The 51,598-nt window shown below is 67.8% G+C and carries 81 protein-coding genes (2 of these 81 cut by a window edge); 2 read left to right on the forward strand and 79 right to left on the reverse strand.

What is annotated here, in order from left to right; all coding sequences use genetic code 11:
• From QQG74_RS09560 to QQG74_RS09830, 55 genes are all read right to left on the reverse strand, one after another.
• On the reverse strand, positions 1-708 hold the 5' portion of the coding sequence (locus QQG74_RS09560) for a hypothetical protein (RefSeq protein WP_341719924.1). Its footprint begins 348 nt before the window's first position; 708 of the gene's 1,056 nt are visible here — the first part of the coding sequence; it begins with the start codon at positions 706-708; its stop codon lies off the left edge, out of view.
• Positions 689-970 carry a hypothetical protein gene (locus tag QQG74_RS09565; RefSeq protein ID WP_341719925.1) on the reverse strand — a complete coding sequence of 94 codons (282 nt, stop codon included), beginning with the start codon at positions 968-970 and terminating at the stop codon, positions 689-691. Before QQG74_RS09565 ends, QQG74_RS09560 begins: the two co-directional genes overlap by 20 nt.
• 23 nt (positions 971-993) lie before the next feature.
• Positions 994-4,083, reverse strand: coding sequence for a N,N-dimethylformamidase beta subunit family domain-containing protein (locus tag QQG74_RS09570; protein WP_341719926.1), 3,090 nt, complete (start codon positions 4,081-4,083; stop codon positions 994-996).
• Between the two features lie 16 nt (positions 4,084-4,099).
• The gene (locus QQG74_RS09575; protein ID WP_341719927.1) at positions 4,100-4,798 is read right to left on the reverse strand and encodes a PIG-L family deacetylase; all 699 of its coding nucleotides are present in this window, start codon (positions 4,796-4,798) and stop codon (positions 4,100-4,102) included.
• A 148-nt stretch (positions 4,799-4,946) separates the two neighbouring features.
• Entirely contained in the window at positions 4,947-5,936 is a 990-nt protein-coding gene (locus QQG74_RS09580) for a hypothetical protein (RefSeq protein WP_341719928.1), read from the reverse strand.
• A 10-nt stretch (positions 5,937-5,946) separates the two neighbouring features.
• Positions 5,947-7,140 (reverse strand): hypothetical protein, encoded by a 1,194-nt coding sequence (locus QQG74_RS09585; protein WP_341719929.1) that lies wholly within the window; start codon positions 7,138-7,140, stop codon positions 5,947-5,949.
• Between the two features lies 1 nt (position 7,141).
• Positions 7,142-8,011, reverse strand: a complete 870-nt coding sequence (locus QQG74_RS09590; RefSeq protein WP_341719930.1) for a hypothetical protein — start codon at positions 8,009-8,011, stop codon at positions 7,142-7,144.
• 30 nt (positions 8,012-8,041) lie between these two features.
• Positions 8,042-11,941: a hypothetical protein gene (locus QQG74_RS09595; RefSeq protein WP_341719931.1), complete on the reverse strand. Its 3,900-nt coding sequence runs from the start codon at positions 11,939-11,941 to the stop codon at positions 8,042-8,044.
• A 6-nt stretch (positions 11,942-11,947) separates the two neighbouring features.
• Positions 11,948-12,349, reverse strand: coding sequence for a hypothetical protein (locus tag QQG74_RS09600; protein WP_341719932.1), 402 nt, complete (start codon positions 12,347-12,349; stop codon positions 11,948-11,950).
• Positions 12,350-12,381: 32 nt separating this feature from the next.
• On the reverse strand, positions 12,382-12,942 hold the full coding sequence (locus QQG74_RS09605) for a hypothetical protein (protein WP_341719933.1): 561 nt from the start codon (positions 12,940-12,942) through the stop codon (positions 12,382-12,384).
• A 104-nt stretch (positions 12,943-13,046) separates the two neighbouring features.
• The gene (locus tag QQG74_RS09610; protein ID WP_341719934.1) at positions 13,047-13,556 is read right to left on the reverse strand and encodes a hypothetical protein; all 510 of its coding nucleotides are present in this window, start codon (positions 13,554-13,556) and stop codon (positions 13,047-13,049) included.
• On the reverse strand, positions 13,556-13,882 hold the full coding sequence (locus tag QQG74_RS09615; protein ID WP_341719935.1) for a hypothetical protein: 327 nt from the start codon (positions 13,880-13,882) through the stop codon (positions 13,556-13,558). Before QQG74_RS09615 ends, QQG74_RS09610 begins: the two co-directional genes overlap by 1 nt.
• Before the next feature lie 2 nt (positions 13,883-13,884).
• Complete coding sequence (locus tag QQG74_RS09620) at positions 13,885-14,346, reverse strand: hypothetical protein (protein WP_341719936.1); 462 nt, start codon at positions 14,344-14,346, stop codon at positions 13,885-13,887.
• Between the two features lie 23 nt (positions 14,347-14,369).
• The gene (locus QQG74_RS09625; protein WP_341719937.1) at positions 14,370-14,744 is read right to left on the reverse strand and encodes an HK97-gp10 family putative phage morphogenesis protein; all 375 of its coding nucleotides are present in this window, start codon (positions 14,742-14,744) and stop codon (positions 14,370-14,372) included.
• On the reverse strand, positions 14,744-15,181 hold the full coding sequence (locus tag QQG74_RS09630) for a DUF6093 family protein (protein WP_341719938.1): 438 nt from the start codon (positions 15,179-15,181) through the stop codon (positions 14,744-14,746). The genes QQG74_RS09625 and QQG74_RS09630 overlap by 1 nt, the downstream gene beginning before the upstream one ends.
• A 3-nt stretch (positions 15,182-15,184) precedes the next feature.
• The gene (locus QQG74_RS09635; RefSeq protein WP_341719939.1) at positions 15,185-15,544 is read right to left on the reverse strand and encodes a hypothetical protein; all 360 of its coding nucleotides are present in this window, start codon (positions 15,542-15,544) and stop codon (positions 15,185-15,187) included.
• A 52-nt stretch (positions 15,545-15,596) separates the two neighbouring features.
• The gene (locus QQG74_RS09640) at positions 15,597-15,794 is read right to left on the reverse strand and encodes a hypothetical protein (RefSeq protein WP_341719940.1); all 198 of its coding nucleotides are present in this window, start codon (positions 15,792-15,794) and stop codon (positions 15,597-15,599) included.
• The gene (locus QQG74_RS09645; protein WP_341719941.1) at positions 15,794-16,102 is read right to left on the reverse strand and encodes a hypothetical protein; all 309 of its coding nucleotides are present in this window, start codon (positions 16,100-16,102) and stop codon (positions 15,794-15,796) included. The genes QQG74_RS09640 and QQG74_RS09645 overlap by 1 nt, the downstream gene beginning before the upstream one ends.
• Before the next feature lie 2 nt (positions 16,103-16,104).
• Entirely contained in the window at positions 16,105-17,259 is a 1,155-nt protein-coding gene (locus tag QQG74_RS09650; RefSeq protein WP_341719942.1) for a Mu-like prophage major head subunit gpT family protein, read from the reverse strand.
• 17 nt (positions 17,260-17,276) lie between these two features.
• Complete coding sequence (locus tag QQG74_RS09655) at positions 17,277-17,633, reverse strand: capsid cement protein (RefSeq protein ID WP_341719943.1); 357 nt, start codon at positions 17,631-17,633, stop codon at positions 17,277-17,279.
• Between the two features lie 11 nt (positions 17,634-17,644).
• Positions 17,645-19,222 carry a hypothetical protein gene (locus QQG74_RS09660; RefSeq protein WP_341719944.1) on the reverse strand — a complete coding sequence of 526 codons (1,578 nt, stop codon included), beginning with the start codon at positions 19,220-19,222 and terminating at the stop codon, positions 17,645-17,647.
• Entirely contained in the window at positions 19,222-19,557 is a 336-nt protein-coding gene (locus QQG74_RS09665; protein WP_341719945.1) for a hypothetical protein, read from the reverse strand. Before QQG74_RS09665 ends, QQG74_RS09660 begins: the two co-directional genes overlap by 1 nt.
• Complete coding sequence (locus QQG74_RS09670) at positions 19,554-20,561, reverse strand: hypothetical protein (RefSeq protein ID WP_341719946.1); 1,008 nt, start codon at positions 20,559-20,561, stop codon at positions 19,554-19,556. Before QQG74_RS09670 ends, QQG74_RS09665 begins: the two co-directional genes overlap by 4 nt.
• Positions 20,562-20,658: 97 nt before the next feature.
• Positions 20,659-22,557 carry a hypothetical protein gene (locus tag QQG74_RS09675; protein ID WP_341719947.1) on the reverse strand — a complete coding sequence of 633 codons (1,899 nt, stop codon included), beginning with the start codon at positions 22,555-22,557 and terminating at the stop codon, positions 20,659-20,661.
• 78 nt (positions 22,558-22,635) lie between these two features.
• Positions 22,636-22,920, reverse strand: coding sequence for a hypothetical protein (locus tag QQG74_RS09680; RefSeq protein ID WP_341719948.1), 285 nt, complete (start codon positions 22,918-22,920; stop codon positions 22,636-22,638).
• An 11-nt stretch (positions 22,921-22,931) separates the two neighbouring features.
• Complete coding sequence (gene terL, locus QQG74_RS09685) at positions 22,932-24,443, reverse strand: phage terminase large subunit (protein ID WP_341719949.1); 1,512 nt, start codon at positions 24,441-24,443, stop codon at positions 22,932-22,934.
• Positions 24,444-24,462: 19 nt separating this feature from the next.
• On the reverse strand, positions 24,463-24,648 hold the full coding sequence (locus tag QQG74_RS09690) for a hypothetical protein (protein WP_341719950.1): 186 nt from the start codon (positions 24,646-24,648) through the stop codon (positions 24,463-24,465).
• Entirely contained in the window at positions 24,645-25,283 is a 639-nt protein-coding gene (locus tag QQG74_RS09695) for a hypothetical protein (protein WP_341719951.1), read from the reverse strand. The genes QQG74_RS09690 and QQG74_RS09695 overlap by 4 nt, the downstream gene beginning before the upstream one ends.
• Positions 25,284-25,385: 102 nt before the next feature.
• Positions 25,386-25,610, reverse strand: a complete 225-nt coding sequence (locus QQG74_RS09700; RefSeq protein ID WP_341719952.1) for a hypothetical protein — start codon at positions 25,608-25,610, stop codon at positions 25,386-25,388.
• A complete protein-coding gene (locus QQG74_RS09705; RefSeq protein WP_341719953.1) occupies positions 25,607-25,909 on the reverse strand; it encodes a hypothetical protein in 303 nt (100 codons plus the stop codon). The genes QQG74_RS09700 and QQG74_RS09705 overlap by 4 nt, the downstream gene beginning before the upstream one ends.
• On the reverse strand, positions 25,906-26,079 hold the full coding sequence (locus QQG74_RS09710; RefSeq protein WP_341719954.1) for a hypothetical protein: 174 nt from the start codon (positions 26,077-26,079) through the stop codon (positions 25,906-25,908). The genes QQG74_RS09705 and QQG74_RS09710 overlap by 4 nt, the downstream gene beginning before the upstream one ends.
• 2 nt (positions 26,080-26,081) lie before the next feature.
• Positions 26,082-26,336 (reverse strand): hypothetical protein, encoded by a 255-nt coding sequence (locus QQG74_RS09715; RefSeq protein WP_341719955.1) that lies wholly within the window; start codon positions 26,334-26,336, stop codon positions 26,082-26,084.
• A 128-nt stretch (positions 26,337-26,464) separates the two neighbouring features.
• Positions 26,465-27,295 carry a hypothetical protein gene (locus QQG74_RS09720; protein WP_341719956.1) on the reverse strand — a complete coding sequence of 277 codons (831 nt, stop codon included), beginning with the start codon at positions 27,293-27,295 and terminating at the stop codon, positions 26,465-26,467.
• A gap of 143 nt (positions 27,296-27,438) precedes the next feature.
• On the reverse strand, positions 27,439-27,717 hold the full coding sequence (locus QQG74_RS09725) for a hypothetical protein (protein WP_341719957.1): 279 nt from the start codon (positions 27,715-27,717) through the stop codon (positions 27,439-27,441).
• Complete coding sequence (locus QQG74_RS09730; protein ID WP_341719958.1) at positions 27,714-28,031, reverse strand: hypothetical protein; 318 nt, start codon at positions 28,029-28,031, stop codon at positions 27,714-27,716. The genes QQG74_RS09725 and QQG74_RS09730 overlap by 4 nt, the downstream gene beginning before the upstream one ends.
• Positions 28,028-28,333: a hypothetical protein gene (locus tag QQG74_RS09735; protein WP_341719959.1), complete on the reverse strand. Its 306-nt coding sequence runs from the start codon at positions 28,331-28,333 to the stop codon at positions 28,028-28,030. Before QQG74_RS09735 ends, QQG74_RS09730 begins: the two co-directional genes overlap by 4 nt.
• The gene (locus QQG74_RS09740; RefSeq protein ID WP_341719960.1) at positions 28,330-28,671 is read right to left on the reverse strand and encodes a DUF6221 family protein; all 342 of its coding nucleotides are present in this window, start codon (positions 28,669-28,671) and stop codon (positions 28,330-28,332) included. Before QQG74_RS09740 ends, QQG74_RS09735 begins: the two co-directional genes overlap by 4 nt.
• The gene (locus QQG74_RS09745) at positions 28,668-28,940 is read right to left on the reverse strand and encodes a hypothetical protein (protein ID WP_341719961.1); all 273 of its coding nucleotides are present in this window, start codon (positions 28,938-28,940) and stop codon (positions 28,668-28,670) included. Before QQG74_RS09745 ends, QQG74_RS09740 begins: the two co-directional genes overlap by 4 nt.
• Positions 28,937-29,131, reverse strand: coding sequence for a hypothetical protein (locus QQG74_RS09750; RefSeq protein WP_341719962.1), 195 nt, complete (start codon positions 29,129-29,131; stop codon positions 28,937-28,939). The genes QQG74_RS09745 and QQG74_RS09750 overlap by 4 nt, the downstream gene beginning before the upstream one ends.
• Positions 29,132-29,412: 281 nt before the next feature.
• Complete coding sequence (locus QQG74_RS09755; RefSeq protein WP_341719963.1) at positions 29,413-29,547, reverse strand: hypothetical protein; 135 nt, start codon at positions 29,545-29,547, stop codon at positions 29,413-29,415.
• Positions 29,544-29,711 carry a hypothetical protein gene (locus QQG74_RS09760; RefSeq protein ID WP_341719964.1) on the reverse strand — a complete coding sequence of 56 codons (168 nt, stop codon included), beginning with the start codon at positions 29,709-29,711 and terminating at the stop codon, positions 29,544-29,546. Before QQG74_RS09760 ends, QQG74_RS09755 begins: the two co-directional genes overlap by 4 nt.
• On the reverse strand, positions 29,708-30,142 hold the full coding sequence (locus QQG74_RS09765) for a hypothetical protein (protein ID WP_341719965.1): 435 nt from the start codon (positions 30,140-30,142) through the stop codon (positions 29,708-29,710). The genes QQG74_RS09760 and QQG74_RS09765 overlap by 4 nt, the downstream gene beginning before the upstream one ends.
• Positions 30,143-30,557: 415 nt before the next feature.
• Positions 30,558-30,875, reverse strand: a complete 318-nt coding sequence (locus tag QQG74_RS09770) for a hypothetical protein (protein ID WP_341719966.1) — start codon at positions 30,873-30,875, stop codon at positions 30,558-30,560.
• 11 nt (positions 30,876-30,886) lie between these two features.
• Positions 30,887-31,522 carry a hypothetical protein gene (locus QQG74_RS09775; RefSeq protein ID WP_341719967.1) on the reverse strand — a complete coding sequence of 212 codons (636 nt, stop codon included), beginning with the start codon at positions 31,520-31,522 and terminating at the stop codon, positions 30,887-30,889.
• 20 nt (positions 31,523-31,542) lie between these two features.
• Positions 31,543-32,448 (reverse strand): hypothetical protein, encoded by a 906-nt coding sequence (locus tag QQG74_RS09780; RefSeq protein ID WP_341719968.1) that lies wholly within the window; start codon positions 32,446-32,448, stop codon positions 31,543-31,545.
• Complete coding sequence (locus QQG74_RS09785; protein ID WP_341719969.1) at positions 32,445-32,879, reverse strand: hypothetical protein; 435 nt, start codon at positions 32,877-32,879, stop codon at positions 32,445-32,447. The genes QQG74_RS09780 and QQG74_RS09785 overlap by 4 nt, the downstream gene beginning before the upstream one ends.
• Positions 32,876-33,148, reverse strand: coding sequence for a hypothetical protein (locus tag QQG74_RS09790; protein WP_341719970.1), 273 nt, complete (start codon positions 33,146-33,148; stop codon positions 32,876-32,878). The genes QQG74_RS09785 and QQG74_RS09790 overlap by 4 nt, the downstream gene beginning before the upstream one ends.
• Before the next feature lie 211 nt (positions 33,149-33,359).
• Complete coding sequence (locus tag QQG74_RS09795) at positions 33,360-33,692, reverse strand: hypothetical protein (protein WP_341719971.1); 333 nt, start codon at positions 33,690-33,692, stop codon at positions 33,360-33,362.
• Positions 33,689-34,033 carry a helix-turn-helix transcriptional regulator gene (locus QQG74_RS09800; RefSeq protein ID WP_341719972.1) on the reverse strand — a complete coding sequence of 115 codons (345 nt, stop codon included), beginning with the start codon at positions 34,031-34,033 and terminating at the stop codon, positions 33,689-33,691. Before QQG74_RS09800 ends, QQG74_RS09795 begins: the two co-directional genes overlap by 4 nt.
• Complete coding sequence (locus QQG74_RS09805) at positions 34,030-34,191, reverse strand: hypothetical protein (protein ID WP_341719973.1); 162 nt, start codon at positions 34,189-34,191, stop codon at positions 34,030-34,032. The genes QQG74_RS09800 and QQG74_RS09805 overlap by 4 nt, the downstream gene beginning before the upstream one ends.
• Positions 34,192-34,258: 67 nt before the next feature.
• Positions 34,259-34,522 carry a hypothetical protein gene (locus QQG74_RS09810; protein ID WP_341719974.1) on the reverse strand — a complete coding sequence of 88 codons (264 nt, stop codon included), beginning with the start codon at positions 34,520-34,522 and terminating at the stop codon, positions 34,259-34,261.
• Positions 34,519-34,701 (reverse strand): hypothetical protein, encoded by a 183-nt coding sequence (locus QQG74_RS09815; protein WP_341719975.1) that lies wholly within the window; start codon positions 34,699-34,701, stop codon positions 34,519-34,521. Before QQG74_RS09815 ends, QQG74_RS09810 begins: the two co-directional genes overlap by 4 nt.
• Positions 34,698-34,994, reverse strand: a complete 297-nt coding sequence (locus tag QQG74_RS09820) for a hypothetical protein (RefSeq protein ID WP_341719976.1) — start codon at positions 34,992-34,994, stop codon at positions 34,698-34,700. Before QQG74_RS09820 ends, QQG74_RS09815 begins: the two co-directional genes overlap by 4 nt.
• A 15-nt stretch (positions 34,995-35,009) precedes the next feature.
• Entirely contained in the window at positions 35,010-36,353 is a 1,344-nt protein-coding gene (locus QQG74_RS09825; protein WP_341719977.1) for a replicative DNA helicase, read from the reverse strand.
• Positions 36,353-37,675, reverse strand: coding sequence for a helix-turn-helix domain-containing protein (locus tag QQG74_RS09830; protein ID WP_341719978.1), 1,323 nt, complete (start codon positions 37,673-37,675; stop codon positions 36,353-36,355). Before QQG74_RS09830 ends, QQG74_RS09825 begins: the two co-directional genes overlap by 1 nt.
• Before the next feature lie 162 nt (positions 37,676-37,837).
• Here QQG74_RS09830 and QQG74_RS09835 point away from each other — a divergent pair, with 162 nt between their 5' ends.
• Positions 37,838-38,062, forward strand: a complete 225-nt coding sequence (locus QQG74_RS09835) for a type II toxin-antitoxin system prevent-host-death family antitoxin (RefSeq protein WP_341719979.1) — start codon at positions 37,838-37,840, stop codon at positions 38,060-38,062.
• Positions 38,063-38,228: 166 nt separating this feature from the next.
• Here the strand turns inward: QQG74_RS09835 and QQG74_RS09840 are convergent, their stop codons facing one another.
• The 24 genes from QQG74_RS09840 to QQG74_RS09955 form a co-directional block, all read right to left on the reverse strand.
• Positions 38,229-38,438 carry a hypothetical protein gene (locus QQG74_RS09840; RefSeq protein ID WP_341719980.1) on the reverse strand — a complete coding sequence of 70 codons (210 nt, stop codon included), beginning with the start codon at positions 38,436-38,438 and terminating at the stop codon, positions 38,229-38,231.
• A 92-nt stretch (positions 38,439-38,530) separates the two neighbouring features.
• Positions 38,531-39,166, reverse strand: a complete 636-nt coding sequence (locus tag QQG74_RS09845; protein ID WP_341719981.1) for a WhiB family transcriptional regulator — start codon at positions 39,164-39,166, stop codon at positions 38,531-38,533.
• Position 39,167: 1 nt separating this feature from the next.
• Positions 39,168-40,091: a helix-turn-helix transcriptional regulator gene (locus QQG74_RS09850; protein WP_341719982.1), complete on the reverse strand. Its 924-nt coding sequence runs from the start codon at positions 40,089-40,091 to the stop codon at positions 39,168-39,170.
• Positions 40,088-41,203, reverse strand: a complete 1,116-nt coding sequence (gene dnaN, locus QQG74_RS09855) for a DNA polymerase III subunit beta (protein ID WP_341719983.1) — start codon at positions 41,201-41,203, stop codon at positions 40,088-40,090. The genes QQG74_RS09850 and dnaN overlap by 4 nt, the downstream gene beginning before the upstream one ends.
• Positions 41,200-41,739, reverse strand: a complete 540-nt coding sequence (locus QQG74_RS09860; protein ID WP_341719984.1) for a helix-turn-helix transcriptional regulator — start codon at positions 41,737-41,739, stop codon at positions 41,200-41,202. Before QQG74_RS09860 ends, dnaN begins: the two co-directional genes overlap by 4 nt.
• Positions 41,739-42,011 (reverse strand): hypothetical protein, encoded by a 273-nt coding sequence (locus QQG74_RS09865; RefSeq protein ID WP_341719985.1) that lies wholly within the window; start codon positions 42,009-42,011, stop codon positions 41,739-41,741. Before QQG74_RS09865 ends, QQG74_RS09860 begins: the two co-directional genes overlap by 1 nt.
• A 59-nt stretch (positions 42,012-42,070) precedes the next feature.
• Positions 42,071-42,346, reverse strand: coding sequence for a WhiB family transcriptional regulator (locus tag QQG74_RS09870; protein ID WP_341721187.1), 276 nt, complete (start codon positions 42,344-42,346; stop codon positions 42,071-42,073).
• Between the two features lie 20 nt (positions 42,347-42,366).
• The gene (locus QQG74_RS09875) at positions 42,367-42,726 is read right to left on the reverse strand and encodes a DUF4326 domain-containing protein (RefSeq protein WP_341719986.1); all 360 of its coding nucleotides are present in this window, start codon (positions 42,724-42,726) and stop codon (positions 42,367-42,369) included.
• On the reverse strand, positions 42,723-43,559 hold the full coding sequence (locus QQG74_RS09880; RefSeq protein WP_341719987.1) for a phage Gp37/Gp68 family protein: 837 nt from the start codon (positions 43,557-43,559) through the stop codon (positions 42,723-42,725). The genes QQG74_RS09875 and QQG74_RS09880 overlap by 4 nt, the downstream gene beginning before the upstream one ends.
• The gene (locus QQG74_RS09885) at positions 43,552-44,097 is read right to left on the reverse strand and encodes a hypothetical protein (protein WP_341719988.1); all 546 of its coding nucleotides are present in this window, start codon (positions 44,095-44,097) and stop codon (positions 43,552-43,554) included. Before QQG74_RS09885 ends, QQG74_RS09880 begins: the two co-directional genes overlap by 8 nt.
• A complete protein-coding gene (locus QQG74_RS09890; RefSeq protein WP_341719989.1) occupies positions 44,090-44,611 on the reverse strand; it encodes a hypothetical protein in 522 nt (173 codons plus the stop codon). The genes QQG74_RS09885 and QQG74_RS09890 overlap by 8 nt, the downstream gene beginning before the upstream one ends.
• On the reverse strand, positions 44,608-45,201 hold the full coding sequence (locus tag QQG74_RS09895) for a hypothetical protein (protein WP_341719990.1): 594 nt from the start codon (positions 45,199-45,201) through the stop codon (positions 44,608-44,610). The genes QQG74_RS09890 and QQG74_RS09895 overlap by 4 nt, the downstream gene beginning before the upstream one ends.
• Positions 45,198-45,566: a hypothetical protein gene (locus QQG74_RS09900; protein WP_341719991.1), complete on the reverse strand. Its 369-nt coding sequence runs from the start codon at positions 45,564-45,566 to the stop codon at positions 45,198-45,200. The genes QQG74_RS09895 and QQG74_RS09900 overlap by 4 nt, the downstream gene beginning before the upstream one ends.
• Positions 45,563-45,982 carry a hypothetical protein gene (locus QQG74_RS09905; RefSeq protein ID WP_341719992.1) on the reverse strand — a complete coding sequence of 140 codons (420 nt, stop codon included), beginning with the start codon at positions 45,980-45,982 and terminating at the stop codon, positions 45,563-45,565. The genes QQG74_RS09900 and QQG74_RS09905 overlap by 4 nt, the downstream gene beginning before the upstream one ends.
• Positions 45,983-45,992: 10 nt before the next feature.
• Positions 45,993-46,505, reverse strand: a complete 513-nt coding sequence (locus QQG74_RS09910; RefSeq protein WP_341719993.1) for a hypothetical protein — start codon at positions 46,503-46,505, stop codon at positions 45,993-45,995.
• Between the two features lie 26 nt (positions 46,506-46,531).
• A complete protein-coding gene (locus QQG74_RS09915; protein WP_341719994.1) occupies positions 46,532-46,879 on the reverse strand; it encodes a hypothetical protein in 348 nt (115 codons plus the stop codon).
• Positions 46,876-47,754 carry an exonuclease domain-containing protein gene (locus QQG74_RS09920; RefSeq protein WP_341719995.1) on the reverse strand — a complete coding sequence of 293 codons (879 nt, stop codon included), beginning with the start codon at positions 47,752-47,754 and terminating at the stop codon, positions 46,876-46,878. Before QQG74_RS09920 ends, QQG74_RS09915 begins: the two co-directional genes overlap by 4 nt.
• Positions 47,751-48,839 carry a hypothetical protein gene (locus QQG74_RS09925; RefSeq protein ID WP_341719996.1) on the reverse strand — a complete coding sequence of 363 codons (1,089 nt, stop codon included), beginning with the start codon at positions 48,837-48,839 and terminating at the stop codon, positions 47,751-47,753. The genes QQG74_RS09920 and QQG74_RS09925 overlap by 4 nt, the downstream gene beginning before the upstream one ends.
• Positions 48,839-49,726, reverse strand: a complete 888-nt coding sequence (locus QQG74_RS09930; RefSeq protein ID WP_341719997.1) for a hypothetical protein — start codon at positions 49,724-49,726, stop codon at positions 48,839-48,841. The genes QQG74_RS09925 and QQG74_RS09930 overlap by 1 nt, the downstream gene beginning before the upstream one ends.
• Complete coding sequence (locus QQG74_RS09935) at positions 49,726-50,028, reverse strand: hypothetical protein (RefSeq protein WP_341719998.1); 303 nt, start codon at positions 50,026-50,028, stop codon at positions 49,726-49,728. The genes QQG74_RS09930 and QQG74_RS09935 overlap by 1 nt, the downstream gene beginning before the upstream one ends.
• A complete protein-coding gene (locus tag QQG74_RS09940; RefSeq protein WP_341719999.1) occupies positions 50,028-50,252 on the reverse strand; it encodes a hypothetical protein in 225 nt (74 codons plus the stop codon). The genes QQG74_RS09935 and QQG74_RS09940 overlap by 1 nt, the downstream gene beginning before the upstream one ends.
• A gap of 109 nt (positions 50,253-50,361) precedes the next feature.
• Positions 50,362-50,607 carry a hypothetical protein gene (locus QQG74_RS09945; protein WP_341720000.1) on the reverse strand — a complete coding sequence of 82 codons (246 nt, stop codon included), beginning with the start codon at positions 50,605-50,607 and terminating at the stop codon, positions 50,362-50,364.
• Complete coding sequence (locus QQG74_RS09950; protein WP_341720001.1) at positions 50,604-50,981, reverse strand: hypothetical protein; 378 nt, start codon at positions 50,979-50,981, stop codon at positions 50,604-50,606. The genes QQG74_RS09945 and QQG74_RS09950 overlap by 4 nt, the downstream gene beginning before the upstream one ends.
• Positions 50,978-51,328, reverse strand: a complete 351-nt coding sequence (locus QQG74_RS09955; protein WP_341720002.1) for a hypothetical protein — start codon at positions 51,326-51,328, stop codon at positions 50,978-50,980. The genes QQG74_RS09950 and QQG74_RS09955 overlap by 4 nt, the downstream gene beginning before the upstream one ends.
• A 135-nt stretch (positions 51,329-51,463) precedes the next feature.
• Here QQG74_RS09955 and QQG74_RS09960 point away from each other — a divergent pair, with 135 nt between their 5' ends.
• A protein-coding gene (locus QQG74_RS09960) for a helix-turn-helix domain-containing protein (protein WP_341720003.1) crosses the window boundary here: on the forward strand, positions 51,464-51,598 show its 5' portion. It continues 93 nt past the right edge of the window; only the first 135 of its 228 coding nucleotides appear in the window; it begins with the start codon at positions 51,464-51,466; its stop codon lies off the right edge, out of view.

Consider the following 51,598-nt stretch of genomic DNA (forward strand, 5'->3'; position numbering starts at 1 on the left):
GACAGTGAGGAATTCGCGGGTGCCGTAGCCCGGCTGGCCTTTCGTCTTGCGTGGGTGCACCGTTTTGATGCCGAGCCGGTTCAGCCGGAATTGGAGATCCTTGACTGCTTCGCTGTTGTCGCCGTGACGGACATGCCTGCTCACGTCGTCGCCTCCTTCTCCACTACCGCTGCCACCGCTGTCGGCGGTCGAAGCGAGGTACTGCTGCTTCGTTTCGCCTTTCAGCACGGACACGATTGCCTTTGCGGCGGTCATGTTGAGCAGCCATCGGCGCCGCATCTCGCCGTGGTTGTGCCACTTGTGGTCGGGGCTCGCGTACTTCGCTGTGTTGGCGTAGAAGTCGAGCCGCACCGCATCGCCCGAGCCGGACCAGGTGTTGATGGCGTTGATGTACGGCCGGCGTGGATCCGACAGGTCGGCCCACGCCTTCCGCACCCGGTCATGGGTGCGCTTCATGTCGGCGGGACTCATCGACATGTCCACGGCGGCCCCGTATCGCACGTTCCAGTCTTTGTCGTCGGGCCGCGTGTTCGAGTAGTCGTTCTGGTTGCCGAACCGCCGCAGATCCTCCACCGAGCAATGAAACCCGCCCTGATCGAGATGCCTCTGATCAGGGACTATGCCCGACAGGACAGCCGACGGGTAGCCGCAATGGTTCTCCCACTGGTCTGCCAGATAGCGGATCGGGTCACTGACCAGCGTCGCCATCGGCCACCCCCTGCCAGCCGATCCACGGCGCGGCGAGCACGTCGTAGTTGGCCTCTTCGGCGGCCCGATATCGGTTCTTCGGACCCTCCGTGTACGCCGGCTCGGGCATCTCGTCGCGGACCGTGAACACACCCCGGTCCGGCTGCCATTCGTAGATCCAGCACACGCCGGCCGGCTTGTCGACCAGCAGAAACCCCTTCGGGAAGCGGCTCACAGCTGGGTGGCCGTCGAGCGGCCCACCGAGGCACACGCCTTCATGCATGCCTGCCTCCTCCCTGTCCCCAGTCACGGGAAAAGCACGATCGGCGACACGTGCATGAAATTGGTCGATGTCGACAGCCACGAGTCGGCTGCCGGTGTTTCGCCATACGTGTAGGCGGCGACCGAATCCGCTGCGGCAGACGTGTAGATCCGCTCCGACTCCGACGTGAGTGGCAGCGTCATGCCGGACAGCGGCGAATAGCCGTACCTGTCGGTCCACACCGCAGCCTGATAGGTGGTGCCGGCCACGACGGGGATCGGCACCTCCCACTCGACGTCATACCAACCGCCGCGTGTCCCCGGCTCCGTGTACGCCTGAACTGCCAGGCGGGCACCGGTGTCGTGGTTGTAGGCGGCGATCGACGGGGTGACGCCGGGCGCGGTGGGGGTCACCCACACCCGCACACCGGTCCACGATCCGTCGGTTGTCACCGCAAACTTGGTGCCGATGGTGATTGGGTCGTCTGCGTGGTCGGTGCCGCCGGCAGGGGTGGCCATGGTCAGTGCTTCACCGATGTCCTCGCCTCCCGGCTGGTCGCCGAACCAGTCGACCGGGGTGGGTTCGGCCAGTCCGGACATGAGCGTCGCGGCGGCCACTCCCATGTCGGCGAGGATGTTGATGGTGGCCTGCTGGATCACATCCGACGTGTTGTCGTCACCCTGCTGGTAGGTGTTGGCGGAGTCCAGGCCGAGCGCCCAGTTGACGGTGCCCGTCCCGAACGTCAGACCGCCATCCGCGCTGGACGGGTGCACCACGAGCCGGTGGGTGGCCGTACCCGAGCCGTCGTAGCCGGCCCCGGCGTCGGTCAAAAGTTTGCCGGCCGTCACCTCGTAGGTGACATCCGAGCAGTACACGGCGTCCGGGTGCGGGTCGGCCAGATAGTCGGCGGCAGCCGAACTGACACCCTCCGGCCCGTAGACGTCCCACTCGAAGCCGACGATCTGCGCCGGGGACGTCCACGACTGGCCGAAAGTGAGGTCGGCCACCTCGGTGTGCCGCCACAGCGGCGTCTGCGAATACCCGCCGTCATGCGGCACCACCAGCGACCGCAAATCCGGGCCGTTGACCACGAAGATCGTGCCGGTAAGCGTGTTCTCCGGGGCAGCGCCGCCCTTGCTGTCGCCGCGCGGGTCACGCCACGTGCCGGTCCACTCGTCGCGGCCCAGCGACTCGCGGTTGTCGATGTTCGTCTTGTAGCACTCCCAGGTGCGTGGGCGGCCCGAACTGTCGATGTCGTGGCCGACCAGCCGCCAGAACACCTCGTTGCCGGCCGAAAAGAACAGGCTCCGACCGGCGGCCTTCGCCGCTTCCCAGCCGGCGCGCATGCCGTCCGACCAGTACTCGTTGTGGCCCACCGCCAACGCCGCAGAGACGGTGTCGAGCAGCGCCCCGTCCGGGTCGCCTGCGGCGTCGATGCAGGCGTAGTACTTGACGTCGAAGCCGTTGCGTTCCAAGAAACGCACCATCGGATATTCGCCGGTGAAGAAGGTGGACCACCTGACTTCGCCGTATTCGCGGCCAGGATCGCAGGCACCCCGGTTGACGAGAGGCCGGTTGTACGACACGTAGCGGGCGCAGTCGCTGGCGTACTGGTTGACGGCGGTGCCGTAGTACAGGCTGTTGCCCGCGTACTGGCTGGCGCCGAGCCCACCGAAAGCGTTGTAGGCGACCCAGGTGGAGTCCGACGGCATCACCATCAGGTCCGCCGTCCGGGCGTCGTCGCGCAGCACAAACATGACATGGCTCGCGCCGCCGCCGGTGCGGTTGAGCCGGAGCACGTACACGCCGGACGGTGCCCAGGCGGGCGGATCCCACGTGAGGGTGGTCGACCAGGTGTCGCAGTCCAGTGACGGGAGGTCGGTGACCGGATCCACGTCGCCCGGCTGCGGCTGCGCCTGGCTTGCCGACAGTTGTCCGCCGTTGGGGGTGAGGGTGGCGTAGTGGCGGGCGCCGTCGCCGCCGTACCAGCCGAGCCGGTACACGTCCGCCGTCCAGCCCGCATTGTCCGACTGCCCGATTTTGAAGGCGACCGTTTCATCCCGGTTGAACGAGAATCCGTCCGCGAAGCCCTGCAAGGTGCTCACGCCGCCGAGGGTGCCGACCGGCAGATCCCACACCTCACGCGCCACACCCGGCAGCGCATTCTCGGCAGCCGTGATCGTCGGCCCGTACGCCACCGTCACGTCGAGCAGGTCGGAGCCACCCAGACTGGTAGCCACCTCCACCCGCAGCACCGCCGACCCCTGCCCGCTGGGGGCGGTGTACGTCGGCGTCGCCGTGGTGGTGCCAGTCAGCGAACCGCCACCCGACTGCACCGTCCACGAATAGTCGGTGACCGTCTCCCCGCTGGCGAGGCCAGTCACGGTGACGTCCAAGTCGACAGTCTGCCCGGCAACCACCGGACGGTCGGCGGCGGCAAGTTCAAGGTCACCCGGCTGTGGGGGTCCGCCCTCCGGCCCGAAATCCACCCACTCGCCATCCACGCGCATCCGGGCGACGCTGGGGCCCACCCACAGCGACCCGTCCGCCACATCACCGGGATCGGTGGGGCCGGCATACACGCCAGCACCGTCGGCGGGCACATACTCGGTGCCGTCCCACCGCCACGCGGCAGGCAGGTGCGCAAGCTGCGCGGCGAGCCCGTCAACGTCGGCGACCGTGTGCCCGTGCACTGCCGGCGCGGCCCCCACATCGGCAGCCTCGACGGCGGCGACCGCCTCGTCCACATACCGCTCAGACGCGGCCAGGGAGCCGTCAACCAGCGTCAGCGGCCCGGTCATCGTGTCGCCTGCCCGGTCGACCGCATCCACCCGGCCTGCCATCAGCAGCCGGGGTCCGCCGCCCGCCGACGCCCACATGTGACGCACCCCGTCAGGGCCCTGCACCGGCGGGATAGTGCCGACAGGACGGGCGTCACCCGACGCCGACAGCACCGACACGACCGGCTGCCCGCCAGCGTCGAGCAGGTCGGTGTACTGGGTGCCGCCAACTTCGGCCGTCCAGAATGTGACTGGCACGTCTGCGGTGGCGGTGACGACGGCGGGCTGCCCGGCGACGGTGGTGGTGGCCAGCGTCCAGTCGGTGAGGGTTGCGCCGTACCAGTATCGGGCCACTGCCCCCACCTTTCTGCTAGCGGTGCACCATCGACTTGGGTGTCTGCTCGATGGTCCTGAAAGGCGCGTACGTCGACTGCCAGCCGATGGCGTAGCTGCCGGTGCGCGGCGACCAGCCCTGATACGCCCTGACGGCGTTACGTGCCCTGGCGGCGACGTCCGCGTTGTTGGGGGTGTCCCACCACCAGTCGACTTGGCTCAGCCGGGCATCCGACCAGTACATGGGCAGCACGTAGTAGCGGCGGTCCCACCAGCGGACCGGGTCGTCGGTGCCGAGCTGCCGCACCGCCCTGCCGGCCGCCAGGTGGTCGGTGTGGTTGTCGACGGTGTGGCTCGGGGCCCACAGGCCGACGTCCCCGCCAATCTGGTTGGCGGTGGCGACGATCGCCGCTTTGGCGCTGTTGATCGTGACACCTTCGTTGGGCAGCCCCGCTTCGTGGATCTTGTCGGCGGGTACGCCCATACAGCCGACCGCCGCCACCAACTCCCGATAGCGTGCCGCCCCGAAATCGGCCTCGGTCAAAGGCTCATACCCCTCGACTGCCGGGTCGTGTCGCACCCCCCACCAGCCCACCGCCGGGCCGCCGTTGAGGGCCTCCAACACCACCGACCGCTCACCCCGGGTCAGCAGCAGGATGTGCACGTCCCTGCCCGCCGCCACATGCTCGGCGATCACAGTCCCCGCCGCCAGCGTCTCATCATCAGGATGCGGCACCACAAACAGCGCCGGCCTCCCAGCAGCAGCCTGCGCTGAACCTGCACCGGCAGTCAGCGGCGCGACAGCGGCGGCAGCACCAGCCGCTAAAACGGCACGACGATTCACAACAACCCCCAGCAGAAGAAACAGAATGGAGACGGATGCGTCAGAGGGCGATAACCGTCAGGCGGCGGTCAGCGAAAGAACCGGTCCCGCCATTCGTCTTGTATTGCAGCGTGAAAGTGTTCGAGCCCGGCGTCAAACCCGACTCAAACATGACCTGACCTGCGCGAATCTCCTGGTTGGCGGTCGAAGACTGAAACCGCAGCGCCGACGCATCAGACGGTGACCGGGACGTGGCACCCGACACGACGTAATCCACAAACGTTTTCGCGTTGGCGGTGTTGTTGGACATCAACACCGACCAGAAAAGCATTACTGTCGCGCCGGTCACCATGCTCACCGTCGGCCCAACATTTCCCGTCAAATTGACGTACGACGTCGCTCCGGTGGTGCCGGATGTGGCGACAGCCGCCGACTGAACGTTGCCGAACAAAGCCAGCCACGTTCCGCCGACTGACACGTAGCCGCGTCCCGTGTCCGTCTCCGTGATCACCCTGCCCGGGTGGTGCGGTGGACGGTTGGTGGACGTGCACAGAATCTGCCCGTCCTCACCCACATACCAGCCGACGAAACTGCACTGTCCGGCACCGATGGTGGCCGTGTTGTACGGCACCGTCACCACTGCTAGCGGCAGCTCCCACACACCGGTCGACGTGTCGACGCCGTAGGTGGGTGAGGGTGTGGTCGGCGACGACGCTGGGGTGCCCTTCACTACCGCGATGCCGACAGTCCACGGGTTGCGGGACAGCCTCAGCACGATCAGGTCGAGGCGGGTGGTGCTGGGTGTGGTGTTGGCGTCGACTGTCTGCGTGAGTTCGGTGCCGCCCGACTCCCACCGCAGGCCACGGATCATCGCCGACCGGTTGGCGCGGATCTTCACCCCCAGCAGGGAGCTGTCGGCGTACACAAGATCCGACAGGGCGGGGGTGCCGATGATCCCGTCCGGGGCCATCGGATTCATCAAGTCTTCGTATTCGCGGGGGGTGACAGCCCTGTCGTTGTAGGCGGTGGTCGGGTAGGCGTACTCGGCCACGCGGCACCTCCTATGCGGGGATTTCTACGAGGGCGCCGCGTCGGGCGAGCGCCCGCAAAATGTGCTGCTGCACGGCGGCGGCGGGGTTGAGCATTTGCGCCGAGTTGACGCCGATGATGGGGCGGACTGTTTCGCCGTTTTCCGGGTCGACGCTGATTTCGACTGCGGACACGATGTCCGGTACGTCGGGCATGCCTGGGTACGCTTCCACCGCGACAAGGTCACCGAGCTGGTAGTCGCCGTAGCGTTGCCCGTCGATGTCGGCGGCCCGCACCGCTAGGCGCTGCACCTCGGCAGAGTTGGCCAGTTCCTCATCGCCGACCGCCGCGAGTTGGGTGGAGTTGTCGGCCCCGGATCCGTCCACGAACACTTCGATGCGGTGCTGGCTGCCCACATCAGCTGCCCCGCGTTCGAGGATGAGCCGGTTGGCTCCGGCGTCTTTGCCGCCGCAGATCGCTACCGTCGCGACTGCGATCTCCGGCTCGTGCTCGATCGACAGCACGTTGCCCATCGACCGGGAAAACCAGATGCCTTGGGTGCGGTCGGTAGGCAGATACACCTGAAACTCGATCGTCGAACCGACCTGCTGGGTGCGGAAACCGATGCGGGTCGGCGAGATAGCGGCGACACCCCGCAGATCGTCGGTGAGCGGCTGGAACCGGGTCGACCAGGTGACCGACCCGGTTGCGCCGGCTGACGGGCCGAGCACCAGTTGCGGGATTTGACGCTCAGACAGGGCACCTGGCCCGGCGTTGAGGTTGACCAGGTCACGGATCAGCGTTTCCGGATTCCCCGTGGCCGTCCACTTCGCCGACGTCTGGGCGGTCGCCGCCTGCGCCGGATTCGGGTAGCTGAGCCTGCCGGCGATCAGGGCAAGGTCGTCAGCCCAGCGGACCGTCAAATCACCGGCACCGTCGTAGCCGTGCTCGTCTGCCGACCACACGAGTGGTGTCGATTCGATCGGCCCCGCCAGCAGGATTTCACCGTCACGCTCCAACACGATGCGTGCTCGCGGTGTGCGGACTGCTTCCACCAGGTCGCGGGTTTGCGGGGCCGTGAATTCGCCACTGGAAGGCTCGTTGTGCCGCAGCGTGACGGAGATGGAGGTCCAGTCGTCTACCTGCTGCGAGATGGGGGTCAGATCATGGTCGGTGACCCACATGATGTAGCGGGCATGCGTCGGCGGCGGTCCGTAAACTCCCATGTCAGGCGGTGTGGTATTGGGGCCGGAACGTCAATGTCACGCTCGTGCCCTCCGATCCGCCGGACGCCTCGAATTGCAGATGGTTGAGCCCCCGCCGCAGCCCCCACAGGGTGGAGCCGGGGCGGGTGAGCGCGCCGCCGAGCATCTGCCCCGCAGACCCGGTCACCCGGCCGGGTCGGGTGGTGATGTCGATCCAGTCGCCGGCCGAAAGCTCGTGGGTGAGGGTGAAAGTTTCGCCGGTGGTGAGGTTGGTGGCGGTGATCGCCGTCAGCGGGCCGGTGATCTGCCACGTCGGCCACGCCGGCACCGTGCCCGGGTTGACCATTTCGGTGTCGCCGAGCACATCACCAGACGACACCGACGGAAACGGGTCCAGAAAGTCCTGGTTGGTGCCGTAGTAGCGGGACCACGAAATCGGCTCAGAGCCGCGCCAAAACCCGTCCGGACACAGAAACGTCACCACCGGCGTGTCCATCGTCTGACCTTGGCCCGGCTCCCCGTCCCACCCCGACTGGTAGTGGGCCAACACCTCCCGGGCCGAGCCGTCCGGCCGGGTGAGCCGAAACAGGCCCGGCCCGTCATGCCAGGTGGAGGCCAGCGACTCCGCCAACCCGCGCCACCGGTCCAGAAACTCCATGTGCGTGGCGGCGCGGATCCGCACCGGCCACGTGAGGATCCGCTGCCGGATCCGCACCCCCGCCACCGTCACACCACCCCACGACCGGGGCCGTGTCACCAGCTCACCCGGCACAATGCCGTAGCCCGTCACCGCGTTCATGGTGAAAAGGTCGCGGCCGGGCGGATTCAGCTCCCACACGTCACCGGCAGGGCCGATCCACGTCGGCACGTACTCGCCCGGATCCACCTCCACCACGCACCCCCTGCCGGCAGGCTGGTCGGGTCAGCGGGGGCGGCGGATCCGGGCACGAGCGTCGATCTGCCGCTGGAGCGCCTGAAAATCGGCGAGTGTCATGCGGTGGGTGCCGTACACGTTGATGGTGTTGGTGTTCGTGGTCGACACGTCGCCCTTACCGGATGCGGGCACGTATCGGCCGCCGTACCAGCCGGCACCGACCGTCAACAGATGCTCGCCGCGACGGCGGTCACCCATGCGGGGAATGAACAGCTCCCCGCCGGTTTGCGGTTCGGCGAAGGCGTACAGGGTGCGGGCCGCACCGTACTGGCCGCCCTTCAGCAGACGACCCGGTGTCGGCGCTCCCGGCCCGTACACGCCGCCCACCAAGTTGGGTTGCAGCACGATCCGCCCGTACTGCTTGAGTAGCGCGTCGACCTGCGACTTCGGCATGCCCGACTGGGCGAGCACCTGCCGCAACTGTGCCACATACTGGTCGTAGACGGCTGTCGCGGTTTTCGTGTTGCCGGTCTGCTCCAGCACGGCCTGCGCCGCCCGCTCCGCCGACTTCAAAAAACCGAACAACTCGGTCAAATTTTCGCGGCCAACCTCATCCTTGATGTCCAAAGTGGGCTTCACCAGCGAAAAATGGTCGGCCAGGCGGGACAGTGACTCTTCCGCCGCGATCCGGCCCTCCATCGCCGCAACATTCTTCTCCGACGACGGCGGCATCTTCGGCGTCTTGGCTGGCACATCGTAGTCAGGTCGCTGCGACATGGACGCCATCAGCTTTTTGATGGTCGCCGCGTTGACGCCCTGCTGTTTGAGTGTCGCCTTCAACCGTTTGATGTGGGAGTCGTACGCCTTGTTGGCCTCTTTGATCGACCCGGTTTCCTCAAACTTGGCTTCAGCGGCGGCCTGGGCTGCGCGGATCGCCGACGACAGGGCCGACCGGTTTTCGCGGCCCTTCGCCGTGCTGAGCGAGAAGCTGCGCCCGTTCTCCTTCAGCGACTTGTTGAGGTCGATGACCGCATCCCGGGCCCGAATGTACGTGTCGATCGTGTCCAGGCGGCTGCCGCGTTCCTTCGGTGCCGGAGGCGGCGGCGGAGGTGCGATACCCACCAAACCCGACCGGGCCACCGACGTTTGCAGCACCCCACCGGCAGCCATCGGCACAATCGCAGCCCTGTTCCAGGCAGCCACCTCAGCCAGAATGGCCAAGTTGCGGCGGCGGTCACCCCGACGCGGAATGTACGCCTCGCCCCCCGTTTCTGGCTCCGCCCACTGCATCAGCGGCGGATTGGAGGCCGGGTAGATACCGGCCTGCATGACACCACCGGACGCCATCGCCGTCGGCGTGTGCACGCCACCCCACCGGTTGCCTTTGAGGACCGTCCCGCCCGGCACCTTCAAATCGCCGGTCGACGTCCACCGCACGGTGCCCGAAATGTAGATGTGCTTGTCTTTGAGGGCGTTGATGCGACCCTGCAACACCCGCACCGCAGCCTCAGCCTCGCTGGTCGTCGCATAGAACGGCACCGTCTTCGACGGCGGCACACTTTTGACGGCGAAGTTGAAATCCTCCACCCGGCCTTTCGCCTCCGGCAAACCCGGTGCCGCGATCTCCGTGCCCTTGTAGTCGGGCATCTGCGCGTACGTGGAGATCAGCGTGTCGACCTGCCCCTTCGTCAACCCCGCCTGGCTGAGGGTTTTCCGCAGTTGGCCGATGTACGAGTCGTATACACCGTTCGCGGCCTCGATCGACCCGGTTTCCTCGTACTTGGCTTGCGCCGCCTGCGCACCCGCTTTGATCAGATCGAGGGTGAGTTGAAGGTTTTCGCGACCTTTTTCGTTGTTGGTGTTGAATTCGCCGGTCCGCTTGTTGATGGCGGCACCGTTTTCTTTCAACGCTTCGCTGAGTCGGTCGATGGCCTCTTCGGCTTTGATTTCCGCCTCAGCCGAGTTGATTGCCGCCCCGTTCAACTCCTCGAAGATCGAAATGAGGTCCCGGCCGTTGCGGACAGCCTCCTGCAACCCGCCCGACAGCAGCTTCGTGCGCGCCTCAAGCTCAGCCACCCCACCGGCACCGCCGTGCGCGGCAGCCTGCAACCGCTCCAACTCCGACCACGTGGACGGCAACAGCTTGACCAGATCGGCCGTCGACAGACCCGACTCTTCCAGCACCCGCTGCCACATCGCGGTGACACCAGCCGTGTCGTCGGTGGTGCGGGCGTACTGCGCCATCGCCGCATCCAGCGACTGGAAACGCTCCACCGAGCCGAGAAACGAGCCGCCCTGAAAAATCTCGTTCAACGACTTGACGTGCGGAAACATCTGCTCGAACGCGCGACCAGTCTTCGCCAGCACACCGTCACCGGCAGCCCGAGCAGCCTTGTCCAGGCCGTCCAGGTTTTCGCCGAAAACTCGGGTCAGCTCCCCGCCGATACGGCCTGTCTCGGCGAACTGTTTGAGGGAGGCATTCAGCCGGTCCACGTTCGCGGCAGCCGGCTCAAACTGTTGCGTCACCACACCCAGCAGTTGCAGCGCGATCAGGGCAGTCATCGCCTTACCGGCAGCGGCACTGAGCGTCGTCAACCCCTTCCCGGCGGTCGCGCCGGCACCACCGAGAGCGGTCAGCTTCGCGGCAGCGCCCTGCGCGGCGACACCGAGCGCAGTGACAGCGGTCGCCGACTTCTGCGCGACCGCACCCAAGGCAACGGCGGCGATGACCACCGACTGCACCGGGTCTGGTAGCGCCTGAAACAGGTCGAACACCACCCGCAGTGCCTGCGAGCCGGCAGCGAGGATGTCGAACATTGCGGCCAAACCGTCGCGGGTGGCCGGGTCGGCGAGCGCGTCGCGGGCGATCGTGCCGAGCGGACCCAGCACATCGGCCATGCCTTCGTAGGCGGCGGTCAGCGTGTCCACGATCCCGGCCACGTCGGCAGCTGACCGGCCGGACTTGATGTAGGCGTCGAGGGTTTGCGCCGCCTGGACGATGGAGCCGTTCTGCCTGTTGACGGCCCCGACGACCTGGCCGGTGATGCGCATGATGTCGCCGAGAATCGACATGAGCGCGCCGCCGGTTTCGACCCCGGCGCGGAAGAACTCGTCCAGGGAGCCGGTTTGCCGTGCCTTCTGGGCGGCGTTGTTCATGCGGTCGATGGCCCCGACCAGCCGGTCACCGATGAGCCTGACCAGCGGGTCGGCGGACATCATGAGGATGCCCCACGACTGGGCGAGTGCCTGCGTGCGGACGGCAAGCTGGTCGATGAAGCGGGCCGTCGAGCGGGACGCCACCGACACGCCGTCAAGGAACGTGGTGTCGGTGGCCGCGTCCGTCAACGCCGTCCAGGTGCGGTTCCACGCCCGCCCGAGGATCACAGCCTCGTTGGTCAGCCGGGGCAGAGTCGTGGTCGCCAGCCGATTCAGATTGCCGGCCCCGCTAGCGAGCGTGGCGTCCTGAATGGACTGCTGAAACGACAACAGCTGCGGCTTGAGCCGGCCCATCTCGTTGACCAGGGCCTTCGCCGACGGCGCGAGCCGGCCGAACGGGTCATCGGCGTCGAATATCTCGTCCAGGGCATCCCCGACACCGGCCGTCGCGACCTTCAACGTGCCGAACGCGGCAGCAGTACCCGTCAGCATGCCCGGCAGCGCGGCAGCACCGGTCGCCGTCGCGGCCAGCAGCGGCGGCAGAAGCTTGAGACTTCCACCGGCGGCAGCCGCACCACCGGCCACCACAGCAGTGCCGATAGCCACCCTGCGCGACCAGTCATCGATCGCCTTCGCCGACTTGGTCAGGTCAGAGGCGGTTCGACGCGACGTGTTGCCCAGCGCATCCTGTGCGTCGCGCAGCCTGCGGGTGGCCCGCTCCGCTTCGGTGGCCCCCGACGTGTAGTCGCGCACCATCAGGCGCAGCCGGACGGAAACGGTGCGGTCGGCCACGGAGGATCACCCCCTGCGTGCTGGCATCCTTCGCGGCGGTTTGTCGACCAAGGCGACGGTGTGGATCACAAACCCGGAGGTGTCAGGGCTTTCCTTGTGCCACTTCTCTTCAGCCTTGACCAGCACCTTGCAGGAAAAACACTCGGTTGGTGGTTCGGCGACGTACGCGCGTTCCGCTGCCGGGTTGTCTGGGTCGTTGTTCGGGTCGGTGCATTCGGCCAATGGCTGCCCGCATTTGCGGCACAGCGACGACTCGTACCAGTCCAGGGCGAGCATCCACGCGCGTTCGCGGGCATCCCACTCCGGTTCACGCCGGGTCACCCACTCAGACGGGCGGCCCTGCTCATCCCATGCGACGACGCGCGTCCGTTCGGCTGGCTCCCACCCGTCAAAGCGGCGCAGCGACACGCCGAGGGTTCGGGCTGCGGTCAGCTTCCGCCTCAGGTCGGGGTGCTGGCTGATCCGCTCGGCAAGAAAGGGACATCCTCCTCCGACCTGTTCAGCTCCCACGCGGCCAGCCACAGCCGCTCGAACTGCGCGTCGGACAGCTTGTTGTAGAGCTTCGTCCACCGGTCGGCGGTCATCTCCGGCTCGGCGATCGACTGCCGCACCAGCGCGGGAAAAAACGTGGACGAGTTGACGCCGAGCCCGTCACGCGGATCCCGCTTGCCGTCCTTGTCGCGGCGCGGCGGATGCTTGGAAAACAGGTCTTCCCACTCCTGCCGGCCGAGCGCGACCACCTTGAACGGGATCGTGTGCTGCCGCATCTTCTCTTCGAGTTCATCGAGTCGCGGCTGTTCCGGATCCGGCTCAGCCTTCCGCGTCCGGGTGGCCAGCCGCTCGTCGCCCTCCGGCAGGTCGTCGCCGGTGTCGGCGTTCGCCGCCCGCTCCTCGATACGAGCCTTCACAGCCTCGTACTCGGCGCGCAACTTTCCGTTAAGGCACAGCCACACGGTTGTTTCGCGCGGCGTGGCCTCATCCAGCAGCAGATCAAAATCCATGGTCGCTCCCCAGCAACAGGTCAGTCAGAGGTGGAAGAGAGAGGGGTGGGTTGGCTGGCGACGCCCGGCGCACACGCCAACCCACCCCGAGAGGAAAGAGCGGATCAGCCGCCGCCGGCCACGACCGCCACATCCCGGCGCACCTGGCCGATGATGAACGGCTTCTGCGTGATCCGATGCATACCGTTTCGGGTCGGCGCTTGCTTGCGCTGGATGCCCATCTCCACCGGAGCCACATCCACCAAATCGGCGGCGGCAATCGCATCCTCGAAGTCGACCGCCCAACGGGTCACGATGTTGCCGAGCGCGCCCGAAACCAGGGTGATGCGGGCCTCATCGTTGGCCGGGCTAGCCGTGTTGAAGACGTACGTGAACTCCATCGAGTCGGTGTAGTCGCCGCGCGCCTCGAACACCTGCTTCGAGCACAGTCGGCCGTCTTCGACGGTGTTCTCCGTGGTTTCCAGAGTGAATCCGTCGCTGGTCAGGTAGCAGGTCAGATCCAGCACCGACTCTGCCGTCAACTCGGCGACGGTCGGTGCGGCCAGGTTGGCGATGGCCGGCACCCACAGCACCATGATGGTGCCGTTGGTGTTGACTCCCAGCGGCTGCGACATCACTGACCCCCCGTCTGCTTGGTCTTGGCCTGCCGGCCGCTGGTGCCGGTGTCGGCGGGCGGTGCGGTGGGCTGCTCGGCGGCCTCATCGGCGGCGGGCTGCTGCGGGGTGGTGGACTCACCCGCCAGGTCGGTGCGGAACACCGCCGGCCGGGCACGGCCGGTCGTGTTCTTCGGGTAGTCCGGTACCGGCGTCATGCCGGCCCGGATGGCGTTCTCCGGCACGTCGTAGCGGTGGCCGGTCGTGTCGTCCTGCACCCACACGAAAGGCACGCGGCCGGTCGGGGTGCGGGTCGACCGCCGGCCGCCGAGGCGGTCGTCAGCCATGGTCAGGTGTCTCCTCTTGGTGAGCTGTGCAGCAGAAAAAACAGGGCGGTGATGTACACCTGCCGGCCGGGCGGCGACTTCACCGACGGGTCCGGGATTGGCGGGGCAACAGCGGCTTCCGGGTCCTGCTCGATGTCGCCGCAACGCCGACCCGGAATGACGGGCCGTTTGCGATGCAGGGCGCGGCGGGCACGATCAGCAGCACCGATCGCGTCGAGATACGCCTCAGCGACGCAGGTGATTTGGGTGCGGGTCCACACCTCGCCGCCGTCACCTACCAGCCGATACGGGCCGGCGCTCGCGGGCGCGCCCCACACGATGTAGTGCGGGTAGGTCAGTTCGTCGTCGGGCGGCTCCGGCTCGCCCACATACACGTCGAAGTCGGTGCCGGCGCGCAGCATCGCGGCGATGGCCTCAACGTGGTCAACCGACGGCTCGACCGACGGCACCAGCGGGGCAGTCACCAGACCACCCCCCGACCGGTCAGCTAGTCGAGCGGATCACCGATCGCCTCAACGGCGCGCAGAAACGTGGGCGTGACTGTTTCCAGGGAAGGACCGATGAACGGCTGCGGCGCCTGACGCCTCGTGCCCAGCTCCACGAACCGGGAGTACCGGGCCTCAGCACCCCACACACCTTCCATCAGACCGGCACGCCCGTCACCACGAAACTCGTGGCTGATAGACGACCTCATGAAGCCCGTCAGGACAGGCGAGCGTGCCTTGGCGGACGTCACCCCGGCCAGCGTTGACCGTCGTACGACCTGCGATCCGGCGGACCCGATCCGAGTCTTTTTGGTGCGTAGCTTCGCCTCGATCGCCGCCAGTTCGACCCGGCCGCCTTCCACGCGGATGTCAACCATCACGCCTCCTGCCGGTTGATGGGCTGCTCGATGTCACACCCGACCGTCCGCTGCCAGCGGAGGCCGTTGCGGGGCACGGACACCACCCGCAGCCTCGCGCCCACCAAGCTCGGATCCACTTGGCCGCCGAGCACATCCACGACATCACGGACGTGCGGTGCCGGGGCATCAGCGGGCAGCCGCAGCAGATAGCCGCCCAACGCGACCACCCGATCGGCCTGCACCGTCGGCCCGCCGCCGTCGTTGGCGCGCAGCGCCGCTATGCCCTGCCACACCTGCTCGTCGGCGGCGAACGAGGTCACGCCGGTCGCCTTGTCGCGGACACCACCCATCGCAGGGCGGGACAACCGCACCTCAACGGTCATCGAACCCTCAACAACAGGGCGGTGGTGCTGCTCGAAGCGAGGGTGAATCAGGCGCGAGTTCGGCAGCGGCATCACTCACCACCGCCTGTACGGGGCCTGCGGATCGAAATCGATCACCGAAATGCCCCACGCGTCCGCGCCGCCGATCAGGTCGTCCTCATCCTGCTTTGCCTGATCCCGCAACGCTTTCGCCGACGCCCGCAGTTCGGCGCCCACGCTCGGCCCGTTGGTGGACAGGTCGTTGGTGGAGATGTGTTTGGCGATCAGCACCTCAGACCGGGCAATGATGTCGAGCGCAGCCGCAGCCGCCCGCTTCACCGATGACCGCTCAGCCGCCAGCAGCGCCGCCAGTTCAGCGTCAGTGAACAGCGGATCCGACGTGTTGAGGTCGGTGATCAGCAGCCGGACCATGCCGACCGGGGTTGCCGGATCCATGTTGGGAAGAGGCAGCGGCACAACACACCCCCGTCCCGCAGAACCCGTACCGTCAGGACTCGATCAGACCCGCATCGCGCAGTGACGCCAGCAGCGCGTTGACCTTCGTCTTGAGTTCGTTGATCAGATCGGCTTCCGGCTGGCCGTAGGTGGCGTCGGCGTCGGCCGTGGCCACGTTCGCCACCGCTCCGCCCTGCGTCGCATCGGCCAGAACCGGCTTGGTGCCGTAGTAGGCGGCTCGGGTGCCCATCAACTTGTTCCCTTCGCGGTGCGGCGACCGGCCGCAGTTGCCTTCTTCGCTGCCTGCCTGCGGGCAGGCTTTTTCGCGTCGTTCTGCTCGCCGGAGTCAGACGGCTCGGTGACCTGGGTTGGCAGCGGATCCGGCTCGGTCAGCTTCACCGGCTGACCTTCGTTGCCGCCCGTGACCGGCTGCCCCTGCCCGTTGCCGGAGGACAGCCGGTCACGAAGCTCAGCCAGCAGACTGTTCTGCTCGCCGAGCAGCTCACACATGGTCACCATCAGCCGCTGCTCCGTGGTGCGAGCCAGCGGCAGATCCATCGTCAGGACCCGGTGCCGTTCGATGCGATCGTCATCTTCGGGTCCACGAACGACCCGCCGTAGATGTGCTGAACCTTCTTCTCCGACGCGCCGTGGTTGAAGCTCCACGGCACCTCGGCGCCACCCAGACGCCGCATGTCGGGGATCTTCTCGTACAGGGCGGGGGCTTCGTAGCCGCGCAGCCGGCCGAACTCCAGCGCCGGACGGGGCCCGTTCGGGTTGGCGAACAGGAACCACGACGTGTCGGCGTTGGCGGTCGACGCCACCGAGTCGATGAAGTAGTTGGTGTTGACGCGCAGGTTTCCGCCGATGCCGTTGCCCCGGATGATCGTCACGTCGCCGTTCGGGCCGACAGCCCGGTACTCGGTCGCGTTGATGATCTCGTTGGCGGCCAGCGACAGGCCGGTGCCGACCACCAGTTCGATGGCGCGGACCTGGATGGGGTTGCCGCGCTCGTCCTTGCGCTTCATCAGCTTCGTAATCGCGGCCTGCAACGCCTCCCGGGACAGCGGCGGGTTGCCGGCGAGAATGTTGTCGTTGGGGCCGGAGTACACGTCCGACAGCGGCCCGTTCGGGCCCACGTACAGGCGGGTGACGAAGTCTTCCTCGCTGTCGCGGGCGGACTGGGCGAGATCCTGCGGCAGCCGCCGGAACGCCCCCAGATCGTCGTTGATCATTGCCTCGAACGAGAGAGCGAAGCCCGCCTCGTACTTGTGGACCGCGTACTTGTACTCGGCCTCGGTCTGCGACCGTCGCGGGTGCTCCGCCAACTCACCCACACGGGTCAGCAGGTTCCGGATACCCGACGTGGCGAACCGCTTCACCTCACGGAAGTCGTTGACGGTGGCGGCGCGGGCGTAGTTCTGCCACGTGGTTGGCGTCGCCTCGTACGCCCCGTACAGCTGCCGGTCGAGGGAGTCGGCGAACAGCAGCGGGAAGTCGCTGGTGGACATGGCTTCCACGAAGTGGTGGATGCCCCGGCGTCCGGTGTACACGTCGTGCATGAACTCCTGGGCTTCCAGGAGCCGCTGCTCCCAGCGGGGGTCACCCCGGCGGGCGTGGTCGCCGACACGCTGGTCACCGCCGAACGCGGCAGCGACGCTCGCGGAGTCGGCGTCCAGCGCCTCGATCCGCTGCTCGAACATGGTGTTGCTCATGGTTGTCGTCTGCCCTTTCAGCCGGCGAGCCGGATCTCGATGGTGGCGGTGGCGCCGGATCCGACGACCCCCATGGCCTGCCCGGCGAGCTTGCCGGTGGCCTTCTTGCTGACCGGCGGGGTGTCGGCGTCCACGTAGTAGAGCTGGTTGCCGGAGGCGACGGCACTGTTGCCGGAGCCGTTGACGCCGCGCACCGGGATGGACACGGTGCCGTCGAACTTGACGGGGGTCAGACCCGTCTCGGGGTCCTTGTCGGCGAGCGCGACACCGATCAGGTCGCCCCAGCGGACGATGTCACTGGACTTGGGGTTCTCGGGGTGGTCGACCAGCACATCAAGCTGGTTGCCGATCTCACGAATGACGTTCTTGGCCATGACGTGCCCTCTCAGAAGGTGCGGCCGGTGGCGGCGATCTGGGCGGCGGTGTCGCTGAGGCCGCTCTGCTTGTACGACTCGACCAGGCGGGCGCGAACGGCCTCGCGGTCGACGGTCTGGCCGGCGGTGGACTCCCGGATCTGGGTGGTGCCGCCCATGCCGGTGACCTTCCCGGCGTCGTTGGCCTCGTTGAGGGAGGCAAGGTACGTGGCCTCGTCGGTGATGGCCGACTCGACCAGTGCGGTGAACGCCGCCTCATCGAGGATGTTCGCTTCAGTGAGCGGCACGTCGCGGGTGACGGCGGTCAGGACGCGGGTGCGGGCTGCGGCCGGCAGGTCGGATTCGGTCAGCTTCGTCTCGGCGAGCGGACGCGCCTTTTCGGTGGCCTCGAACCGGGCGAGCCGCAGGGCCGTGTCGGCGGCCTGCTTCCGGGACTCTTCGGCCTCCCGTAGCGCCTCCGTCAGCTTCGTCTCGGCTTCGGCGCGTGCCTGCTCGGCGGCCTCGCGCGCCTTGACCTCTTCGGTCTTCTCCTCGGGCATGACGCCCTCCTTCTGTTCGGCGGGCGTCGTGCCCGGCGCGTCTTCGGTGGTGCTGTCCCCGCCGTCGCCGGCCGGGGGGTCTTCGGGGGTCGTCTCGGCGGGTGCGGACGGTGCATCCGCTTCCGGCTCGACCGGATCCGGCGCGACGGGCTCGGCGGGCGTTGCCGCCGGCCCGGCGGGCTGCTCGGACTCGGTGACCGCGACAGGCTTGGACGGCTCGTCGTACAGGTCACGGGCGAACAGCTGTGGGGCTTCCGCATCCACCCGCGCCGTCCACGCCTTCAACCCGTCACCGATCGCCGCCGACAGCGTGATGCGTTCCTCGCGGGTCAGCCGGCCGTCGCCGTACGCTTCGTCGGCGTACTGGGTGAGCGCCAGGTGTAGCCGTGATTCCAGCCATCCGCCGAACGTGCGCGCTTCCCGCAGGCTGACGTGGTCGGATTCCAGCAGCGACAGAATCCGCCCTCCGGCACCGGCCTTGGTCACGAAGTCGACGGACTTGCCGTGGGTGATTGCCTCCACGATCAGCCCCTTACGGCCGTCCCGCTCGCCGTAGTTGCCGACCCCGTCGGCGTTGATGGACACGCCGATGTCTCGCCACATTTCCCGCACCGACTCCCGGTAGGCGGCGAATACCCGAGCCTTGGCGCGCATCTGACGGCCACCGTCGACCGGGTATGGGTCCTCGACCAGAACTGCCGCCAGCGTGGACAGCGACCTTGCCGGCCGCTCCGCCTCTTCGGTAGGGGTTTGGTGGTCCCAGTGCATGTGGGTTCCGGCGGGCATGACTTGCGGCAGGTCCCGGGCGAGGGTTTCGGCCGGGTAGTAGCGGCTGCCTGACAGGTTCCATCCGGCTTCGATGAGCAGGATGTCCACGACGCCGCCGGTGAGGGCGGGTGCTTCGGTGATGGCGGCAGTAACCGCTTCGCCCAGTTGGATGCGCTCGGCGGTCGGCGCGGTGGCGGATTCGCGGAGCGCGACGGCGAACGCGTTCTTCGAGTAGGGGGCGATGCTCGTGTCAAGCTGCACCCGGACGGGACGATGGGACATCAGGGGGCCTCCCGCTCGCGGGCAGTGATGGAGATGGGGCCGATGCCGCTGCTGTCGCCGGACCACAGGCGGGACGTGGTGCGCCCGTCGGGGTTGCATTCGTCCATGCCGTGCCAGGTTCCGCCGCGTGGTGTGCGACCGAGCGCCGAGTCGTATTCGGCGCCACCGCTGGCGAGCGGATGGAAAAACAATCCGGTCGGGTTGAGCACGCACAGGCCGTACACGTGGTCGTCGCCGACCTCGGTGACGGTTGCCGCTCGGCAGACGGACGGGAACTCGCCACCGGGGGTGCCGTACGACACGTAGTGGACGGTGTCGCCGATACGCTGATTCACGGAACCTCCGGTTTCAGTCCGGCCATCCGGCGCAGATCACGAACAGGCGTCGGCACATACGAGGGCCGCCAACCGGGGTTGTCGCGGCGGGTCGCCAGGTCGGCCCATGTGACGGCGCTGGACCGGTAGAGGGCGAGTCGGGCAGCGCCCATCACCGCCACCTGCCGGGCATGCGGCAACGCATCGAAACGCGCTTGCGCATTCGGCATCAGGTCGGCTGGCTCGTCCATTTCGATACCGAGTTCCCGCCACGGCTTCACCCGTGGAAGGCGGGCGCACCGGCATTGTTGGTGCCCCCACGGACCCGGAACCTCCGCCGGATAGGTGCGCCCATGCATCACCCAACAGGCCGTGCAGCAGCGCGGCCCTAGGTCGGCGTGCCACGTCCAGCCGTCCAACACGTCGGCGTTGACGGTGTGCGCGTACCGCGACGTTTCCCGATACGCGTCCAGCATCTCGGTGCGCGCCACATTGATGGCGCGCGTCAGGCCGCCGTTGAACGCCCCCTGAACGCGGGCGAGCACATCCCGCGCCACCTTGTTCGGGTGCTCACCGGCCGCCACCCCACGTATCAGCGCCCGACTCAACGCCTCGGTGGCCTCAGCCGACAGCGGCAGCGTAAGTGAGGTGATCTGCCCGGTGGTGCGAGCCACGATCGCATCCAACGCCGACGGCACCAACCGGCCGCCGATCTGCTCGGCGGCAGCGGCAGCAACCACAGCCGGATATTGGGAGGCGATCACCGCCGGCTCGGATGCGGCAACCACCGCCACAGTCGCGGCAGCACCAGTGGTGATGTGGCTTTGCGCCTGCACCGCCAAACCGTCTAGGGCGCGGCTGGTCGCGTTAACCGCCTGCATAAGCCGCGCGATGCGGGACAACTCCCACGGCGACGGCCATGCCCGCCCCGAAACGGCACGGTCGGCGAGGTCAGCGACCGCTTCCCGCCACGCGGGTTCCAGGTCGTCCCACGCCCGCAGCCATGCAGCGGTGATGAGCCGCACCGCCTCATCTGCCTGACCGCCAACATCCGCCGCTAGGTCCCGTAGGAGGCGGAGAGTGCGACGGTCAACCATCACACCCTCCGCCCGGCCGTACGGGTCAGCCCGGACCGGTCTTGTTGGCGCCCTTGCGGTGGCCCGGCCAGTAGCCGAAGTGATCCTTGAACCACTGCGACGCGATCCGCTTCGCGCGAGCCGAACCGACATGCTTACGGAGATGCTGGTACAAGGCCGTCCACGGATGCGGTTTCGTCGCCCATTTCGCCAACCCCGGGCCGTGCAGCCAGTAGCGGCGCAGGTTGTTCTCAGCCTCGGTCAGCGTGATGGGTTCGGCTGACTCCTCCAACGGCTCGACGTCGTCCAGCTCGTCATCGGGGCCGTCTTCATCGTTGTCGTCGGGTGCCATGGACCCGATGCCGGCACCAGCCGGATCGCTCCCACGTCGCGCCGCCGACAACGCCCTGGCGCCGTCACCGACGTCCGGGCCGCGTGGCCACACAAACTGGCCGTCATCGTCCACGAGGGCGCGCATGATGCCGTCCACATCCCGCACCCCGAGCGCCGTCAACAGCAGGCGGGCGATCTGCTCCGGCGGCACCGTTCCCGTATCGGACGCAAGCTTGATCGCTTCCACGGCCTTAAACGGGTCGATGTCGTCCAGGTCCGGCCAGGTGATGTCGATCGTGTCGTCGGTGTCGCCCGCCAGCTTGACCACCTCGCGGCCGGTGATCGGATCCCGCTTCACCGTGCCCTGCAACACCCCCTGCGGGGCGCGCACACTCTCCGCGATGACGTAGCGGAGGATCCGCAGCATTACCTGCGTCCACAACTCGCGACGCTGGCCCATCGCCAGCTCGGTCGGCTGATCCAGCGTTTCGGCGGTGGCTCGTGCGCCGGTCTGGCCGGGGTCGGACAGCAGCATAGTTACCGGCACGTCCAGCGCCGACGACACCATCATGGCGAGCGGGCGGCCGGATTCGGCGTCGATCGTGGCGCCGCTCTTGGGGATTGCTTCCAGTTGGGCGTCCATCGGGGTGATAGCAGTCGCGCCAACATCCAAAGCCCGCCCGGTGGGGTCGACTGGTGGCGGCGTCGCCAACCTGGTTCGAGCCTGACGTTCGGTCGAACCTTTTGCGGTCAGCCGCCACGCGAACCGGGACAGCGACTTGACCAACGTGGCCCAGTTTTCCAGGAACTCCTTGTAGGCGCGAGCCCAGTTCACCGCCGCATACGCGTCGGGTACGCCGCGCTGCCAGCCGAGCGGCCGGTTTACCGCCACCTGCACCATTGGCGCGAACCAGTCGATGTCGACACCGGCGAACCGCTTCGGTCTCACCGTCGGCCGGTAGTCCACCGACGGGTACAGCTTCTCCCGCTGCACCAGAACCGGCACACCTTCGTTGGTGTAGGTGGTTTCGGTCCAGCGCCGCCGGTAGTACCACGTCTCCGTGCGGTCATCCGGATTGGCGATGATCTCGGCGATCTCGTCGGCAATCACCGTGCGCGCCTGCACCCACCCCGACATCGGCCGAGTGAACAGGACGATGAACACGTCCCCGTCGGTGCCGAGCGCGTGCTCAAGCTGATCGCGGGCCGCCGGGCCGGTCACCGAGTCGCGGTTCTGCCCGTCGTTGAGAAACGCGGTGATGACCGCTTGCACATCCTGCTGGCTGTCACGGGACCCGTTTGCTCTCGCCGTAATCTCAACGCCCTGCCCCCACACATAGGCAGAACGCAGGTTGAGTCCCCGCTTGATCAGCGGATTCGACAAGGCCATAAGGCGACAGATGGCGCGCATCTGCCGCATGCCCTCGGCCGTGAACTCCTGTTCACCAAGCGCCGTGAACCGCCGCCAGCCGGCATCCCCGGAGATGGCCCGTTCCAGGTCGGCGACCGACTCTCGAAGCGGGGTTGCGTCGATCAGCCTTTGCTCGGCCAGTTCGGCGTTATTACGGGCCACCGCCAACTGGCGGTGCAGGCCACCATCAGACTCGGCCAACCGGGCGGGACTGCGACGGTTACGGGAGCGGCCCACAAGCCACCCCCTCAACAACAGGTCAGGTTGGAGGCAAAGAGATCAGTTCGAACCAGCGCACGGCTGTTCGTCGTCGTCCAGCGTGCGGCCCGCCGCAACCACGTAAGTGATGGACGGCTGCCGCGCCTCGGTCTTGTCGGTGGCAATCCGCTCACCGACCGGCCACCACGACGGGCCGGCATCGTCGCCCTCTATCACCGCAACGCGGCCCTCGACCCACGCCGTGTTGTCCATCAACACGAGCTGGCAGGCCGCGCAACGCTGCACCAGCCCGACAGGCGGTGCGGCGATGTGAACCTTGAAAGGGTCAAGCTCGGCGGTACGCATGAAGCCTCCCGCTAATAGAGTGAGATCGAACCTTCGGCGTCGGCCTGGTCTTCGTCCTCGAACAACTCGTCATCCACGAACAGCGGGTTGATCAGTAGCCGGTTCAGGGCCTGCGACATTGCGTCCACCCGGTCGTCGTGGGCGGCGTTCGGGAACCCGGCCGCCTCTTCGATCAGGTCATCAACCCACGGGGCGATCTCCGGCGCGGGCAGAAACACGTTCTTGGCTTCCACCAGCGGCGACACGGCAGCAGCACGCGCAGTCTTCGACCCGTCCGGCTCGACAGGGATCAGCCCTGGCACGGTGCGGCGCAGAAAGTTGATGACCGCCGTGCCGTTGGCCTTGTCTTCCACCAGTTTGGCTGTGGCTTGAGGCCAGCGTGCCGACAGTGCTCGCACCGCCTGCAACGTTTCCACGAACGTCATCCGCCGGTGCACCTGATCGAGCAGGTACGCCTCAGCGCCACGCCGGCCCCACACCTGGCCGCACACGTAGTCGGTGCCCTCGGTGTTCTTGAACGTCATATCCCAGGAGGCGATCAACTCATCGAAGCCGAGCGCCAGACGGGAACCGTCCTCCCGCTCGGCCCACTGCGGGTTGCCGTACGACTGCCACCACTCCCGCTGGAAAATGTTGCCCTCAGCCGGCGTTGGACGCCCCTGAAACAGCGCATTCCACGACCGGGAACCAGCCTCACGCTTCCGCTGCTCCCAGTCCGTCCGCGACCGGCCGCGCGCCGAAATCATGAACTCGCCAGGCTCGCGGCCCAGCGGATCCGTCTCACCCTTGTTCGGATCGTGATCAGCCTGGGCAGGAATGTTCAGGACCCGCCAGTCCACGCCGTCGTCGCGCTCTTGCAGCCAGCCGGACAGGTCATCGTTCCGCCACCGCGTCTGAATGATCACCACGGCGACGTTGTTGCCGAGACGGGGGATCGCGACCTCGGTCCAGAACTCTTGGACCGTTTCTTTCCATGCCTTCGAGTCGGCTTGCTCGCTGTTCTTGTACGGATCATCGATGATCAGCAGGTCAACGGGACGACCCGTCAAGCTGCCGGCGATGCCGACACAGAAGACGCCGCCCTGGTGGCCGAGGATTTCCCACTCGTCGGCTGCCGACGATGCCGGATTGACCGTCAGGTTCAGTTTGCCGCTGTGCTCGGCGATGTCGTCGCGGATGTTCCGACCCCACCGCCGGGCGAGGCCGTGACTGTTCGACACGATCGCGATCCGCAGGTCGGGGTTGCGGACCAGCATCCACAGCGGGAACCGCCGGGACGTTCTCTGGCTCTTTCCCTCCTGAGGGGGCATGGCGAGCATGAGTCGCTTGCAGCGGCCCTCGGCCACATCCACCAGCGCCTGGTCGATCATGTTCAGCGCCGGAGTTTGGACCGTCTTCGGGTCCAGTTCCAACGCCATCTCACCGGGCGTCGCCCAGGGGCATTCACGCTCAGGTGTCGGCTCGAAGAACCGCGCGGCGGCCTCGAACGGGTCGACGGTCGGGGCGAACAGTGAGCCCGCCATGTCGTCCTCCCGGTCACACCTAGCCAGAATCGGCAGCCGGCGGTGTCGCCTGCGGCGGCGTGATGACACCGCCCTTGGCGTACCAGCCGGTGGCATACCAGTCGGCGACGGCAGCAAGGAGCCGTGCCCGCACCCGAGCCTTCGCCCGCGCATCGGGAATCACGAACTCGCATCCCGGCGCACGCCACGGCTGCATCTCGCTCACGCTGCACCTGTCGACACGGAACGCAGCCGGAACGGAACCACCTTCGCTGCCGTGGCCTGCTGCTCAGGCGACAAGTCCAGATCCCCGAGGATGGCTTTGATGACTCCGGCGAGCATCGCCCCCTGCTGCTCGGCGAGCCGCACACGTCGTTCTTCCAGGCCAGCGCCGATCGCCTCTTTGCACACTCGAACGAGATGCGTGCGCTCTCGGGCGTACAGCTCTACCCACACGTTGACTTTGGCAGCGCGGGTGGTGTCGACGCCGGGAAACTCGCCCGCGTCTTTCGTCACCTCTTCGGTGACACCCCACACGACGTCTTCGGCCCGCAGCGCCTGAACCTGCTCGTGCAGCCAAGCAACGGCACCGGCGGTGCGGTGTACCTCTTCGAGCAGGGCGTCACGGGGGTCAATCTCACGGGGAAGCCCGAACGTTGCCACTGCCTTCTCGGCAAGGGCTTTCTGTCCGGCAACCGTATGAGACTTGGTGGAGCCGCCGTGCATCTTGCATCGGCCTGTCCCGGGGTGTTCGGTGCCCCATCCGGCAGGGCGGGTGCAGAGTTTGCCTGCACCCTCGCCGCGTCGTTTGCCGCCGCATTTGGATTTGCCATGTTCGGTGGGCTGATCTGCGGTTGCCATGACCAGTCACCTGCCCTTGGGGTGGACTCTGCGTGACTGCCGGTTGGTGTTCTGCCGGGTCTGCGCTAACGGGTGTCGATGCACCGTGACTGTGCGTCGGTGTTAGGTGTCGGGGTCGAGTGCGATGGTGACGGTTTCGGTGGCGAGTTCGTCGTCGCCGACCCGGTACTTGTCGCCGTGTTCGTTGAGGCGTGCCCGGACGACTTCGACACCCCGGTTGCTGATGTGCACTGTTTGGAGGGTGACCGGGTCGACGGGATCGAGGCCGAGGTCGCGGAGGAAGTCGAGCACCTTGGACAGGGGTATGCGGTGCGGGTCGGCGCTCATGCGGGGGCGTTCTCTTCCTTCGTCGGGTCTAGCCATGCGGGCCACTCCACGTCGGGCGGGATCCGCACGACGCGGGGCCGAGTGGCGACCTGGCCTTTGGCGTGGTCGATGACGGTGTTGCCGTCTTCGTCGTACTGGACTTCTGAGAGGTGCAGGTACCATCCGTCGGGCTGGTAGCCGATGGCGAAGGGAACGCCGAAGTTTTCGGGATTGAGGCCGAGGCTGCGCAGCCAGGCGAGACACTGCTCATGCTGGGTGTCGGGCATGCCGACGGTGGTGTGGCGGCTGTAGATGTTCACTGCCGCTCCTTCTGCTCGCGCCCGTCGAGTGAGTGATGGATGTGTAGCCACCCGTCGCTGCCGTCGTCGCGCACGACACGTTCAATCTGCGGCCCGCAGGGGCAGTCGCCCGCCGTGTCATGGTCGATGAGGTCGGCGACCGGCGTGACGTGGATGTCGTCGGAGGCCACGGCTATGCGGTTACGAGGATGCGGGTTTGCCGGCCGGGGTTGCGCGGGTTGGCTTTGGTGTCGCGGGCGGCGTCGAGTACGTCTCCGAGGAGGTATTCGACGTGGCCGGCGTGGCTGCGGCTTGGCCGGGTGGTGAGTTCCCGCCGTTCGCCGTCGGTGGTTTCCCAGCCTCGGCGTCGCCAGCCTTCGAGGGTGCGGGGTGCTACGCCGGCTGCCGCTGCGGCGTGGGCGCGGGTGACGTAGGCGCTGCGGTTCACTGGCACCTCCCCAGGAAATGGCGAACGCCCCGAACCGTGGTGGGTTCGGGGCGTTCGTTGGCCTGCGGAGACACGTGTCCCCTGCGCGAAGGATGACACATCGGTGGATCTTCGGCAACACCGGGGGTCTAGGCGTTTACGGCGGCGGCTTGTTGGTGGACGAGTTCAGCCATCTGGTCGGCGGTGTACATGCGTCCGCATTCGGAGCATTCGGCGTAGTCGTCGCCGGCTTGTTGGCTGATAGTGGAGATTTCGCGGCAGTGGGGGCAGGTGACGCCGAGCCAGTGGCGGGGCCGGGGTTCGGTTTCGCCGAGTGCCGCACGGAGGGTGCCGCGCAACTGGTGGAGTTCAGCAGCGATGTCGGCGATGCCGGGATGCTCGGTGCAGGCTGCGTCGATGCGGTTGCCGGCGTATTCGGGGGTGTGCCCTGCCCGCAGCCACATCGTCAGCTCGGGCACGGTGGGTACGGGTAGGTGGTGGCCGGGCCACAGGGTGTCGCGCCAGTCGCGGGCGAGTTCGTACAGGCGGGTGGCGACGGACAGGTGCCCGATCTGATCCCACGGGTGCTGCCGGGCTTGGGGGGTGGGGTTGGGGATGCGGGCCTCGTTGGTGAGGTCGACGTGATCCAGGTTGGCGGGGGTGGACTTGCTGGGGGTGCCGGACACGTGGGGCTGGTCGGGTTTGCTTGGGATGGGGCCGCTGCCGCCGATGGTGGCGAGGGGGTCGGCCCAGACGGTTTGGGCGCGGCCTTGGGTGTCGTAGCGGCGGTAGCGGCGCTGGTCGGCCTCAGTCGGGTCGGGGTTGGCTAGCCGCTCGTGCAGGTCGTGAAGTTCGCCGATGAGCCGGCTGAGACGCAGTCGGCAGCCTTCGCACACTGGCGGCCGGTCGGGGCGGCGCGGTTCGGCGTTGCCTCGAAACGTCGGACACAACGTGCAGTCGGTGTCGGTGGTGTCGTGCATGATGTGGTCCCCCCGGTCGGTGCTGGTTACGCTGGTGGGGACACCCTGACCTTGGTGGGCGAGGGGTGGAGGTGGGCGGCGGTCCGGTCCGGGGAGGGGTCGGGCCGCCGTCTCGTGTTAGTGCGGGCACGCGATCATCGTGTTCAATCCTGCGTAGGTGCTGGCGGCATGTACCACGTCACCTCTTCCGGGGTCCACCAGGGGGCGGCGCTGACCACGTTGACTGTCACGGGGGTGAGGCTGCCGGGGGCGGGCTGGCCGGTGTCGGTGCAGCCGATGAAGCAGTCGACCGTCAAACGGGCGGGCCGCCCTGGTGCGCCTGGCTGAATTTTGGCCTGGGCGCCCACTGGGACGGTGCTCGGGTCGATGCCTTGCTCGGCCAGCCAAGCGGCCACGGGAGTCATGCCGTCGTTCGCGGTCATTGCGCCTCCATGATGCGTCGCAAGGTGTCGTGTCCGTCGGCGGCGAGTTCCTGCGGGCTGGGTGGTGTGACGGCGTGCTGGTGGTCGCCGGACGGCCAGTTGTAGATCAGGTCGGGGTGTGGTTTGCCGAGCTGCCAGTCTTCGATCACCGCGTCGGGTTCGATGCCGCACCACCAGCATCGAGGGTCGGTCGCTGTGTCTTCACGCTTGGCGGACAGGAACGGGCTCGGGCCAAGCATGCGGGCACCGTCGGCGGTGGTCACCCAGTTGTTGCCGTCGCGGTCAGTCCAGCCGCGTTCAATCCAGCCGGTCACTGTGCCTCCTCGGCGGTGATCGACTGCACATGGACGCCGTGGTGAACAGCCATGGTGGGGTATACGTCGGTGGTCGCTCGCATGACGGTGTGCTCCCCGTCGAGAATGACCCGGTGGTCTTCTGTCAGGTGGGCGGCGGCGAGCCGATCCAGTTCCGGCAGGGTGGTGCAGTCGCGGATGCTGGTTTCCCAGTCGCACCACGGGTCGGTGGCTTTTGCACCTTCGGGCATGTAGTGGCGGAGATAGAGTTGGCCGTCTCGGTCGGCCTCCACACCGAACGAGTTGCGCTGGTCTTCGGTCACTGCGGCCCCCATTCGGTGCGGTAGCCGGACTCGCCTGCGAACGCGGCAGCGAGCAGCCGCACAACGTCCCGGTACGCCTCGGTGTAGCCGTCCTGCCAGCTTGGGCCGCAGTCGGTGACCAGCCCGAGGATTCGCCGTTTGGCATCAAGGTCGGCAAGCCGGTCGCGGCAGACCCGTTCGACGTCGGGCCAGTCGTGCCAGCCGGGGATGTATCGGCCGAGTAGTCGCGGGTCTTTCACCGCAAGATCGTTGCGTTGCGCTTCGGTGAGCAGCTTGCGGGTGCGGGTTTCGGCGGCGTCGATCTGCTCGGCGAGCCACGGCACCAGTTCGTGGGTCACGAGCGCGGGCCTCCAACGTCGATGACCGGCGTCAGCTCCGGCACTTCCGGTTCGCGGGTGGTGCCGCAGCCAATCCAGTCGTACTCCATGCCCTCAGGCGGCGGGCCGGGACAGGTTTGCTGCCATCCTTCCGGCCAGCAGTGTTCGCAGAAAGTGAATCCGCACACGGTGCAGCGGGGGCCGTTGTGGGTTCGTCCGCTCGCGTCACCTGAGTCCATGACGAAGTTGTCCGGCCGCCCGCTGGTGTCGGTCTGCCACTGATGGGTCATGGGCGCCATCCTTTCGGCCTGTGCCGGTCCGCGTACGCCAGCATGATCCGCATCATCTCCGACCGGTTCGGCTTGCCGTCCCGGTCGACCACGTCTTCATCGCGGGCGGTTTGCTCGATGCGGTCGACGGCGGTCCAGGCGATGAGGAGATGCACGGAGCGGCGGCCACGTCGCTTGTTTCGGCCGGTCACCAAATCGCACCTCCCGTGAATATTCTACCTGTTCAGGGCATGTGATGAATCGTCGGGATCCGTTATCTGATCGTCGTTTTGGGGCGCGGATTCCGTCCGCCAACCGAGCAGGTCGGGTCCGTCTTGCGGGGCACTGTCCGGCTTGGATACGGCCGGCGGGATGAGGCCGCGCCGCCGAGCACACTCGATGCCGTAGCCGTCGATGACCGGGCCGACTCGGATCAGCCGGCGGCAGCATCGGCAGCGGCGGGCAGGTGGGCCCGGCAGCAGCGGCGTGGTCATCAGGCGGCGATCAGCACGGCGACCAGGGCGAGCACCACGGCGAGGACCACCAGTTCGGCGCGTCCTAGCCGCCGGTCGGCGCGGTCGAACTGGCGGCTGCCGTGGTCGTGCACCTCGCGGGATTCGGGGATCATGGGCGGTCCTTCGCGGGCGGCTGCGCGCGGTCGTGGCGGTCGATGACCTGCTCCACCCGCGTGCGGGCGTCCACCACGTCGGGTGTCTGGCCGGGCTGCCAGCGCAGGGCGTCCAGCAGTACGCGGGCCGCCGACACAACTTCAGCCAGAGACGGGGCAGTCACGGCTGACCCTCCACCGGCTCAAAGGGGGTCGTGTGCTGCCAGCGGCGCACCAGCACCGCGTCACCACGCCAACCGCAGTTCGCGGCCCGCTTCTCGCGATGCAACTCCACCAGCGCTTCGGCTTGGGCGCGGAGGGCTGGTGTTTCGGCCACCAACTCGCCGTCGATGGTGATGCGGTAGCCGAAGCGCTCAACGGTTTCGGTGCCGCCGGGCAGGATACGCCCGTCGAGGTGGGCGTTGTGGAGTGCGGCGATGTGCTCCGCCAGTTCGCGGGACATCACCAGAACGGCGGCCATCCTGCCGCCGTCGCCCGGCTCCCGGCCGTTGATGGAGACCGCCCACGAGTCCAGCAGCGGGCTGTAGACGGCAGTCCAGCGGGCAGACAGTGCCTCAGCGGTGTAGTTGTCGGTGGTGCTGGTCGTGTCGGTCACGACGTTACCCGCTCGTACGTCTCCTCGAAGATGTCCGGCTTGCTACTCCCGCCCGAGGTAGCGAATGGCCGCCCGAAGCCGCGCCGGGTCATCCCGGAAGAACCCCAGGCCCTTATTGCATGAATCGCAGAGAACTCCACGTACGCGGGTTGAGGCATGGCAGTGGTCGATGCGGAGGCGTTCTGTATTTCCACAGATTGCGCACTTTCCCTCGCGCATGAGCTGCTCGTACTCATCGAGCGGGATTCCGTACGCCGACTTGGCCTTGTGTGCCGCGACGCGCTCCCGGTTGGCCTTGACCCACTCTCGGTGCGCAGCCTTCTGCTTTTCCTTGTTGGCGGCGTAGTAGGCCGCCGTCCGGACTCGTGTGCAGGGCTTGCACCAGCCGGAGCGCTTGCGAACGCCATAGAAGTCTTCACGAGGCTTCGTCTCTCCGCACTTCGGACACCGAAACTCCGCTACCATCTGCGGCCACCCTCTCGTAAGTGGCCTCAAATATATCACCCTTGCAGGGGTAGAACTCGCCCTTGACGCCCCGAATCACGTAGTCGCCAATGTCGGCACGCATCCGGCCTTCCAGCGTCTCGATGTACAGGCAGGGAGCGAGGGGTGGAACGAACACCTCGCCGCCGTTCTCCTTGACCCAGTTGGCGACGGTCATGTGGTTGCCGAGATCATCGATCAGCTGCATAGCCTCGACCTCAATGGGCTTCTTGCGGAACTTGATGCTCATGGGTTGCCTCCTCAGTGGTTGGTTTGGGTCAGGGTTTGGGGTGAGTGATCGGCTGTCGGCTGCCCCAAAGGCGGGCCAAACAGTGGGGCAGGCTTGCCGGGATACAGCAGTTCGGCGAGGCGGGCCGCAGACGGCACCGTGACGGTCCGGGCGAGCGGGTTGATGTGGATGACGGGCAGGCCCAGGCGGTGGGCTTTCGTCAACGCCGAGTAGGTGCCGCCGTCCCGCTTGTCTGGACGCCACACCCCCACCACAGCGTTGGCGGTGCGCAGCATCCCGTCGTTGCGCTTGTGCAGGAGCGAAACGACTACCCGCTTGCGGGCGTGCTCGGCCAGCCCGGCGAGATCCCCGTACACGACCTCGGACGCTGCGAGGTTGCGCAGACGGCACCACTCGGCCACTGCCTCCGGTGCACGTCTCGCCCACGGGCCGGGCTGCTGCGGGAACGGAATGTGCGCCACAAACGGCACCCCCGCCCGGTGGAGGGCATCGGCCCACCACATGTCGGAGCCGAGCGCCATGCCGGTGATGCCGGTGGTCATGCCGTACCCGTCGCGCAGCTTGACGGCGACCCGGGCCAGTTCGCCGCGCACCCAACCGTGGGTGTCGTCGGGGATGTCCTGCGGGCGATGCCCGGTCACCATCACCTGCGACCACACCGGGGCGGTCACTGCGGACGCCCGAACAGGTCAGAAACGCCCGGCGGCAGCGGCTCACACGGACCCGTCTCCGCCCCCAAACATGACGAACCGTGATCCCGGTAGCCGCAGTCCGACAACGGGCGCGCATAGTGGCCCAAGTCTTTAACGCTGCGGACGCGAGTCGCGCACGTCCCCCCGTCACCCGGACGGACCCGGAACGGGCCGTGTAGACCGGTGCAGCCCGGACCGGCAGTGCACTCCACCGTCTGGCCGATGCAGTGGATGAACACGTCACCGGGGCATGAGGCGAGGCGTGTCGCCTCCGGATAGGCGGCCAGACGGTGCTCCGTCTCGTAGTCGCGGGCACCACGCCAGCAGTCCGAACGGCCAGCATGGAACGTCGGGCCTGGGGCGCCCGGCACCAGCAGCGACGGCTCCGGGAACGTCACCGTCTTTTGCCGTCCAGTGACCGGCTCCAAACAGTAGGCGCACACGCCCGGCTTCGCCCCGGCCAGCAACCGTGCCGTCTTCCGTGACTGGCTGGCAATCATGCAGTCACGGTCGTACTCGATGCACGGCCACGGATGCCCGTGGCAGGAGCACGTCTGGTAGCGGACGGCGACCAGCGACATGACACCCGACCACGGGTCGAGGTGCAGATGCACCTGCCGGCCGTCGGGAACACCGCTCAGGTTGGGGCCGCATTCGTGCTGCAACACGATGGTGCGCGGCAGGCTGTGGGCGCGGTGTTGTGGTGCTATGCGGGCGAGGTAGGCGGCTTCCTGCTCGGTCCAGTTGGCTTCGTCGGTGATGTGTTCGTCCACCACCAGCCAGATGGCGTACCGCCACGCCACACGGTTGCCGACTTTCGGTTTGCCGCTGATGGCGTAGTCACGACTGGGCAGCCAACGGTCGGGGTCAACGTCGATCACTTCCGCCTCCTCGCCTTCAACTCGCGCACCTCACCGGCGACGGGCACATCCTCGGCAGGGCTTTCCGAACGGCGGAACGCATCCATGCGGGTCACCCCCGCCAGCAACTCCTCCGCCCGCGCGGCAGCAGCCAGCAACGCCAACCCGATACGGCGGGCATCCTCAACGCGCAGGGCTTCCCAATCGCCGGGCACACCCCACCGGTAGGCGAGGTCATCGCAGGCGTGATCCAGGTAAACCATGCCGGCGCTCTCCCCGTCCTCGACGGTGAACGCCCGCCAGCCTTTCGCCGGCCTCCACTCCTGACCGGGGTGGTCGTCGCGTCGACTGTTCAGCTTGTCTGGGGCGGGTAGGGACACGGTGTCGATCTGGGAGAGCAGAGCGGCGAGTTGCCGGCGCAGCAGGTCGAGGGCAACAGGCGCGTCGGTCATGGCTGCGTCTCCGTCCGGTGTAGGTCCAGTGCCCGCCGGGCCGCCTCACCCCGACCGGCCACGTACTCCAACTCGGCCACCACATCGGCAAGCGAATCCTCGAAGTCGGCAAACCCGTCACCCACCGGCACCGCCAGCGTGTTCGCCCGAGGGTGGGCGTCAGGCCAGGCGAGACGCACATACATTCCGGCCCGCCCGCCAACAACCGTGAACCCGGCCGCTTCGAGAGCAGCAACCATGCGGGTGCCCGCGTTCCCCACCGCGCTCACCGCCACCCCTCCGCCTGGGCGTGCCGGACAGTCAACGCCTCACCCATCGAAACCTGCCCGTGGATAGGCGACAGGCACCGATCAGGCTGCCCGCACTCGCACACCGCATCCGGGTCATGCGCCGGGCAGCCCGGATGCGGGTATGCCACCCCGTAGCCGGGAACACCGATGTCGGCGGCGTACACGCATAGCCCGTCGCAGTTCGGAGCGGTCACCGGCTGGGTTCCGTCCGGTCGGTGTCGCCCAGGGCGGCAGTCAGCTGGGTCCGCGCCGCGCACTCCACACACGCGCGCCCGTCCGCATCCCACCGGCCCGGCCGTTCGTGGCTGTGCTGCACCCGCTGGTCGAGCACAACCCGCAAGTCGTCCCGGTCGACCACCACCGCCGACTGGTCGACCCGCCGCCAGCCGTTGGCGGTCAGCGCGTCCAGCACGACGCGGGCGACCTCGGCCCGGGTGAAGCTCCCGTCGCAGGGTGCGCCGACGCGCCACATGGCCTTGACGGCGATCTCCACGTCGGCGTCGGTGTACGGCTTCTCGCTCATTTGCCTGCCTCCATCCATCCTGCGTCCACACCCAGGCGGGCCAGCATCTCCACCGGCATCACGTCCTCGCCGCGCTCCCACCGCGCCACCCGACCCGGCGGCACCTGCAACAATCCGGCCACCTGCGTCTGTGTGAGCCGCTGCCGGATACGCCACCGCCGCAGCACCTCCGGCCGTGCACGTTCGGGCAGAAGTTCCAGGCGGCGTCTGCCTGCCCGCCGGGCGGGTGGCGGCCCGTCGTGCACGGTCGCTTGGCGGCGCGGATGCCGGTAGGCGACACCAGCCAAATCCGGGTCCGCGCGCTGTACGGCACGCAGACGGTCAGCTACTGGCCCGGTCATGCCGCCTCCCCGACTGGGTCGATCCTGGGCGGCAACACCACAACCTGCGCCTGCCGCCGCCAATACTCGGTGTTTGTTTCCATCACCTGCACCGGCCCGACCATCGCCACCAAAGCGACCGCAGCCGGCCTGTGCGCCGTGCACACGTAGCGGGTCATGCCCTCACCCGGCCAACCCGACGACACCTCCCACCGGGCAACAGCACCCGTCGCAAGGCCGCAGTAGTCACACTCCACCGGACGGCCCTTCGAGGTCGCCGCCAAGCTCCCGCCAGACAGTGGCCCGGTCCTCCGGCCGCAGCCGGCCCAGGATCACCTGCCGGTCGAACCAGCCCCGATTCCACTCGTCCTCGCTGAGAACGTCCTCCGGCCAAATCCGGTCCGGGTCGTCCAGCGCACGCTGCCAGTAGTCGCGCCACTCGTCGCGGGTCATCTTTGGCGGCGGCTGATTGCCGGCACGCCCGTACCGCTCATCGTCGTCGTAGGTCACGGCACGTACCCCGGCTCACCGGGCAGGCTGCCGTACGGTGCGTCTTCCAGCGACGGGCAGCGGCACGCCTCGCGCCCGCAGCGGCGGCAGCAGTGCAGCTCGTCCGGTTCAAGCCGGCGCGGCTCCGGCACGCCAGCGTCCGTCGCGGCGCCGGTCGGCGACTCGTCCATCCCCGTCACGCCGACCGCCCCGGTCCGGGCAGAGCGCGAAGCTCGCGGCGGCCGGCGACCATCGGGGTGCCGCTGGGGCCGATCCGCTGCCACGTCCAGTCCCATGCCGCACCCCACGAGGTGAACCAGCGTCGACCACATCGGGCGTGGTGGTAGAACGCCATCAGCGTGTCTCCCTGCGTGACCGTGGCGTGCGGCACCACCGTGCCGGTGAACCCGGACCGCAGGCACGTTTCGCATCCGTCGGCGAACGGCGGCCACTTGTCGCGGTGCTCGCCCGCGATCTCGAACGAAACAGTCATGTCGGCTCGCCCCTCTCAGGCAATGGCCATGTCAACGAACCGGGACAGGTGCAGTTGGGCGGCCAGCGTGACCACGCCCTTCTCTCCGTTGCGGTTCTTGCCGAAAATGAAGTCCACCTCGCCACGGCGGGGCGAATCGTGGTCGTAGTAGTCGGGCCGGTGCAGCAGAATCACCACGTCGGAGTCCTGCTCGATCGATGACGAACCTTTAAGGTCGGTCAACTCCGGCAACTTGTCCGGGCGGGCAGACGGGCCACGGTTGAGCTGGGCGGCGGCCACCACCGGCACGTCCAACTCCATGGCGAGCAGCTTCAACGCGGGGCTGACATCAGCCATGATCGCGGTGCGGTCCACAATCCTTGGGTTGGACGGCGACACCAAATGCATGTGGTCCACGAACACCACGTCGAGGCCGGGGCCGTCCTGCTGCCGCTTGCAGTGGTCCTTGATGTTCGCCACCGTCATCGGGGCTTTGTCGGTCAGGAACAGCGGCGCATTCGACATCGGCCCGATCTTGCTGGCTACCCGCTGCCAGTCCCGTTCCTCCAACTGCCCGTCGCGGATGAGCCGGAACGGAACCCCCGACTCGGCGGACAGGACCCGGTCGAACACGTCACCGTTCGACATTTCGAAGGTGAAGTAGGCGGCGTTGAGCCGCAGCCTGATCGCGATGTGGCGGGCCATGTCGATCAGGGCGACGCTCTTGCCCATGCTGGTCGCACCCGCCACGGTGGCGAGTTGCTTCGGTCGCAGGCCGCCCAGCATCTGATCCACGTCGTGGTAGCCGGTGCTGATGCCCGGCGGACGCTTCCCGCGAGCCTCGATCTCATCCAGGCCGGGGTTGATGAGCGACCCCAGGTCGGTCATCTTCAACTGGCGGTTGCGGGGCTGCGCCTTCTCAAGCAGCGAATGGGCGAGCGCCGCCAGGTCGTCCACATCCCGGCTGGGTGAGGTGGCGGCGTTGACCAACTGCACGCCGGTCTGCTCGTACGCGCGTCGCTGCGCGCATACGGTGATGCGGTTGGCGTACCAGCCGAGTTGGGCGGCCAGCGGCACTTTCGACACGCACTCGTTGAGGTAGAGGGCGCCGCCGAGCCGTTCGAGGTCGCCCCGGTCGGCGAGTACCGCCGCGATGGCGATCGGCTCGGTGGGGGTGCCGTCGGATGCCGCCTGCATGATCGTGCGGAACAGTTCGGCGTGTTTCGGGCTGTAGAAGTCTTCGTCGGTGAGTAGCGCTTCCACAGCGCGGGGTGCGTTCGGGTCGGACAGCAGGATCCCGATGACCACCTGTTCGGCGCTGGTGTCGTAGGAGGGGGCACGGTCCCCGCGCTGCTGTGCTGGCTGGGTTTCGGTGTGCACTAGGAGTCCTTCCGTGCTGCGGCGGCGAGAACGCCGGCGCCGGTTTTGGCTGCGGTGGCCGCGACGGTCACGAGTTGCTGTTCGGTGGCGCCTGCGGCATGTAGGGCGGCGATCTGCTGCGTGACGATGATCAGGTCGTAGGTGGCGAGGTAGCCGCCGTATTCGCGCCGGAACGCATCAATGGCGGCAGCTACAGGGGCGGGGGTGGTGGGTTCGTCGGGCTTCGGGGGGATGCCGGCCCGGCATTGGGGGCACAGCATGGTGCCGTGGGTGGGGTGGGGTTCGTTGCCGGCGGGGGTGCCGTGGGCGCAGGCCGGTTTGGTGGCTTCCAGGTGCCGGATCTGGTCGGCGACCTTCTCGGCGCGTTCCTCGCGGACCTTGCGGTACAGGTTCTCGAAGCCGCTGTTGGCGGCGACCCCGCGCAGATAGCCGACGTTCTTGCCGGGCCACATCTTGCGGGCCTTCTTGTCGACGGCCTTGGCATCGGCGGGGGTGGCTTCGGGGTAGTCGTTCTCCCGCAGCCAGTCGAGGATGACCTGTTCCCGGTCGCTGATCTTCACGTCGGTTTTGGCGAACAGCGGCTTCTGTCGGCCGACGTGCGGCGGGTTGGTGGCGGTGCGGGCCGGTGACGGGTTGTTAGCGACGGACCAGGCGATGACGTCGTCGGTGGTTCGCGGCTTGGGGATCGGAGGGTTGGCCGTCGTCGGGGTTTGAGGGTTGAAGTTTGAGGGTTCTATGACGGTTAGGGCCGGACCACCGTCCGGGCTTTCCCGGACCACCGTCCGGCCTTTCTCGCTAATGCCCGGACCACCGTCCGGGCTTTCCTCGGGTGCGGGCGGGTCGAAGGCCGGACCCTCGTCCGGGCTTTCTTCGTCTATGGCCGGACCCTCGTCCGGGCTTTCGTCCGTGTCCGGCTCACCCTCGGGCGTCTTGTCATCAGAGAAAGGCCGGACCACCGTCCGGGCTTTTGTGGGGAAGCAGCGGTCCGGATCGTGGTCGCCGAGAGGACACATCGCCGGAATCGCGTACACCGCCGCCTTGCCCCGGTAGGCGAACACCGGCTTACCCTTCCGGTCCACCCCCAACTGCTCGCGCAACTCCCAGCCCTTGGCGGCCAGGCGGTGGCACAAGCGGGTGATGCTGTCGGCCTTCAACCCGGTACGCCGCATGATCGTCGCCTGGCCCGGCCACGCGCGGCGCGTGTTGTCGCGGGCCTTCTCGGCGAGCACGGCGATGAACAGCCGCTCGGCCTGCGTCCAGTCGGCGGGTGCGTGGTCCAGCACCTCGTTGACGAGCTTCACGCCCACGCATCCCCCTCCCACTTTTTGGTCACAGGCATGCCTCCATTAGTTGCTCATGTGCCACTACGACACTACAGTAAAAGTTACAGAACTAGTAGCAGGGTAGGTGACAGGGTGTCCGTGGTAACGAGCAAGCCCCGCAGCCTGTGCGTTGCGAGTTACAGAAGGCCGTACGATCTGGGTGTGGCGCGACGTGTGATGATGGGGATCCAGGAGCTGCGACTGCGGCTCAGAGAGCGCGTGGCCGACGTCCAGCGCGGCATTCACACCATCTTCACTCGCCACGGGGTGCCCGTGGCGGTACTCGTGGATGTCGACTGGTACCAGCGCGCGACCGAGGCGATCGGCGAGGATCCGTTGGGGTTTGAGACCGTGCCGCCGCCGAGCAAGGACAACGCCGAAACCTGATCGCCGGCAACCCGCACGCCCGGCGCCCCCGCAGCGTCGGGCTTTCGCGCTACCCATCAACGCGACCGCCGCCGAGCCTTCGCCGCCGTCCGAGTGGCTGCCAGGGCGGCGGCAACCCGATCCCTGAACCGGATCTTGCGCGGTGTGGGGCACACTTTCGGCGCGCTCACAGCCCGCACCCCGGACACGGCGCAAACCCGTCAACCACCAACACACACAGCGGACACACCCGGCCCCGCTCCGGACCCTCCGGCACCCCGGTCAGGTCGACACCACACAACGCGGTGTCGGGGTCGCAGTGGATGTAGTGGTGGTCGACGTCGCCAGCCCCCGTGTCGATGTCGGGCCGGTGGGGAAGTGTCGCGGTCGCAGCCATGGCGTTCACCTCGATCTATGGGTGGTGGGGAACGGGTCGAGGCGCGGCCCACCGGAAGGCGGAACCGCGCCTCGTTTACGCAGGTCAGACGGTCACTGCCGCCGCGTCTTCGCCTTACTGCTGCGGTAATACGCGGCAGCCTTCCGCCGCTCCGCCACCAAACACGCCTCATCCACCGGCTCCCCCCGACGCTTATGCCGCCGATACGCGGCGTTCGTACCGCACGGCGCAAGGTCGGCAGGCTGCTTACGGCATCCGCCACCGTTCGGCCACCGCGAGACGATGCTGTGCTTCTTACGAAACTCCTTCACCTGCCACACCTTCCAGCCCAGCCGGGCCGCAATGTCAGGGTCGGTCTGCCCGGCAGCCGCCAACTGTGAGACGGCATCCACGTCCTCAACCCGGTTGCGGCTGGCGTGTTCGTCGGCGCAACGGTCACAGGAGGCGTGCTGGGCGCGGCGAGGCACACACGGCAGATGGCAGTGGCGGCAGGGGCGGGGGATGCTGCCGGCGGCGATGCGTGCCCGTTCGACGGTGGTGAAGCCACCCCACACACCCCACGGCTCGTCGGTGCGCAGGGCGAGCAGTAGGCAGGTTTCGCGGGCGGGGCATGCGCCGCAGTCGGCTTTGGCGGCCTGTTCCTGGTCTTGGTCGTACCACTTTTCGGGGTCGATGGAGCAGGGGAGTGTGGCGGTGCGGCGGCTGGGAAGGGTGGCCGTGCTCGCCATGTCAGGCCACCTTTCCGCTGATACGGCACGGGTCTGAGTGGTTGGGTTTGGTGTCGAGCTGGGCGGCCCGGTGGGCGATCTGCCGGGCCTGCCACTCCGTCACCCCGAACGTGCGAGCGAACGGCTTCTGGCCGGGTGTGCGACCGGCCGCAACCTCGTGCTGGCACCACAGCAGATACAGGTGCGGCAGTTCGGCGGGCGTGAGACGAGACACCGGCACACGACCGGCCGCAGCCTCCGCCACCACAAACATGTCGACCAGGTCATCGGGCAGCAGCATCGGCTCCGGCTGCGCCTGCGGGTCATCGATGCGGCCACCCCAGTCGGCGACGGTCGCCCACCGTCGGCGCCGCGCATGCCGGCGGGCGTTCCAACACGGCCCCTGCCGTCCGGCGAGCAGATCAGCCAACTGGGCGACCGCCAGATGGTTGTTGACCGTGACTTGCCGGAAGGTGCCGCACCGCCACCGCTGCACGTGCGGCACGGTGGTGTCGAGCCGGTCGGCCAACATGCCGGTGGGCCAGCCCGCGAGGGTGAGCGCCTGTAGCCGTCGGGTGGCGCCGTGGGCTGGTACGCGCCGGGTGGGGGTGGTGTGGCGGGGCCGGACACCGCAGATGGCGTCGACTGTGAACTGGGCTGCTCGGGCTCGTTGGCCGTTGGCGATGGCGTCGATACCGGACGGGGAGACACCGGCGGCGTCGGCGATGGCGCGGCGGCTCATGCCGTGCCGCTGTAGTTGGGTGATGTGGTTGCGGGCGGGTGTGGTGTCGATGAGGGCCCGGTCCCATTGGCTGTAGGCGGCGAGGCGGGTGCGGTTGCGGGCGGATTCGGCGGTGCGTTGTTGGCAGCCGGGGCAGCCTGCTTGGTATCGGCGGTGCCGCTGGCAGGTGTGGACGCGCGGCCGGGGCAGGCTGGTGGTGGTCATTTGGACACCCGGATCGGCATGATCAAGTAGCGGTGGGCGTTGTCGGTCTGCCCGGCCGGGGAGATCACAGCCGGTTTGAACGCGTCGACCATGGCGATCTGCGCGTCACCGCCGACGGTGGTGAGCCCGTCGAGCAGGTACTGCGGGTTGAAACCGACGGTCAGCGGCGAGCCGTCGTAGCTGCCGATGTCCATCGACTCGGACGCCCGCGCCTCCTCCGTGCCGCCCGCCTCCACGATCAGCGGCGAGTCGGGGGCGAACGTGAGCAGTACCGGTGTGGTGCGTTCGGCGACCAGGGCGACCCGCTTGACGACCTCGATCAGCTGGCCGGTCGACACGATCGCCGTGGCGTTGGCGGTAGACGGGAACAGCGATCGGACGGGCGGATAGTTGCCGCCGTCCAGCAGACGCGACGTCGTCTTGCGGCGCCCGTCCGCGAACCCGACCAGTCCGTCACCGCCCGACGCGGCCGACACCTCGATCGTGGAACCGGTCCACGTCTTCGCGGCCTCCACCAACACCTGGGCGGGAATGAGTAGGTCCACCGACAGGTCGTCGCTGGCCCCGGCGAACGGGATCGTGATGTGGGTCAACCGGTACCGGTCGGTGGCCAGCAGATCGACCGTGCCGGCACGGAATTCGACCCGGACGCCGGTCATCATCGGCAGCGTCTCGTCGCGGGAGGCGGCGACAGCGGCCCGGTTGATGGCGGCAACAAACTCGGCCGCGTCCACTGTGCCGATCGCCTCCGGCAGGGCCGGCAGGGTCGGATAGTCCTCCACCGGCATCGTCGGCAGGGTGAATCGGGCGGCACCGCACACGAGTTCCAGGTGTGCGCCGACGGACGCGAGTTCGACGGGCTTGCCGGGGAGCGCCTTGACGATGCTGGCCAACAGACGACCCGACACGAGGGCAGTGCCGGGGTCGGTGACGGTGCCGCGCGCCCACGACTCGTGCGACACCTCGTAGTCGAAACCGGACACGGTCACGCCGTCGTCGGCGGTGCGGATCAGCAGCCCACCCAGCACCGGGATGTGGGGTTTGCCGGCGACGGCTTTGGATGCGGCGAGCACGGCTTCGGCGAACGCATCGCGCTCAACGGTGACCTTCATACGGCGGCTCCTTCGAACACGGGGACAAGAGACAGGTCGAGCACCCCGCCGAGAGCGCGTGTGTGCCGTTGCAGCGTCGACACCAAAACCCGGTCAGGGTTTGCTTCCCGGCGATGAACCGCCGGCTCCGTGCAACCCATGCGCTCACCGAGCGCCGCCAACGTGAGCCCGGCGGCGCGGCGGATACGGGCCAGGTTGTTGACGTAGATCCGCAGATCAAGTCGGTCTTCGGCTTCTGCGGTCGCCGGGCTGGTGTGCTCGTACATGGCGGCGAGCGGATCCCCGTCGTCGGGCACGGTCAGACCAAGCGGGGTGAGCTGTAGTCGGTAGTCGTAGACGCGTGCCCAGTGTTGGACGGTGGTCACGTGCCAGGAGCGACGTAGCTCCATGTGGGAGAACGCGAATTCGGTGCAGCCGTACCGGTCGGCGGCTTGCGGCTGCGAGATGTGTCGGCCTTCGCGGATGCGCCGTAGCCAGGTGGCGATGTGGTCGCGGTTGCGGGTGTCGTCGGGGTGCAGGTCGGGGATGACGCGCATCACGCCACCTGCCCGCTGTCGCTGAACGTGGGGAGGACCATCCGGTCAGACGCGGCCGATCCTTCCCACTTGACTCGCCCCTTGTCGGTGATGCTGATGCTGCCGTCGAGGTCGAGGCGCAGCCATTGCTGGTCTGCCATCTCGTAGATGGCGAGGTCGAGGACACGAAGCCGTCCGGCGCTGTCGACGTATTCGTAGGTGGCGGGGTCGCGGCTGATGCGGCCTTCGATGATGGCGTCGTAGATGCGCTGGTAGGTGCGGTGGTCGGCCATGTTCCTGTTCCTGGGGGTGTGGCCCGCCCCGGTGGTGGGGCGGGCCGTGCTGGCAGTGGTCATGCTTGGTGGGCTCGCAGGATCCGCAGGCCGCCGCGACGCTTGAGGGCGCGGCGTTCTTCTTCGGACATGCCGGCCCAAACACCGGCGTCTTGGCCACTTTCGAGCGCCCATTGCAGGCACTGGTCGGTGACCGAGCAGCGACGGCAAACAGCTTTGGCTTGCTCGACCTGCAACAGCGCGGGGCCGGACGTGCCGATCGGGAAGAAAAGCTCTGGATCTTCGTCGCGGCAGACCGCGTGGTGTCGCCAGTCGCCTGCGGGCTGGCTGGACATGCCGTGCGCAGACCGGCGGCTCATGCGGCCACCGCCTGAACAGCGTGGTTGGCCCGGCGGATTAAAACGTCTCCGTGGCAGAGCAACCCCGGCGCGCAGGTGCACGCCAGATCCTTGCCGGCAAGCGTGTGCAGTTCGGCGAGGATCCGTTCCCGGCGGGCCGGCTCAACGTGGGCATACTCGGGTTCACCGTCGAGCCAGGCGTCGAAAGCGGCGACGCACACCTTGCGGGCGTCGGCTTCGTTGGCGGCGACCTCGGCGTCCAGGCAGTCGGCGACGCGGAACGGGTTGCCCCATCGGCTGGTGCGGTCCACGATGACGGCGTTGTCGGGCCGGCTCCACCCTCGGGTGCGCTTGCGTTGGATCCGCTGCGGGCTCACGCGGCCACCGCCACACGCTCGGCCGGGTATTCACGGATCCGCAGGTGCTCCGGCCAAACCGACCAATCGCCGCCCTTACCCGACCCGGCCCACACCTTGCCGAGCTGCTTCACGAACACGGCGGTGCCAGCATCACGGGCCTTGCCGATCAACTCCTCAACCCAGCCGATCTGCATCGGGCGGGAACCCGGACCCGACTCACCACCGATAATCAACCAGTCGATGCCGGCCAGGTCCAGGCTCGGCAGCGGGCCAAGCAGCGGCTCGGCGGAGATGAACCGGACGGCGGCGGGGGTGTCCCGCAGGGCGTCGGCGCGACCGGCGTGCTTGTCGGACTCGACAGACGTTCCCAGCCACACATTCCGCAGCGGTAGCGCCCGGCCGAGACGGTGCGACATCAGCGAGTGGTGAACACCGCAGGTACACGGGTCGTTGAGGATCTGGGGCATCCGCTCCGGCCGCTTGGTGAGGATCTGGTAAACGTGCTGCGGCGTTTCAGCCATGACCGCGAACACCTGCGCCAGGAACTCACGCGGCACGCGGGCGTGGAACAGATCGGACATGCTGTTGACGAACACGGTGCGCGGCTTGCGCCACGTCAGCGGCGTGCCCAGCTCGTCCGGGTGAACGGTGAGGGCGAAACCGGGGCCGGAGGTGACCGGGTGGCCGTCGTTCTGGTACTTGGCCTGCCCCATGGCCTTGAGCCGTCTGGCCATGCCGAGGGCATAGCAGTTGTCGCAACCGTCGCTGATCTTGTCGCAGCCGGTGGTGGGGTTCCAGACGGCGCCGATGGTGCCGGGCCGCTGTGTCCATTCGATGCTGGTGTCAGCCATGGGCGTACTCCTTGACGGGCGTGGGGGTGGGGTTGAGGGTTTTCGTGGCCTGCTGCCGGGCGCGTAGTTGTGGCGCGGACTCGCGGGCGGCTTCGGGTGTCTGCACGATCCAGCCCCGCTGCCCGTGGGCCTTGTCGCTGGCCTCACGCTGGGCTGCGGCGAGGTCGAGAATCTGCGCGTCGGTCAAGCTGAGGGTGGTCATCGGGGGCTCCTTCACGGTGAGGGCGTTGAGGGCGTGGGCGAGTGCTGCACTGAGGTCGAGCGCGTCAGCACGGTCGAGCGGCCTCGCGTTGAGGTAGATGACGGCCCGGCAGATGGACACGGTCCAGCCGGCGCGGCTGGTGTGCGGCAGGCGATGCCAGCGGCACGTGTCGCAGGCCGCGAGCAGCGCGGCAGACAGGTCCAGGGCGTCCGTGGCGGCCAGGCGCACGCCGTTGAGGCGGATGGTTCCGTCGTCCAGCGTCAGCGTGTAGGCGGGGCGGCTGGTGGTGTACGGCAGCGTCACCCGGGCGACGTCCAGCACGGCGAGGCTAGGCATCGTTGCCATCCGACAAGTCGGTGATCGTCAGCTCCAACACGCCAAGAGGACCGAGCGGAACCACCGGCAGCCGCGTACCGATCCGAATGTGCGGGCAGTCCTCGCAGTGCAGAAACCGGGGCGCATCGTCGGGAAGAAACCCCCAGCCAGGGTGCTTCTTCGTGCCGGAGGTGAGAGCGTCGATTACGGCTTTGCAGGTGGGATGCCAGTTGATCGGGTCGCGGCGGCCACCCCGGGCGAACCGCAGCGCCACATCGAACCGGGCGCGCTGCACGTCGCCGCGCGGAAGGCGGGCGGTCATCGCGGCGGTGGTGGCGAGGTTCCTCCACTCGGTGGTGAGCCGATGCTTTGCCCGCCACGAGCCTTTGTCGCCGTTCATGGTGAGCCAGCCGGCGGCAGGCTTGTTGGGCCATCCTCCGGGCGGCTTGGGCTGGCCGGTTTTGCGGTGGGGGACGTGGATGGTGGGTGCGGGGAGGCTGAGCTTCCACACGCGGGTGCCGGTGGTGGTGGTCATCGGGCCACCACCGCATCAAGCTGTGCGTGTACCGCGTCAGCCGCAGCCTCCGGCAACTCCCACGGCACCCGCACCTGCCCACGACACGGCACCGGCTCCGCGAGCCGCTGCACATCCGCCAACACCAAATGCCACGCAGGACCCACCTTGGACGGCGACACGTACTCGCGTTGACCCCACGGCCAGCAGCAGGTGAACACGTCGTTGCTCTGGTCGGCTTGGTGGCAGCCGGTCAGGGTGGCGACGGCAACGACCGCGCCGCAGTCCATCCACAGGTGCGGGGACGGCTGCAACCGACCGACGTAGCCGGTGCGGGTGTCGCCGATCGCCGCGAGTTTCGGGTTCGGCTTGCGGAGGTCGATGGCGTTGGCGAACTCGTGCCATGCCTCGTTGATGTGGGAATCGCGTTCGCCGACGGTGCACCACGTTTGGCCGGCGTGGATGGCGATGCGCTGCCCGATGTGACGGTCGGCGATCCGCTGGCCCCGGTTCTCGACCAGCTTCGGGGTGATGCCGAGGGCGGTGAGGGCGGCGGCTTCGGCGATGGCCCACGACCACGGGGGACGAATCGTGATGGCGGCGAGCGTCACGGCTTCACCGCCTTGCGGGCTGCCTCCATGGCATCAGCCCACACGCCGGAGCCCTCATACCAGCCGACCGCTTCGGCGTGCGCCTCGATCGCTGTGGCGGCGGCTTCCACCCCGGCGCTGAATGCGTCAGTGACGGCCGGCTCGTCGGCCCGGTACAGGCGCACCAGTTCAAGGCCGTCGCCGTCTGCCCACTCCAACACCTGCTGCCACGTGTACGCCCCGCCCTCCGTAAACCAGTGATCGCCGCTGCCGAACTCGGCGTCTTCGGCATCGTCGCGCTCCAACACGATCGGCAAGTCACGGCCGGCAGGGTCGAGCAGGCCGACCAGGGCGCGGTCCGGCGGCTCAGGCATCGACGCGGTCACGCCGCCACTCCCGCCCGGTCCAAAACGGCCCGGCAGACGGCCTCCAAGTCACGGGCGTACAGCGGATGCCCATCGATCAGGTCGTACAGGCCGTCACCGCTCGACGCGATGTACTCGCGCACCCGCCCGGCAGCCGCCGTCGACTCGGGAAGGTCCCGGCTGTCGTCCTTGATGTCGTCCGGCTGCGGCGGGATCACGGTGACGTCGGACAGTGCGACGCTGCGGTCATGTCCGGTCACGCCCACGATGGCCTTCATCGCCGGGCCGGAACCGACAACCAGCGCCGTGCCGATGGTCTGGCCGTACTGGATGCGCCCGTCGGTCTTGTAGCTAACCCAGTTGCCGGGCAGGCAGGCGTTGTTGAAGTCGGCTACCGCCTGCAACTGCTGGCGCTCGAAGTCGCTGTACTCGGTCATGGGTGCCTCCTCAGGCTGGGGTGTGGTCGTGGTTGGGGGAGAGGGAAGTCGTGTCGCCGTCCGGGCGCAGCAGCACCCAGCCCCGACGAATCAGCACCGGCACCATCTCGGCGTCCTGGTGCTCGCGGAGAATCCAACCCATCCGCTCCGCCTCAACCCGCACCTCACCGACAGGGTTGGTGACCCGGTCGTGGTGCGGGCGGCATGCGCCGAGCAGCCAAGCGGCGCCGTTGATGCGCTCCCGCATCTCGCCGTGCCGTCCGCCGTTTTTCCGGTTCAGGCGGTGGTGGCGGTCTTGCTGTTGGCGGGGGCAGGCGGGCCACTCGCAGCGAAGCCCGGAGCGGCCGTCCACGAGGGCTTTCACCTCATCGGACGGGCCGGTGTAGGCGGGTTGCTTGCGCGCGGCGGGCTTCCGGTCCCGGTCGGCGGCGGTGCGGGACAGGCCAGCGCCGGTGTTGACCAGCGTCGACCACGGGCGCGACACACCCTGCTCGGCCAGCAGGGCGGCACGCTTAGCCGACATCGGACGCAACCCGGTACGGCGCTCCATCAGTGCCCCGCCACCGCATACATTGACCGGACCGAGGCGTTTACGCTCTGCCAGGCGCGCAGCTCAGACTCCAACGCCTTCGCTTGCCGGTCCGCGTACTTGTACGCCACATCCGCCGCGTCGCGAGCCGCCCGCTCCGAGGCTGTCGCCAACTCGGCTGCGTACTTCTTCTCCGTCTGCGGCCCCTGATGCGCCATGTACGCCCGCGCAAACGCCTGGTCGTAGGCGGCGTCAGCCTTCAAGAAAGCGTCGTACCGCTCGCTGCACACCCGCACCCCGTTGGCGATCCGGTCCGAGCACGAGCGGATAGCCGCCTCGATGTCGACGGGGTTCAGAACGTCGCTCATCGGGCACCGCCGTACGGGCGGATCGGCCAGTCGGTGGTGACGCTGTCGGCCCGCTCCCGCAGGAACGCGACATCATCGAGGGACTTGGCACGCTCGGCCTCGTCCTGCGTCCGCTGCGCCCGGTACTCCAGCTCGTTGGCCTGCCGGCGCCAATACTGGGCGAGACCTTCGGCCTGCTCGGCGTACCAGCCGACCTGCGCGGCGTGCACCTCAGCGAGGGTCAGCTTCCCGAACTCCTGAAACCCGCGAACGATGTTCTCCGGGTAACGCCGGTCGGAGTACATGTCCATCACGTCCAGCGGCTCAGCCAACGCCCGCTGAGCCCGCTGACCGATCCGGTACGCCACACGGGCCGCACCCAGAGCGTCAGCCTCCGCATCGTGGGCGCCGTCCAACCGCACCCCGTACTGCTGGCACAGGGCGTCAAGCTGCCGCTTACCCGGCCGGAACCGGTCGAGTGCCTTGTCGATGACGAACACGTCCACCACGGGGCCGATCGGACGCCCCAACCGCTGCTCGACCGTCGACACGCCGTGGCGGCGGCACTCCCGGTCGAGCAGAGTGAAGTCGAACGCCAGGTTGGAACCCACGACCGGAACGTCGGCGAGCATCGCGTCAGCAAGCGCACCGGCCACCTGATCGAGCACCACGCCGGCCGGCTGCCCGTTGGCGCGAGCGTGCTCGGTGGTGATGCCGTGCACATCGGTGGCGGCCTGCGGAATGTCCACGTCGACCGCGATCAGATGCGAGTGCACGTCGACCGGCTTGCCGGGGCGGATGCGGGCGACGGTGGCGGAGACGATCCGGTCGTTCTCCACATCGGTCCCGGTTGATTCCGTGTCGAACGGGGCCATCTCCCCGAGGTGCCAGGTCATGCCGTCGCTCCCGCCTTCTCGATCGCGGCAAGGAACCGGCGCATGTCGTCGGCTGTGGCGTCAGCCGACGACCGGCCCACCACCTCGCAGAAGTTGCGCTCCAACTCGTCGTTGCTGCCCCACGGCGACGCCGCCAAAATCTGCGTCCACAGCGCGTCCACGTCGTCACCGGCCACCACGTCCGAGGGCTGAACAACCACCACCTCGGCGGCAGGCCGCGCACCATTGAGGGCATCGCGGCGGGCTTCCAGCACGGCCAGCAGATCGGCCGGAATCTTGCCGCCGTTCTTCTCCTTGATCTGGTTCGCCACGTCGTACAGGGCTTCCACGCTCTTAGCGGCGTCGATCAGCGTCGTGTAGTCGACCGTCGCCGCAATCGCCAACTGGACGTCACCAGCGACAGCGGCGGCGTTGCGGGCCGCCACCAACTCCTGAACCCGACCCGACATCAACTGCTTCGGCGTCAACTCGTCCACATGCAGCGTGGGGACAGCGAAGTTGAACGTCTGCGGCCTCCCATCCACCTGGCGGGTGACGGTCCGCTGGTCCAGGACGAGCCGGCCGGGGATCGCGCCCTGCGCCATCGCCAACAGTTGGGCGACACCCGGCAGTTCAACAGCGGCGTAGTAGGAGCCGGTGTCGACCCGCCACGCCCCAAGGCCGGGAATGTCTTCCAACATGACCCGCAGGCGGGTGTGAATCTTGCAGTCACGGGCAGCCGGGTCGCACAGGCAATTCGACTTGCTGATCTTCTCCTGCTGTCCGTCGCAACGCCGCAGGCAGCCACCCTTGGACCACATCTCGTACCACTGCGACTCGCCCGGATCCTGCGGCGGAATCAGCACCGGAACCTCGGCGGTGTCGGTGATGACCTGCCACTGCTGGGAGCCTCTCGGCGGCTGCCACGGCTCCACCTTGCCGCCATACGTGGCGGCGATCTTCTCGATGAGCACCTGGCGGGGGGAGGTGAACCGCAGTCGGTCGAGCTTCGTGGGCTTCTCACGGCCGTTCGCGTTGCGGACCTTCACGCCGAGGCGGATACGCCCTACCTCGGTTTGGCTCAGTTGGAGTCCCAAGATGGGCATCAGTTGGCCTCTTTCATGGTCATGGTCACAGGGCGGGAAAGAACGCTGTTCAAGGGAGCGGCCAACCCCTCCACCACGCGGCACATGTGCACGAAGTAGGCGAAGTTGGCTTCCGTCAGATACGCCTCACGCATCTGCACCCGCTCCGGGCGGATGTGCACGATCAGCCCGCCCTTGATCTCGGGCATCGGCTGCTCGGTGCCGTCAGGCAGCAGGACGGCGTCGGCGTTGGCGTAGGCGCCCACCTGCCAGCCGTTCGTCAGGTAGACGTTCCGCGAGGACTTGTAGTCATCGACCAGCGGAAGGCCAGTCAGGTGGGCGAGCCGCTTCGGTAGCCGAGACTGCTCGGTGAAGCGGAGGATCGCGTCGAGCGTGCCCCCGTACCCCCATTTGCGGGAGATGACGGTGATCTCAGTGGCCAGAAACTCCGGCCGGTACCGGTCGTACCAGCGGTACCACTGGTCAACCAGCGGCTTCGCATCCTCATCGACGTGCACACCCGGCCCGTGCAGGATGGTGTGTTCGGCGGCGTCGTGCAGTTTGGTGCCGCGTTCGGCGGCGGCGTCCCGTTCGGCGTTGTGCCGGTCGGCCAGCCAGTAGGTGACGCAGTCACGGCAGTTGCCGCACGCGTCGTCGGTGCGGGTGGAGTTGCACAACGGCTGCCGGGACGCCCGGTTCAGCATGGGCAGGTTGTCGAATGCGGCTTGGGCGGCGAGCCTGGCAGCCCAGTCGGTAAGCCCGAATTTGGCGATGTGGCTGAGGACGGTGGTGACGGAGATGAACCGTTCGCCGGTAACGGGGTGGATGTACCAGCGGTGCCCGGTGTCGGGGTTGGTGAGGGCGGACGGGGGTCCGGGCTTGGCCTGCGGTTCGGCGGTGATGGTCATCAGATCCACGCCCATTCGCGGGCAGTCGCCATCGCCACCACTTCCACCGTCGGCGGCGAATCCGGCCGGTGCTCGTGCTGCTCGCCGCAGAACGGGGTGCACCCGTCGGCGGTGCCACGGATCAGCCACGCCCGCCCGTCAGCCGACAGGTTCAGGTAGCCGCGCGTGAGGCTGTGCTTGTACTGCTCAATGACGGTGCCGTCGTCGGAGGTGGCGCGGCCCATCCACATCCACAGGTAGCGGTCGTCGGCGGGGATGACCGCTTCGAGGGGCGCCCAGTTCGCGGTGTCGTTGTCGGTCATCACCAGTCCTGGTTGTCGAAGTGGGCGTCGTAGTCGAGGTCGGCCCGCAGGCATTCGGGCTTCCAGCAGCCGGCCAGCAGTGAGGCGACCGGTCCGCCGCAGGTGTGGCAGGTGTGGCCGGCAGGCTGCTGGCAGGGACGCTGCGGGGTGATCGGCCACGGGGTGGGGGCAGGCGGCGGCGGATCCGGCACCAACGGCGGGTCGGCGAGCAGCGGGAGGGTCACTGGTGGCCTCCCATTAGTGGCCCGCACACGATCAGGTCATGCAGCGGACACCCATCCGAGTCGGGGCCGTCAGCGGTCGGAATGCAGGCGCAGCGCGGGTCGGCAGCCATTACGCGCCACCGCTGGTGCGCAGTGCCCGATACAGGAACGCCCGCACTGCCGGGTGCACGGACTCGCCCGCGTCGTAGCTGACATCTCCGGCGTCGGTGATGGCCTGGACGAGCGTGCCGACCGACGACCGATGGTTGCGGTGCTCGGCGAGCTGGATCTTCATTGCTTCCAGCGCCAGCGGGTTGAACTCGGAACGCAGGGCCGCGACCAGCGCGACGTACGAGGGGCTGTTGGGCTCGCTCACGCCGCCACCGCCGGCTCGTCGCAGGTGCCGCAGTAGTCGCCGGTCGCACCCTCCGGGCCGCACAGCCAGCACACGGAAGCCAGATAGGCGGCGTGACGCTCGCGGGCATCAGCGGGAAGCCGATCGAACCGCTGCCGCTCATGGCCCGCCGACACCATCCGCATCGGGCCGTACACCTCAAGGGCGTACGAGGGCAGACAGCCGGTGTTGCCGTAGCGGAACGCGATGATGGCGTGGTCGCCGGGCAGCAGTTGGATGCCGGCGAGCCATTCGCGTCCGTTGCGGTCGGCCCAGATGTCGCCGTCGAGCGGCGGCCAGTGCGGGGTGTCGCGGCGGGCCTGAACAAGGTCGAAGCCGATGACGGGGGCGGTCACGGCTGCACCTGCGGCGGGTACGGGAACTCGTCGCAGTACGGGGCACCACCGTTCATGCCCATGTCATCGACCATCACGGCAGCCTCGTGTGCAGCCTCGTCACCGAACTTGTCGGCGATGAACCCGAGAAGGGACGCGGTGGCGTAGCCGTACAGGCAGGCGTAGTGGGCAAGTCGGCTGTCCCGCGCCTGCTCCGAGGTGAGCGGCGTTTCGGGTGAGGTCATCAGCTCGTTGAAGCGCTGCTCTCCGGCGTAGCCGTGGATGAGGATCCGTTCCCTGAGGTTGCGGACGGTTCCAGGGCTGTAGGGCAGCGACCGGTCGTCGGTGGTCAGATCGGTTTCGGACATGCGTCATCGACTCCACAGGTAGGAGTAATTCGCAGGGTGGGCGCTGCCTGCGCCTTCTCGCCCCTGCCTCAATAGCTTAACCCAAGACTCTTGGGTTAAGCTAGGTCTTACAGTCTTGGGTTTATGGAGGAGTACATGACCAGTCGAGAAGCCGCCGCCCTGCTCGGCGTCGACCTTAAGACCATGTACACCTACCGGCGTGACGCCGAGAAGATCGGCTTCCCGAAGCCGAAGACGTTCGGCCGCGCCCTTATGTGGGAACGCGCGGCG

It is taken from the genome of Micromonospora sp. FIMYZ51 (assembly GCF_038246755.1).
In the GTDB taxonomy this organism is placed as follows: domain Bacteria; phylum Actinomycetota; class Actinomycetes; order Mycobacteriales; family Micromonosporaceae; genus Micromonospora.

Coding starts and splice junctions, on each gene's coding strand:
- QQG74_RS09770 (WP_341719966.1), bottom strand. CDS start 30,875: ATGAGCATCAAGTTCCGCAAGAAGCCCATTGAGGTCGAGGCTATGCAG.
- QQG74_RS09650 (WP_341719942.1), bottom strand. CDS start 17,259: ATGAGCAACACCATGTTCGAGCAGCGGATCGAGGCGCTGGACGCCGAC.
- QQG74_RS09745 (WP_341719961.1), bottom strand. CDS start 28,940: ATGACCCATCAGTGGCAGACCGACACCAGCGGGCGGCCGGACAACTTC.
- QQG74_RS09885 (WP_341719988.1), bottom strand. CDS start 44,097: ATGCCTAGCCTCGCCGTGCTGGACGTCGCCCGGGTGACGCTGCCGTAC.
- QQG74_RS09625 (WP_341719937.1), bottom strand. CDS start 14,744: ATGGTTGACATCCGCGTGGAAGGCGGCCGGGTCGAACTGGCGGCGATC.
- QQG74_RS09925 (WP_341719996.1), bottom strand. CDS start 48,839: ATGCCCATCTTGGGACTCCAACTGAGCCAAACCGAGGTAGGGCGTATC.
- QQG74_RS09805 (WP_341719973.1), bottom strand. CDS start 34,191: ATGACCCGCTACGTGTGCACGGCGCACAGGCCGGCTGCGGTCGCTTTG.
- QQG74_RS09720 (WP_341719956.1), bottom strand. CDS start 27,295: ATGCACGACACCACCGACACCGACTGCACGTTGTGTCCGACGTTTCGA.
- QQG74_RS09640 (WP_341719940.1), bottom strand. CDS start 15,794: ATGGGCACCCGAGCCGCCTACTACGGCACCAAGCCGGTTCTGGCCGAT.
- QQG74_RS09630 (WP_341719938.1), bottom strand. CDS start 15,181: ATGCCGCTGCCGAACTCGCGCCTGATTCACCCTCGCTTCGAGCAGCAC.
- QQG74_RS09800 (WP_341719972.1), bottom strand. CDS start 34,033: ATGACCGGGCCAGTAGCTGACCGTCTGCGTGCCGTACAGCGCGCGGAC.
- QQG74_RS09930 (WP_341719997.1), bottom strand. CDS start 49,726: ATGACCATCACCGCCGAACCGCAGGCCAAGCCCGGACCCCCGTCCGCC.
- dnaN (WP_341719983.1), bottom strand. CDS start 41,203: ATGAAGGTCACCGTTGAGCGCGATGCGTTCGCCGAAGCCGTGCTCGCC.
- QQG74_RS09610 (WP_341719934.1), bottom strand. CDS start 13,556: ATGTCGCAGCCGCTGGGAGTCAACACCAACGGCACCATCATGGTGCTG.
- QQG74_RS09695 (WP_341719951.1), bottom strand. CDS start 25,283: ATGGCAACCGCAGATCAGCCCACCGAACATGGCAAATCCAAATGCGGC.
- QQG74_RS09880 (WP_341719987.1), bottom strand. CDS start 43,559: ATGGCTGACACCAGCATCGAATGGACACAGCGGCCCGGCACCATCGGC.
- QQG74_RS09785 (WP_341719969.1), bottom strand. CDS start 32,879: ATGACCGACGCGCCTGTTGCCCTCGACCTGCTGCGCCGGCAACTCGCC.
- QQG74_RS09955 (WP_341720002.1), bottom strand. CDS start 51,328: ATGTCCGAAACCGATCTGACCACCGACGACCGGTCGCTGCCCTACAGC.
- QQG74_RS09820 (WP_341719976.1), bottom strand. CDS start 34,994: ATGACTGTTTCGTTCGAGATCGCGGGCGAGCACCGCGACAAGTGGCCG.
- QQG74_RS09840 (WP_341719980.1), bottom strand. CDS start 38,438: ATGGCTGCGACCGCGACACTTCCCCACCGGCCCGACATCGACACGGGG.
- QQG74_RS09700 (WP_341719952.1), bottom strand. CDS start 25,610: ATGAGCGCCGACCCGCACCGCATACCCCTGTCCAAGGTGCTCGACTTC.
- QQG74_RS09935 (WP_341719998.1), bottom strand. CDS start 50,028: ATGACCGACAACGACACCGCGAACTGGGCGCCCCTCGAAGCGGTCATC.
- QQG74_RS09680 (WP_341719948.1), bottom strand. CDS start 22,920: ATGCGTACCGCCGAGCTTGACCCTTTCAAGGTTCACATCGCCGCACCG.
- QQG74_RS09615 (WP_341719935.1), bottom strand. CDS start 13,882: ATGGCTGACGACCGCCTCGGCGGCCGGCGGTCGACCCGCACCCCGACC.
- QQG74_RS09860 (WP_341719984.1), bottom strand. CDS start 41,739: ATGCGCGTCATCCCCGACCTGCACCCCGACGACACCCGCAACCGCGAC.
- QQG74_RS09645 (WP_341719941.1), bottom strand. CDS start 16,102: ATGGATCTGCCGCTGGCTCGCACCACGGAGCAGCGGCTGATGGTGACC.
- QQG74_RS09605 (WP_341719933.1), bottom strand. CDS start 12,942: ATGGATTTTGATCTGCTGCTGGATGAGGCCACGCCGCGCGAAACAACC.
- QQG74_RS09920 (WP_341719995.1), bottom strand. CDS start 47,754: ATGACCTGGCACCTCGGGGAGATGGCCCCGTTCGACACGGAATCAACC.
- QQG74_RS09890 (WP_341719989.1), bottom strand. CDS start 44,611: ATGACCACCACCACCGGCACCCGCGTGTGGAAGCTCAGCCTCCCCGCA.
- QQG74_RS09725 (WP_341719957.1), bottom strand. CDS start 27,717: ATGACCGCGAACGACGGCATGACTCCCGTGGCCGCTTGGCTGGCCGAG.
- QQG74_RS09850 (WP_341719982.1), bottom strand. CDS start 40,091: ATGACCACCACCAGCCTGCCCCGGCCGCGCGTCCACACCTGCCAGCGG.
- QQG74_RS09865 (WP_341719985.1), bottom strand. CDS start 42,011: ATGGCCGACCACCGCACCTACCAGCGCATCTACGACGCCATCATCGAA.
- QQG74_RS09655 (WP_341719943.1), bottom strand. CDS start 17,633: ATGGCCAAGAACGTCATTCGTGAGATCGGCAACCAGCTTGATGTGCTG.
- QQG74_RS09565 (WP_341719925.1), bottom strand. CDS start 970: ATGCATGAAGGCGTGTGCCTCGGTGGGCCGCTCGACGGCCACCCAGCT.
- terL (WP_341719949.1), bottom strand. CDS start 24,443: ATGGCGGGCTCACTGTTCGCCCCGACCGTCGACCCGTTCGAGGCCGCC.
- QQG74_RS09910 (WP_341719993.1), bottom strand. CDS start 46,505: ATGTCGGCTAAGCGTGCCGCCCTGCTGGCCGAGCAGGGTGTGTCGCGC.
- QQG74_RS09845 (WP_341719981.1), bottom strand. CDS start 39,166: ATGGCGAGCACGGCCACCCTTCCCAGCCGCCGCACCGCCACACTCCCC.
- QQG74_RS09870 (WP_341721187.1), bottom strand. CDS start 42,346: ATGTCCAGCCAGCCCGCAGGCGACTGGCGACACCACGCGGTCTGCCGC.
- QQG74_RS09755 (WP_341719963.1), bottom strand. CDS start 29,547: ATGATCCCCGAATCCCGCGAGGTGCACGACCACGGCAGCCGCCAGTTC.
- QQG74_RS09635 (WP_341719939.1), bottom strand. CDS start 15,544: ATGGATCCGGCAACCCCGGTCGGCATGGTCCGGCTGCTGATCACCGAC.
- QQG74_RS09915 (WP_341719994.1), bottom strand. CDS start 46,879: ATGAGCGACGTTCTGAACCCCGTCGACATCGAGGCGGCTATCCGCTCG.
- QQG74_RS09585 (WP_341719929.1), bottom strand. CDS start 7,140: ATGGGAGTTTACGGACCGCCGCCGACGCATGCCCGCTACATCATGTGG.
- QQG74_RS09660 (WP_341719944.1), bottom strand. CDS start 19,222: ATGTCCCATCGTCCCGTCCGGGTGCAGCTTGACACGAGCATCGCCCCC.
- QQG74_RS09795 (WP_341719971.1), bottom strand. CDS start 33,692: ATGAGCGAGAAGCCGTACACCGACGCCGACGTGGAGATCGCCGTCAAG.
- QQG74_RS09905 (WP_341719992.1), bottom strand. CDS start 45,982: ATGACCGAGTACAGCGACTTCGAGCGCCAGCAGTTGCAGGCGGTAGCC.